We start from the raw sequence: 57,671 nt of genomic DNA on the forward strand, positions 1-57,671 counted from the left end.
TGGAAGCGCTGGCGTTTATCAACAAGCAGTCTGAAGAGCCGGAATACTTCAAGCTGGACACCTTCAACGTGCAGTCCGGTTCTACCGTAATTGCTACCGCCACCGTGCAGCTGGGCTGCGGTGATGAGCAGAAAACCGAAGCCGCTACCGGTAACGGTCCGGTTGATGCGGTCTATCAGGCGATCAACCGCATCACCGATTTCGATGCTGAGCTGATCAACTATCAGCTGACCGCCAAAGGCCACGGTAAAGATGCGCTGGGCCAGGTAGATATCGTGGTGCAGTACAAGGAGCGTAAATTCCACGGCGTCGGTCTGGCGACCGATATCGTTGAGTCTTCAGCAAAAGCCATGGTTAACGCACTGAATAACATCTGGCGCGCACGCCAGGTCGAGCAGGAATTGCAGCGTAAGTCGCAGATGAAAGATCAGAAGGAAGCCGTATAAATGTCCAGCAGCTACCATATTGCAGTATTACCCGGTGATGGCATCGGCCCGGAAGTGATGGCTCAGGCCAGCAAAGTGCTGGACGCAGTACGCGAGCGCTTCAACATGCGCATCTCCACCAGCGAATATGACGTCGGCGGCATCGCTATTGACCGCCACGGGGAGCCGTTACCGCAGGCAACGATTAAAGGCTGTGAGCAGGCGGATGCGATTCTGTTCGGCTCGGTCGGTGGCCCAAAATGGGAACACCTTCCGCCTGCAGAACAGCCGGAGCGCGGCGCACTGCTGCCGCTGCGTAAGCACTTCCAGCTGTTCAGCAACCTGCGCCCGGCCAGCCTGTATCAGGGGCTGGAAGATTTCTGCCCGCTGCGCCGCGACATTGCCGACCAGGGTTTCGACATTCTGGTGGTGCGTGAACTGACCGGCGGCATCTATTTTGGCCAGCCAAAGGGGCGTGAAGGCAGCGGAATGCATGAGCGCGCTTTCGACACCGAGGTTTATCACCGTTTCGAAATTGAACGCATTGCGCGTATCGCTTTTGAGTCAGCGCGCAAACGCCACAGCAAGGTAACCTCAATCGATAAAGCTAACGTGCTGCAGTCCTCTATTTTGTGGCGTCAGATTGTTAACGAAGTGGCGCAGGACTACCCGGACGTTGAGCTGAGCCATATGTATATCGACAACGCCACCATGCAGCTGATCAAGGCGCCGTCGCAGTTTGACGTGATGCTGTGCTCAAATCTGTTTGGCGACATCCTGTCGGACGAATGCGCAATGATCACCGGCTCGATGGGCATGCTGCCCTCCGCCAGCCTGAATGAGAAAGGCTTTGGTCTGTTCGAACCGGCGGGCGGTTCCGCGCCGGATATCGCCGGGAAAAATATCGCTAACCCGGTGGCGCAGATCCTGTCACTGGCCCTGCTGCTGCGCTACAGCCTGAATGCGGCAAACGCCGCCGACGCTATTGAGCACGCCATTAACCGCGCGCTGGAAGAGGGTTATCGCACCGGCGACCTGGCCGGTAACGGTAAAGCGATCGGCACCGATGAAATGGGCAGCGTGATTGCCCGGTTTATTCGCGAAGCATAATGATGAAAACACTGTACGAGAAGCTGTTTGATGCGCACGTCGTGCACGAAGCACCCAATGAAACACCGCTGATCTATATTGACCGTCACCTCGTCCATGAGGTGACCTCAGCGCAGGCATTTGACGGCCTGCGCGCGCACGGCCGCCCGGTGCGCCAGCCGTCAAAAACCTTTGCCACCATGGATCATAACGTCTCCACCCAGTCGCGGGACATCAACGCCAGCGGCGAGATGGCGCGTATCCAGATGTCGATGCTGATGAAAAACTGTGAGGCGTTCGGCGTGCAGCTGTTTGACCTGAACCATCAGTTTCAGGGCATCGTACACGTGATGGGGCCGGAGCAGGGCCTGTCGCTGCCGGGCATGACTATCGTTTGTGGTGATTCCCATACCTCCACCCACGGCGCGTTAGGCGCGCTGGCGTTTGGTATCGGCACCTCCGAGGTCGAGCACGTGCTGGCCACGCAGACGCTGAAACAGTCGCGGGCGAAAACCATGAAGGTGGAAGTGCGCGGCAAAACGGCAGCGGGCATTACCGCGAAAGATATCGCGCTGGCGATTATCGGTAAAACCGGCAGCGGCGGCGGCAACGGTCACGTGGTCGAATTCTGCGGCGAAGCGGTGGAAGCCCTGAGCATGGAAGGCCGCATGACCCTGTGCAACATGGCGATTGAGCTGGGCGCGAAGGCCGGGCTGATTGCGCCTGATGACACCACCTTTAACTACGTTAAGGGCCGTCGCTTTGCCCCGAAAGAGGCTGAGTGGCAGCAGGCGGTAGATTACTGGCGCACGCTAAAATCCGATGATGGCGTGCAGTTCGACAAAGTGGTGACGCTGGATGCCGCCGATATTGCGCCGCAGGTGACCTGGGGCACCAATCCCGGCCAGGTGATCGCCGTCAGCGATCTCATCCCGGACCCGGCGTCGTTCAGCGACCCGGTGGAACGCGCCTCTGCGGAAAAAGCGCTGGCCTATATGGATCTCAAACCCGGTATTCGCCTGACCGATGTGCGCATCGACAAAGTGTTTATCGGCTCCTGTACCAATTCACGCATTGAAGATCTGCGCGCGGCGGCGGCGGTGGTAAAAGGCCATAAGATCGCTGCTGGCGTGCAGGGGTATGTGGTGCCCGGTTCTGGCCCGGTGAAAGCTCAGGCGGAAGCGGAAGGTCTGGATAAGATCTTTATTGATGCGGGTTTTGAATGGCGCCTGCCAGGCTGCTCGATGTGCCTGGCCATGAACAACGACCGCCTCAGCCCGGGTGAACGCTGCGCTTCCACCAGCAACCGTAACTTTGAAGGTCGCCAGGGGCGCGGCGGACGCACTCATCTGGTCAGCCCGGCGATGGCAGCCGCAGCAGCCGTAGCCGGCCATTTTGCCGACATTCGTGAGCTGGCGTAAGGAATTATTATGGCGAAAAAATTTACCCAACACAGCGGTATCGTGGTGCCGCTGGATGCAGCCAACGTCGACACCGATGCGATTATCCCCAAGCAGTTTTTGCAGATGGTGACGCGCACCGGTTTTGGCCGCAACCTGTTTTATGACTGGCGCTACAGCGACGCTGAGGGGCAAATCCCTAACCCGGACTTTATCCTTAACCAGCCGGCGTTCAGCGGTGCCAGCATTATGCTGACCCGTGAAAACTTCGGCTGCGGCTCCTCGCGTGAACATGCACCGTGGGCGCTGACCGATTATGGCATCCAGGCGATTATTGGCTCCGGCTTTGCCGATATCTTTGCTAATAACTCGTTCAATAATCAGCTGCTGCTGGTGACGCTGAGTGAAGCAGAAGTGGATGAGATGTTCCGGATGGTCGCCGCTGAGCCGGGCATGCGCTTTACCGTTGATCTGGTCAATCAGCAGGTGCTGGTCGGGGATAAAGCCTGGCCGTTTGAGATCGACAGCTTCCGCCGCCACTGCCTGATCAACGGTCTGGACTCCATTGGCCTGACGTTGCAGCACGATGCCGATATCAGCGCCTGGGAACAGAAACAACCCGCGTTTTTGCGTTAATGCGGCGGCGGGCTGACCGAAAAAGAGGGTCAGCCGCTACAAATACGGTAGGGTTCGACCTTTTTTTCCGGTCGCCCCCTATCAATCACTCCGCTCTTTTCTCCCGCACCCGCCACGACAGCGCAAACGACACTATCGCCAGCAGGAACGCCAGCCAGTAAACCGCGTCATGCCCGAAGGTCTCCGCCAGCGCCCCCTGCAGCACCCCCGCCAGAATGACCCCGGTCGAAATACTGTTGGTAAACAGCGTGGTGGCCGCGCCGGGGCGCCCAGGCATTAAATCCTGGAACCAGATCATGCCAATCCCGGCAATAATGCCGATAAACACCGCATTAAACAGCTGCAGTATCATCAGCGCCGTGCGGCTGTGAAACAGCACCAGCCCGAGATAAAACAGCACGCCGCAGCCGATCGCCAATAGCATCATGGTGCGTTTACCAAAGCGTTTCACAGAGTGCCCGGCCAGCAGCATTACCGGGATCTCCAGCCCGGCCGCGGTGCCCATCAGCAGCCCGGCCAGTTTCTCCGGCAGCCCCAGCACGCCGCTGATATACAGCGGCATATCAATGATATACATGGTATTGCAGGTCCACATGATAACCGAGGCGATAAACAGCATGCGCACGTCCGCACTTTTCCAGGCGCTAATCTCGGTGATAGGAACTGCCCCGCTACTCTCCGCACGCGGCACCGACGGCAGGGTAAACCACACCAGCGCCACGCAGGCAACGAACAGCGCTGCGGCAACGATAAACATGGTGGTAAAGCCATAGTTCAGGGCAATAGCAAACGACAGCGGCGGGCCAATTACCCACGCCAGCGACAGCTGGGCACGCATCACCGAACTAAACATCACCGCCTCACGCGCCGAGCTGTCGGCATATTCCCGCGCCAGGGCAAATATCTGCGGCATCGCCACGCTGGCAATCGCCGACAGCAGCACCCCGGCGGTGATCAGCGTCAGATAGTGGCGGTTGAAGGCAAACAGCAGCGCATTCGCCACCGCCATCACGCAGCAGAACAGGATCAGCATGCGCCGGTCGCCGCGATTATCGGAGCGCTTCGCCAGCAGCAGGCTGACCACGATCCCCGCCACCGCATTCACCGTATAAAACAGCCCGACCCAGAACGGCCGCACGGCTACTTCACGGCTGAGGAACAGGCTCAGCGTCGGGGCCTGTAATGCCCCGGCGACGCCGACCATAAAAGAGACAGCCATAAAAGCCAGGTACACCGGATGAATACGGCGATTGCGAAGGAGCGATTTCATTACGGGTGCCTCGACCTGCAAAAATGGAGAGAGTGCTAAACCAATAGCTTAGAAGAGAAAGCATGAAAAAAGCCAGCGGCATAGACGCCAGCTGGCCGGTGAAAAGCACCATACTCAGAACTACCCGGTCCGGGTAAAGATTCAGAGTGCCATTCCGAAGAATGCCTCCCACTCTTTCATCTGTCAGCATTATCACCGTAATATAGGGCAGCAAAAACAGACGGCTTTTAACACAGGGTTCCCCTTTTATGTCTTCACCGCGTTTGCAGCAGCAGTTTATCCGGCTCTGGCAGTGCTGCGAGGGCCAGTCACAGGAAACCACGCTGAGCGATCTGGCGGTCCAGCTCAGCTGTTCTCGTCGCCATATGCGCAACCTGCTGAACGCTATGCAGGAACAGGGCTGGCTTGAGTGGCAGGCGGAAGCCGGGCGCGGCAAGCGCTCACGCCTGACCTTCCGCTACACCGGGCTGGCCCTGCAGCAGCAGCGGGCGGAGGACCTGCTGGAACAGGACCGCATCGATCAGCTGGTACAGCTGGTCGGCGACAAAAACCGCGTGCGTCAGATGCTGCTATCGCATCTGGGCCGCAGCTTCCGCCAGGGGAAACATATCCTGCGCGTGCTCTACTACCGCCCGCTGCTCAATCTGCTGCCCGGCACGCCGCTGCGCCGCTCAGAAACCCACCTCGCCCGCCAGATCTTTAACGGCCTGGCGCGGATAAATGAGGAAAACGGGGAAATCGAGCCGGACATTGCCCACCACTGGCAGCAGATCGCCCCGCTGCACTGGCGCTTCTTTCTGCGCCCGGCGATTCATTTCCACCACGGCCGCGAGCTGGAGATGGACGATGTCATCGCCACGCTGGAGCGCCTGAAACAGCAGCCGCTGTTCAGCCACTTCGCGCAGATTGAAAGCCATACGCCGTGGACGCTGGATATCCATCTCAGCCACCCTGATGCCTGGCTACCCTGGCTGCTGGGCAGCGTCAGCGCGATGATCCTGCCAAAGGAGTGGCCGCACATGCGCAACTTTGCCCGCCAGCCGGTGGGCACCGGGGCCTACGCGGTCGAGCGCAACCAGCACAGCCAGCTGCGCATCTCGGCGTTTGATGACTACTTTGGCTACCGGGCGCTGATTGACGAGGTCAACATCTGGGTGCTGCCGGAGATCAGCGACGAGCTGGTCTACTCCGGCGTGAAGCTGCAAAGCGAAAGCACCGATGAGAAATCAGAGGAGAGCCGTCTTGAGGAGGGCTGCTACTTCCTGATGTTTGACCAGCGCTCGGCACACGGCCGTAATGAGCAGCTGCGCCGCTGGATCAGCACCATCTTCAACCCGATCGCGCTGCTCAACCACAGCGGCATCGCCTATCAGCGCTACTGGTTCCCGGCCTACGGCCTGCTGCCGCGCTGGCACCATCGCCGCGATATGGCGGTTGCCGGGAAGCCGCCGGGGCTAACCTCGCTCACCATCACCTGGTATAGCGACCACATTGAGCACCAGGGCATCGCCAACGCGCTCGGGCCGATCCTGGCCGCGCACGGCGTCGAGCTAATCACTCAGGAGATCGACTATGAGAGCTGGTATCGCGGCGAAGCCGAAAGCGATATCTGGCTCGGCAGCGCCAACTTTACCCTGCCGCTGGAGTTCTCGCTGTTTGCCCTGCTGTATGAGATCCCGCTGATGCACCACTGCGTGCCGATCGACTGGGAAAGCGATGCGGTGCAGTGGCGCGAGCAGAAGCTGCCGCTCGCCGACTGGAGCAAGCAGCTGATTGAGAGCAACTTCCTGCATCCGCTGTTCCACCACTGGCTGCTGCTGCACGGGCAGCGCAGTATGCGCGGCGTGCGCATGAACACCCTCGGCTGGTTTGACTTCAAGTCTGCCTGGTTCGCGCCGCCGGAATCATGACGCTTTCGCCCTGTTGACGAAGCCTCTACAATAAGCCGCGATTAGCGGCCCACCCTACTGAAGGAACGCCACGTGTTGAAAAGAATACTGCCTCTGCTGGTGCTGTTTTCCCTGCCTGCCTTCGCGGCGAAAGAGACCCTGACGGTTTACACCTATGACTCTTTCTCCGCCGACTGGGGCCCCGGCCCGGCGATAAAAAAAGCGTTCGAAGCGCAGTGCAACTGCGAGCTGAAATACGTGGCGCTGGAGGATGGCGTATCGCTGCTCAACCGGCTGCGCATGGAAGGCAAAAACAGCAAGGCCGACGTGGTGCTGGGGCTGGATAACAATCTGCTGGATGCCGCCGAAAAGACCGGGCTGTTTGCCCCGGCCACTGTCGACACCCACGGCAGCACGGTGCCGGGCGGCTGGCACAACAGCACCTTCGTGCCGTTCGATTACGGCTGGTTCGCCTTCGTTTATGATAAAACCAAACTGCAAAATCCGCCAAAAAGCCTGAAAGAGCTGGTGGAGAGCGACCGACCGCTGAAGATCATTTACCAGGATCCGCGCACCAGCACGCCGGGACTCGGCCTGCTGCTGTGGATGCAGAAAGTGTTTGGCGCTGACAGCCCGCAGGCGTGGCAGAAGCTGGCGAAGAAAACCGTCACCGTCACCAAAGGCTGGAGCGAAGCCTATGGCCTGTTTCTGAAAGGGGAGAGCGATATGGTGCTGAGTTACACCACCTCCCCGGCTTATCACCTGATTGCCGAGAAGAAAGACCAGTACGCCGCCGCTAACTTTAGCGAAGGCCACTATTTACAGGTAGAGGTGGCCGGGCAGCTGAAGGCCAGCAAGCAGCCTGAACTGGCACAGCAGTTTATGCAGTTCATTCTGACGCCTGCCTTCCAGGACACTATCGCCACCGGCAACTGGATGTACCCGGCGATCAAAACCACCTTGCCTGCCGGTTTCGACACCCTGACCGTGCCCGCCACCTCTTTGCAATACAGCGCCGGGGACGTAGCGAGCCAGCGCAGCAGCTGGATTAGTGCATGGCAACGCGCCGTCAGCCAGTAATCCCCGGCTGGCTGCTGCCCGGCGGGATTGCCGCGCTGCTGCTGATCGGCGTGGCGCTGCTGGCGTTTTTTGCCCTGTGGCAGAATGCACCCGCAACCGACTGGCGCGCACTCTGGCATGACAGCTATCTGTGGCACGTGCTGCGCTTCTCCTTCGGCCAGGCGCTGCTGTCGGCGCTGCTGTCGGTGTTACCGGCGATTCTGCTGGCGCGGGCGCTGTATCGCCGCCGCTTTACCGGGCGCGCCACCCTGCTGCGGCTGTGCGCCATGACGCTGGTGCTGCCGGTGCTGGTCGCCGTGTTTGGCATTCTCAGCGTCTATGGCCGCAGCGGCTGGCTGGCACAGCTCTGCGCCCTGCTCGGCATCCACTATTCGTTCACGCCTTACGGCCTGCAGGGCATCCTGCTGGCGCACGTCTTCTTTAATCTGCCGCTGGCCACGCGCCTGCTGTTGCAGGCCTTGCAGCAGATCCCCGGCGAACAGCGCCAGCTTGCTGCCCAGCTGGGCCTGGGCGGATGGGCGCATTTTTGCATTGTCGAATGGCCGTGGCTGCGGCGGCAGATCCTGCCGGCAGGCGCGCTGATCTTTATGCTCTGTTTCGCCAGCTTCGCGACGGTGCTGTCGCTTGGCGGCGGACCGCAGGCCACCACCATCGAGCTGGCAATTTTTCAGGCGCTGAGCTTTGACTACGACCCGGGCCGCGCCGCTCTGCTGGCGCTATTGCAGATGGTCTGCTGCCTGGGGCTGGTCGTGCTGAGCCAGCGTCTGAGCAAGGCCATTCCGGCGGGCAGCGACAGCCTGGGCGGCTGGCGTAATCCGCAGGACAGCTGGCGCGCACGCCTGCTTGACGGCGTGCTGATCGCGCTGGCGCTGCTGCTGATCCTGCCACCGCTGCTGGCGGTGGTCGCTGACGGGCTCAATCAGGGCTTTAGCGGCGTATTGCAGCAGACCGCGCTGTGGCAGGCGACATTTACCTCGCTGCGCATCGCCCTCGGGGCCGGGCTGTTGAGCGTGCTGCTGACGGTGATGCTGCTGTGGAGCAGCCGCGAACTGCGCCTGCGTCAGCATTCGCTGTGGGGCCAGGCGCTGGAGCTAAGCGGCATGCTGATCCTCGCCATGCCCGGTATTGTACTGGCGACCGGCTTTTTCCTGCTGCTCAACCAGAGCGTGGGGCTACCGGACTCCGCGGACGGCATCGTTATTTTCACCAATGCGCTGATGGCGGTGCCCTATGCCATGAAGGTGCTGGAAAACCCGCTGCGCGACATCGCCGAGCGCTACAACCGCCTCTGCTTATCGCTGGATATTCGCGGCTGGAACCGCCTGCGGCTGATTGAGCTACGCGCCCTGAAACGCCCGCTGGCGCAGGCGCTGGCCTTTGCCTGCGTACTGTCGATTGGGGATTTCGGCGCGGTGGCGCTGTTTGGCAACGAGCACTTTCGCACGCTGCCGTTCTACCTCTATCAGCAGATAGGTTCGTACCGCAGCAGCGACGGCGCAGTAACGGCCCTGCTGCTGCTGCTGCTCTGCTTCCTGCTGTTCACCGTGATTGAAAAACTGCCGGGGCGCCATGTTAAGCCTGACTAATCTCACCTATCTGTACAACCACCTGCCGATGCGCTTCACCTTCAGCGCGCAGGCGGGCGAGCGGCTGGCGATCCTCGGCCCGAGCGGCGCGGGCAAAAGCACCCTGCTGAGCCTGCTGGCCGGCTTTCTGCCGATCAGCGGCGGCGATCTGCGGCTAAACGGCAGCGACCATCGTGCGACGCCTCCGGCGCAGCGCCCGGTGTCGATGCTGTTTCAGGAGAACAACCTGTTTCCGCACCTGACGGTGGCGCAGAATATTGGCCTTGGCCTGCACCCCGGGCTGAAGCTCAGCCACCAGCACAAGCATGAGTTACAGAACATCGCCCAGCGCGTCGGGCTGACGGATGAGCTACAGCGCCTGCCGCATCAGCTCTCCGGCGGCCAGCGCCAGCGTGCGGCCCTCGCCCGCTGCCTGGTGAGACAACAGCCGATCCTGCTGCTCGACGAGCCGTTCTCCGCCCTCGATCCGGCCCTGCGTAAAGAGATGCTGGCGCTGGTGGATGAGGTCTGTGCCGAGCGCAATATCACGCTGCTGATGGTGTCGCACAGCATTGAAGATGCCGCGACCATCGCACCGCGCAGCCTGCTGATCGTTGACGGAAGGGTTTACTGGGATGGCAGCACCGCGCTGTTGCAGCGCGGTGCCGTGCCGGAGGCGGCGGTACTCGGGGTGACTTTAGAAAAACACGTCCCATAACAGATGGCGGAAAATCGGCATCATCGGGTGGAACTGAATCGCGGTAAAGCTGGCTATCGCCAGCACCGCCACCAGCGGCGCTAACCAGCGCAGGCGCGCAACCGGCAGAAACGGCGTGGCCCAGTCGTTCTGCTTTTTCGCCCGCAGCCAGCGCCAGCACAGCCAGCAGCCGAGCCATACCAGCAGCGCCACGCCGAGCAGCAGCCACTTAAACATCCCGCTGCTGGCATCCTTCGGCACGTCAATCGCCACGCCCGCCAGGATCCCCGGCAGCAGATAGAGCGGCGGCCACAGAATGCAGCCAATCAGGTTCGGCGGAATAAATTTGCGCACCGGCAGCTCCAGCATCCCTGCCACCAGCGGGATCAGCGGCCGCGTAGGCCCAACAAAGCGCCCGACGATAATGGTGAACATGCTGTGCGCGTGCAGCGCATGTTCGGTTTTATCCATCAGCTTCTGGTGTTTTTTGATAAACGACCAGCGGTGCAGCGGCCCTTTAAACTGCCAGCCGATAAAATAGGAGATCCAGTCACCGAGCAGGCAACCTATCGTCCCCACCGCCCACGCAGGATAGAGCCCAATCTGCCCGCTGCCGATCAGCGCGCCAAAGGAAGCCATTAACACCGTTCCCGGCAGCAGCAGCCCGACCAGCGCCAACGATTCAAAGAAAGTCACCAGGCCAATCGCCAGTAGCGACCAGGCCAGTGATTGGGTAATTAAATGTTGCAGCCAGGCTTCCATATCATTCCAAAACGGTAAGAAGAACCCTGGATTCTCCAGAGGCAGCTGGAAAGCGTCAAGGCCTGATTTGTATGGGAACGTATGGCGGCGAGTGAACAACACAATCACTGTATAAATAAACATGCTATCATTGATGAATTATGATGCAGGAGAATTTGGGTGAACGACGCACGTGCAGGATTCCTGTTAAGCCGCCACTGGCGCGATACGCCCGCCGGCAGTGAGGTGGTGCTGTGGCTGGCAACCGACAGCGGGCCACAGCAGGTGGTGTTACCGCCGCAGGAGTCCGTGGCGTTTATCCCCGCAGAGCAGCAGGCGGATGCCGCGGCCTTACTGGCTGGTGAGCGGCACTGGCGCTTTGCCGCGCTTGAGCTGAAGGATTTCCGCCAGCGCCCGGTGGTCGGCCTCTACTGCAAGCAAAACCGTCAGCTGCAGAAGCTGGAAAAGCTGCTGCGCGAAAACGGCATCGCCGTGTATGAGGCCGACGTGCGCCCGCCCGAGCGCTATCTGATGGAGCGCTTTATCACCGCCCCGGTGTGGTTCAGCGGTCAGCCTTCCGGCGATCGCCTGGTCAATACCCGGCTGAAACCCCACCCCGACTATCGCCCACCGCTAAAGTGGGTGTCGCTGGATATCGAGACCACCCGCCACGGCGAGCTTTATTGCATCGGGCTGGAGGGCTGCGGCCAGCGTGATGTCTATATGCTCGGCCCGGAAAACGGCGATGCCAGCCAGCTGAACTTCAACCTTGAGTACGTTGATACCCGCCCGCAGCTGCTGGAAAAACTCAATGCCTGGTTTGCCCGCCATGACCCCGACGTGCTGATTGGCTGGAACGTGGTGCAGTTCGACCTGCGCGTGCTGCAAAAGCACGCCGACCGCTACGGCATTCCTCTTCAGCTTGGGCGCGGACACAACGGCGCGCTTGAGTGGCGCGAGCACGGGTTTAAGCCCGGCGTCTTCTTCGCCCAGGCCAGCGGGCGGCTGATAATAGACGGTATTGAAGCGCTGAAGTCCGCCTTCTGGAACTTTGACTCTTTCAGTCTGGAAGCGGTATCGCGCGAGCTGCTCGGCGAAGGGAAAGCGATCAATAATCCGTGGCAGCGCATGGAGGAGATCAACCAGCGCTTCGCCGAGGACAAGCCCGCGCTGGCGCTTTATAACCTGAAAGACTGCGAGCTGGTAACGCGCATCTTCCAGCACACCGAGCTGATGCCATTCCTGCTGGAGCGCGCCTCCGTCAATGGCCTGGCGGTCGATCGTCACGGCGGATCGGTGGCGGCGTTCAGCCATCTTTACCTGCCGCGCATGCATCGCGCCGGATTTGTCGCGCCAAATATGGGTGAAGTCGCCCCGCAGGCCAGCCCCGGCGGCTACGTGATGGACTCACGCCCCGGCCTGTATGATTCGGTGCTGGTGCTGGATTATAAAAGCCTGTATCCGTCGATTATCCGCACCTTCCTGATTGACCCGGTCGGGCTGGTGGAAGGTATGGCGCACCCTGACGAGGCCGATTCCGTTGGCGGCTACCTGGGCGCCCGCTTTTCGCGCACCACCCACTGCCTGCCGGAGATCGTTAACCAGATCTGGCAGGGGCGCGAAGCGGCGAAAAAACAGGGTAACAAGCCGCTGTCGCAGGCGCTGAAAATTATCATGAACGCCTTTTATGGCGTGCTCGGCACCAGCGCCTGCCGCTTCTTCGACCCGCGGCTGGCCTCGTCAATTACCATGCGCGGCCATGACATCATGCGCCAGACGCGCGAGCTGATTGAGGCCGAAGGCTATGACGTGATTTATGGTGATACCGACTCCACCTTCGTCTGGCTAAAATCGGCGCACGACGAAACCCGCGCCGCTGAAATCGGTCATCAGCTGGTGGAGAAAGTGAACCGCTGGTGGCAACAGCATCTGCAGGCGGAGTACGGCGTCGAGAGTGCGCTGGAGCTGGAGTATGAAACCCACTTCAGCCGCTTTTTAATGCCGACCATTCGCGGCGCCGAACAGGGCAGTAAAAAACGTTATGCGGGCCTGATCCGCAAGGGTGAAAATCAGCGCATGGTATTTAAAGGGCTGGAAACGGTACGTACCGACTGGACGCCGCTGGCGCAGAAGTTCCAGCAGGAGCTGTACCTGAAAATTTTTACCGGCCAGCCCTATCAGGACTACATCCGTGAAACCGTGCGCCAGCTGCTGGATGGCGAGCTGGACGATCAGCTCACCTATAGCAAGCGCCTGCGCCGCCCGCTGGGGGAATATCAGCGCAACGTGCCGCCGCACGTGCGCGCTGCGCGCATCGCCGATGAACAGAATCAAAAGCTTGGCCGCCCGCTGCTGTATCAGAACGGCGGCAAGATCCGCTATGTGATTGCCACCAGCGGACCGGAACCGCTGGAAGCGCGAATGACGCCGCTGGACTACGATCACTACCTTGAGCGCCAGCTGCAGCCGGTGGCCGATGGCATTCTGCCCTTCATGCATGATGACTTTGCTACACTGGTAACCGGACAAATGGGGCTTTTTTGACAGGTGACGAACGGGCAGCCTTCCAGTACCATAGCGCCCTTCCTGTTTTCACTCAGATTGAATTCACTGCCGGGCCTTATTATCGCCGGGCGGAATGCTAACACCTGAAACACACCAGACGAGAATCGAGCCGAATATTTATGCCTTTTACACTTGGTCAACGCTGGATAAGCGATACGGAAAGCGAACTGGGATTGGGAACTGTGGTTGCCGTCGATACACGCATGGTCACCCTGCTCTTTCCTGCTACGGGCGAAAACCGTCTCTACGCCAGAAATGATTCTCCGATCACCCGCGTGGTGTTCAACCCGGGCGACACCATTACCAGTCACGAAGGCTGGGAGATGGAAGTTACCGAAGTCAACACGGTCAACGGCGTAGTCAGCTACGTCGGCACCCGCCTTGATACTGAGGAAAGCGATGTGGTGCTGCGCGAGGTAATGCTCGACAGCAAGCTGGTGTTCGGTAAACCTCAGGACCGCCTGTTTGCCGGTCAGCTGGACCGCATGGACCGCTTCGCGCTGCGCTTTCGCGCGCGTAAATATCAGAGTGAGCAATATCGCCTTGCCACCAGCGGCCTGCGCGGCATGCGCACCAGCCTGATCCCGCACCAATTGCATATCGCGCACGATGTTGGCCGCCGCCACGCGCCGCGCGTGCTGCTGGCCGATGAAGTAGGCCTGGGTAAAACCATCGAAGCCGGGATGATCATCCACCAGCAGCTGCTGGCCGGTCGTGCCGAGCGTATTCTGATCGTGGTACCGGAAACTCTGCAGCATCAGTGGCTGGTGGAAATGCTGCGCCGCTTTAACCTGCGCTTTGCGCTGTTCGACGATGACCGCTACGCTCAGGCGCAGCTCGACAGCGATAACCCATTTGAAACCGAGCAGATGATTATCTGTTCGCTCGACTTTGTGCGCCGCAACAAACAGCGCCTGGAAAAACTGGCCGATGCCGAATGGGACCTGATGGTGGTGGATGAAGCTCATCACCTGGTGTGGTCTGAAGAAGCACCAAGCCGCGAATATCAGGTGATCGAACAGCTCGCCGAGCAAATCCCCGGCATCCTGCTGCTGACCGCCACCCCGGAACAGCTGGGAATGGAGAGCCACTTCGCCCGCCTGCGCCTGCTGGACCCGAATCGCTTCCACGACTTTGCGCAATTTGTGGAAGAGCAGAAGCACTTCCGCCCGATTGCCGACGCGGTCTCTCTGCTGCTGGCCGATAAAACCATCGGCAACGATGAGCTGAACCTGCTGAATGACCTGATGGGCGAGCAGGATATCGAACCGCTGCTGCAAACCGCCAACAGCGATCGCGAAGGCAAGCTGGAAGCGCGCCAGGAGCTGATTAGCATGCTGATGGACCGTCACGGCACCAGCCGCGTGCTGTTCCGCAACACGCGTAACGGCGTCAAAGGCTTCCCGAAACGCGAACTGCATCAGATCCGTCTGCCGCTGCCGACGCAGTATCAGACGGCAATCAAAGTCTCCGGCATTATGGGCGCGCGTAAGTCAGCCGACGAACGCGCCCGCGACATGCTCTACCCGGAGCAGATTTATCAGGAATTTGAAGGCGACAGCGGCACCTGGTGGAACTTCGACCCGCGCGTTGAGTGGCTGATGGGCTTCCTCACCAGCAACCGCGATAAAAAAGTGCTGGTGATCTGCGCTAAAGCCGCCACAGCACTGCAGCTGGAGCAGGTCCTGCGCGAGCGCGAAGGTATTCGTGCCGCCGTATTCCATGAAGGGCTGTCAATTATTGAACGCGATCGCGCGGCGGCCTGGTTCGCCTCGGAAGAGGATGGCGCGCAGGTGCTGCTCTGTTCTGAAATCGGCTCTGAAGGGCGTAACTTCCAGTTCGCCAGCCAGATGGTGATGTTCGACCTGCCGTTTAACCCGGACCTGCTGGAGCAGCGTATTGGCCGTCTCGACCGTATCGGTCAGGCGCACGATATTCAGATCCACGTGCCTTATCTGGAAAGAACCGCACAGTCGGTGCTGGTGCAGTGGTATCACGAAGGGCTGGATGCATTCGAGCACACCTGCCCGACCGGCCGTACCGTGTATGACAGCGCCTACAGCCAGCTGATTGAGTATCTCGCCGCGCCGGAGAACCCGGAAGGGCTGGATGAGTTTATCCGCCAGTGCCGCAAGCAGCACGACGGCCTGAAAGCCCAGCTGGAACAGGGCCGTGACCGTCTGCTGGAGCTGAACTCCAACGGCGGCGAAAAAGCCCAGGCGCTGGCTAACCTGATCTCCGAGCAGGATAACGATATTGAGCTGGTCAACTTTGCCCTCAACCTGTTCGATATCGTCGGTATTAATCAGGAAGATCGCAGCGATAACCTGATCATCCTGACGCCGGGCGACCATATGCTGGTGCCGGACTTCCCGGGTCTGCCGGAAGATGGCTGCACCATCACCTTTGACCGCAACCAGGCGCTGTCGCGTGAAGATGCGCAGTACGTCAGCTGGGAGCACCCGATCATCCGTAACGGGCTGGATCTGATCCTCTCCGGCGACACCGGTAGCTGCGCGCTGTCGCTGCTGAAGAACAAAGCCCTGCCGGTCGGCACGCTGCTGCTGGAGCTGATCTACGTGGTGGAAGCTCAGGCGCCGAAGCACCTGCAGCTGACCCGCTTCCTGCCGCCCACGCCTATCCGCATGCTGGTAGACCGCAAAGGCACTAACCTGGCGGCCAAAGTGGAGTTTGAAAGCTTCAACCGCCAGCTGAATGCGGTTAACCGCCACACCGGCAGCAAGCTGGTCAATGCGGTGCAGCAGGATGTACATGAGATCATTAAGCTGTCAGAAGAGCCGGCCGCGCTGGAAGCGCGTAAGGTGATTGATGCAGCACGCGTGGAAGCTAATGAAAAGCTGAGCGCCGAGCTGTCACGCCTGCAGGCGCTGAGCGCGGTCAATCCTAACATCCGTCAGGATGAGATTGACGCGCTGGAAAGCAACCGCGAGCAGGTGCTGGCCAATCTTGATGAAGCAGGCTGGCGTCTTGATGCGCTGCGTCTGATTGTTGTGACGCACCAGTAAATGATGATGGCACCCTACAATCCGCCGCTGGAGCCGTGGCTGCATATCCTCTATCAGGATGAGCACATCATGGTGGTCAATAAACCCAGCGGGCTGCTGTCGGTTCCCGGCCGCCTGGACGATCACAAGGACAGCGTCATGACCCGCGTCCAGCGTGATTATCCGGCGGCGGAGTCGGTGCACCGGCTGGATATGGCCACCAGCGGCGTGATGGTGGTGGCGCTAACCAAAGCCGCCGAGCGCGAGCTGAAACGGCAGTTCCGCGAGCGCGAGCCGCAGAAAACTTACGTGGCGCGCGTCTGGGGCCATCCGCAGCCGGAGAAAGGGCTGGTCGATTTACCGCTGATCTGTGACTGGCCGAACCGGCCAAAGCAGAAGGTCTGTTTTGACACGGGTAAGTCGGCGCAGACGGAGTATCAGGTGCTGGACTACGCCAGTGATAACAGCGCGCGCGTACAGCTGAAGCCAATTACCGGGCGTTCCCACCAGCTGCGCGTGCATATGCTGGCGCTCGGCCACCCGATCCTCGGCGATAACTTTTACGCGCACGACGCGGCGAAAGCGATGGCACCCCGGCTGCAGCTGCATGCCGAAAGCCTGAGCATTAGCCACCCGCAGTACGGCACGCCAATGACGTTCCGGCAGCCGGCGGAGTTTTAATTTATTGACCCAGTGATACGGGCCGATCGGAACAGATGATCGGCCCCTACGGTAGGGGAGGACCTTCTTTTTCGGTCCGCCCTTTTTTCAGCCTTATTTAAATCCCTTCTCGCGCTTGATCAGATCGTACGCTGACTGAATCTCCTGCGCTTTCTGCTTCGCCATCTCCATCATCTGCGGCGGTAATCCTTTCGCCACCAGCTTATCCGGGTGATGCTCGCTCATCAGCTTGCGATAGGCGCGCTTGATGGTAGTGCCATCGTCGCTGCTTTTTACCCCAAGCACGCTGCAGGCGTCCTCCAGCGTGGGACCACGCCGTGCACCGGCAAAGCCGCCCTGCGAAGAGCCACCGCCGCCCTGATAGCCGCCGCCAAACTGCTGGCCGCTCTCCATCATGCGCAGGAACTGATCGAACTGGGTGCGGGATATGCCGAGCTCTTCGGCAATCACATACAGCACCTGGCGTTCGTTAGGATGCAGTGAACCGTCGGCAAAGGCCGCCTGAATCTGAATTTCCAGGAACATGCGAATCAGATCGAAACGGCCAAAGCAGGCGCTGCGCAGCTCACGCAGTTTATCGCGCAGCGGATAATCGCCCTCTTTGCCTTCACGGAACGCGCGCTGTGCCGAGGTGCGCGCTTCGCCATGCAGCTGCATGCGGTCCATCAGCAGCGTTGCCATCTGGATATCCGCGTCCGTCACCCGCCCTTTGGATTTGGTTAAATGGCCCATCACCTGGAACGTGGTGCGGAAAAACAGCATTTGCCGCGTCTGCTGGTTAGCAAAATAGCCCTGTCGATTTGGCGCACGCGCTTTATCAATCAAATGCCCGGCCAACAGGCCAAAAACGACGCCCCAGAAGCCTGCACCGGACAATAATCCCAGCACAAGACCCAATACTTTTCCCCAATAGCGCATATACTCCTCAATTCGCCATGCTGAAGGCTAAAAATTGCATTATCATACCTGTCATTTATCCCATAGCCTATTGGTACGCGGTCAAACAACCAGGATAAAGACTAGCGCAACGCAGTTGAGTAAGTTAGTCTCTGACCGTTTGTCGGCATGATGCCAGTGATCACGGAATTCTCGATACCGCGTATGAAAAAAAGACTACCTACGTTGCTGGCCACCCTAATCGGTTCAGCGCTTTACAGCCAGCAGGGCCTGGCCGATGACCTCGCATCTCAATGTATGCTTGGGGTGCCCAGTTACGACCGTCCTTTAGTACAGGGTAAAACCAACGAACTGCCGGTCACCATTGACGCGGATAAAGCCAAAGGCAACTATCCCGATGATGCAGTCTTTACCGGCAATGTCGACATTCGTCAGGGCAACAGTCGCCTGCAGTCCGACGAAGTTCAGCTGCATCAAAGGATGCTCAGCGGACAAACTACCCCGACCCGCACGGTTGATGCACTGGGTAATGTGCACTATGACGACAATCAGGTCATCCTGAAAGGTCCGAAAGCCTGGTCGAATCTGGATACTAAAGACACCAACGTCTGGAACGGCGACTACCAGATGGTGGGACGTCAGGGCCGTGGTAAGGCAGACCAGATGAAGCTGCGCGGCGAAAACCGCTACACCATTCTGGAAAACGGCACCTTTACCTCCTGCCTGCCGGGCCAGAACAGCTGGAGCGTGGCGGGTTCAGAAGTGATCCACGATAGCGACGAGCAGCTGGTCGAAATCTGGAACGCCCGCTTCAAACTCGGCCCGGTGCCGGTGTTTTACAGCCCGTACCTGCAGCTGCCGGTCGGGGATAAGCGCCGTTCAGGTTTCCTGATCCCTAATGCTAAATACGGTAGTAACAGCGGCTTCGAGTTTATGCTGCCGTACTACTGGAACATCGCGCCGCAGGCCGATGCCACCATTACGCCGCACTATATCAGCCGCCGCGGCATGCAGTGGCAGAATGAGTTCCGCTACCTGACCACCGCCGGTGCCGGTCTGTTGCAGTTCGACTACCTCGGCTCTGACCGCACCTATGAAGATAAGCATCCGACGGATGAAGACTCGAACCGCTGGCTGTTCTACTGGAACCATTCAGGCGTTTACGATCAGCACTGGCGCTTCAGCGCTGACTACACCAAAGTCAGCGATCCCTACTACTTTACCGATCTCGACTCGGTTTATGGATCGACTACCGACGGCTATGTGACGCAAAAGTTCAGCATTGGCTACGCCGATACCAACTGGGATGCCACGCTGTCGACCAAGCAGTTCCAGATCTTCTCAACCAACGCGAACAACGATGTCTATCGCGCTGAACCTCAGCTCGATATGAACTGGTACCAGAATGATGTTGGCCCGTTCGATACTCACGTTTACGCGCAGGCGGTGAAGTTTACCAACGTGAACCAAAGGCTGCCGGATGCCACGCGTCTGCACCTGGAGCCAACGCTGGATCTGCCGATGTCGAACGGCTGGGGCAGCCTGAATACCGAAGCCAAACTGCTGGCGACCCACTATCAGCAGGATGACATTGAGTATTACAACTCGCTGAGCAGCAGCGCCGATAACCAGCTCAAGGGCACGGTTAACCGCGTCATGCCGCAGTTCAAGGTTGACGGCAAGATGGTCTTCGACCGCGACATGGACTGGTCACCGGGTTACACCCAGACGCTGGAACCGCGCGTGCAGTACCTTTACACGCCGTATCGCGACCAGAGCGACATTCGTGCCTATGACTCCACGCTGCTGCAGAGTGACTACACCGGCCTGTTCCGCGACCGCACCTACAGCGGCCTGGATCGCATTGCGTCGAACAACCAGGTCAGCACCGGCGTGACCACGCGAATTTTTGATAACGATCTGGTTGAACGTTTTAACGCTTCCATTGGTCAAATCTACTCGTTCACCCCGTCTCGTACCGGAGTGAACACCGTTGGTGAAGACGATCGCGGCAGCCTGATTTGGGCAGGTGACAGCTACTGGAAGATCAGCGACCGCTGGGCAGCACGCGGCGGAGTGCAGTATGACACCCGTTTGAATGATGTTTCGCAGGGCAACGCCGTGCTGGAATATCGCCGTGATGCGGACCGTATGGTGCAGCTGAACTACCGTTATACCAGCAAAGAATATGTCCAGCAGACGCTTACCGGGTATAACAACCCGCTGTGGCAGCAGGAGATTTCACAGGTGGGTGCAACCGCCAGCTGGCCAATCGCCGATGCGTGGTCCGTGGTGGGTGCCTGGTATTACGATACCAAAGCTAACCAGGCTGCTGACCAGCTACTGGGCGTGCAGTACAGCTCCTGCTGCTATGCGGTCCGCCTTGGCTACGAGCGCAAAATCAACGGTTGGGAAAACGACAACAGTAAGTACGACAACAAAATCTCGTTCAACATTGAACTGCGTGGTCTCAGCCCAAGTTATGGCTTAGGCACCGGTCAAATGCTGCGTCAGGGCATCCTGCCTTATCAGCGCGCTTTCTGATGTTGTAATGTTTGGTATGCCAACCCGCAGTGCGGATAGAAGAATGGAAAAAGTATGAAGAACTGGAGAATGCTGATCCTCGGTGCAGCCCTGACAGCCAGCACCGCGTTTGCAGCCCCGCAGGTCGTTGATAAAGTCGCCGCCGTCGTCAATAACGGCGTGGTATTAGAAAGTGATGTTGACGGCATGATGCAGTCAGTAAAGGGCCAGGCTCAGCAGGCTGGTCAGCAGCTGCCCGATGATAAAACCCTGCGCCATCAGATTGTTGAGCGTCTGGTGATGGACAATATCCTGCTGCAAATGGCAAAACAGGCCGGTATTCAGGTTAGCGACCAGCAGCTGGACCAGGCGATTGCCAACATCGCCGCACAGAACAAAATGTCTGTCGATCAGCTGCGCAGCCGCCTGGCCTACGACGGCATGAACTACGCCACCTACCGTGAGCAGATCCGCAAAGAGATGCTGACCTCAGAAGTGCGTAATAACGAAGTGCGTCGTCGCGTGACCATTCTGCCGCAGGAAGTGGACCAGTTAGCCACGCAGATGGCCTCGCAGAACGATGCCGGCACCGAACTGAACATCAGCCATATCCTGCTGCCACTGCCGGAAAACCCGACGCAGCAGCAGGTTGACGATCAGGAAGCGCTGGCAAAACAGCTGGTGAGCGAAGCCAAAGGCGGCGCTGACTTCGGCAAGCTGGCGATCACCTACTCGGCTGACCCACAGGCGCTGAAAGGCGGCAACATGGGCTGGGGCCGTCTCCAGGAGCTGCCATCGCTGTTTGCTCAGGCGCTGGTCACCGCACAGAAAGGCGATATCGTCGGCCCAATCCGCTCAGGTGTTGGCTTCCATATCCTGAAAGTGAACGACGTGCGCGGTGATAACAAAAGTATTTCCGTTACTGAAGTTCATGCCCGTCACATCCTGCTGAAGCCGTCCCCGATCATGACCGATGACCAGGCGCGTCAGAAGCTGCAGGAAGTGGCAGCGCAGATCAACAGCGGCAAGCTGACCTTTGCCGACGCAGCGAAACAGCTGTCTCAGGATCCGGGCTCCGCGAACCAGGGCGGCGATCTTGGCTGGAGCTCACCGGAAGTGTTCGATCCGGCGTTCCGTGATGCCCTGCTGCGCCTGAATAAAGGCCAGATGAGCGCACCGGTTCACTCCTCCTTCGGCTGGCACCTGATTCAGCTGATCGATAGCCGCCAGGTGGATAAAACCGACGCGGCGAAGAAAGAGCGCGCTTACCGTCTGCTGTTCAACCGTAAGTTCTCTGAAGAAGCCCAGACCTGGATGCAGGAACAGCGTGCTTCTGCCTATGTGAAGATTCTGGATGCGAATGCTCAGTAATCAACGTGTCGCGATCACTCCCGGCGAACCCGCCGGGATTGGTCCCGATTTAATCGTTCAGCTGGCCCAGCAGGACTGGCCGGTTGAACTGGTTGTCTGTGCTAACCCCGAGCTGCTGCGCACCCGCGCGGCAGCTTTGCATTTACCCCTTACGCTGCGCGAGTATCAGCCAGACAGCCCAGCCCAGCCGCAGCACGCGGGCACGCTGACCGTGCTGCCGCTTCCTCTTGCCCATCCCGTGGTCGCCGGGCAGCTGTGCGTGGAGAACAGCGGCTACGTGCTGGCGTCTCTCGCCCGCGCCTGCGACGGCTGTCTGAGCGGAGAATTTGCCGCGCTGATCACCGGGCCGGTGCATAAAGGGGTGATCAACGATGCCGGGATCCCGTTCAGCGGCCATACCGAATTCTTCGCTGAGCGCGCTCATCGCGAACGCGTGGTGATGATGCTGGCAACGGAGGAGCTGCGCGTGGCGCTGGCCACCACCCATCTGCCGCTGAAAGACGTTGCCGCCAGTATCACCCGCGACAGCCTGCATGAAACGATCACCATTCTGCACGCCGACCTGCAAAGCAAGTTTGGTCTGGAGCAGCCGCACATCTACGTTTGTGGCCTTAACCCGCATGCAGGGGAAGGCGGCCATATGGGCCGGGAAGAGATCGATGTGATCATTCCGGCGCTGGATGAGCTGCGCCAGCGCGGCATGCAGTTAACCGGACCGCTACCTGCGGATACCCTGTTCCAGCCGAAATATCTGCAGCATGCCGATGCGGTGCTGGCGATGTATCACGATCAGGGGCTTCCGGTGCTAAAATATCAGGGCTTTGGTCGGGCGGTGAATATCACCCTCGGTCTGCCATTTATCCGCACGTCAGTAGATCACGGGACAGCTTTAGAGCTGGCCGCCAGTGGTCAGGCCGATGCGGGCAGCTTTAAGACGGCGCTTAACCTCGCCATTACCATGATTAAGAGCAGTAATGAATAGTCGCGTTCACCAGGGTCACTTTGCCCGCAAACGTTTTGGACAGAACTTCCTTAACGATCCCTACATTATCGAAAGTATTGTCAACGCCATCCACCCGCAAAAAGGTGAAGTGGTCGTTGAGATCGGCCCTGGTCTTGCTGCTCTGACGGAGCCGGTAGGCGATCGTCTGGATGCCATGACGGTGATCGAGATTGACCGCGATCTTGCCGCACGCCTGCAAACCCATCCGTTCCTTGGCCCTAAGCTGACCATTTTCCAGCAGGATGCGATGACCTTTGATTTCGCCGCTTACGCTGCGGAGAAAGGCCAGCCGATACGCGTGTTCGGCAACCTGCCCTACAATATCTCTACGCCGCTGATGTTCCACCTCTTCAGCTACATGGGTGCTATCAAAGATATGCACTTTATGCTGCAGAAAGAAGTGGTTAACCGTCTGGTTGCCGGACCGGGCAGTAAAGCCTATGGCCGCCTGAGCGTGATGGCACAGTACTATTGCCAGGTTATTCCGGTGCTGGAAGTGCCGCCAGAATCCTTTACTCCGGCGCCAAAAGTGGACTCTGCCGTGGTGCGACTGATGCCGTACCAGACAATCCCGCATCCCGTTGAGGATATCCGCGCGCTAAGCCGTATCACCACTGAAGCCTTTGGCAAGCGCCGCAAAACGCTGCGCAACAGCCTTGGTCACCTGTTCTCTGCTGAAGTGCTGGCGGAGCTAAACATCGACCCGACGCTGCGCGCTGAGAACATCAGCGTGAAGCAATATTGCCAGCTGGCAAACTGGTTGACTGCGCACCCACAGTCACAGGAACAGCCGCAGGAGAACTGATCATGATCGATACGCCCCGAGTTTGTGTCCAGGTGCAGAGCAGCTATATTGCATCGCAGTCAGCGCCCGAAGATGAGCGTTATGTCTTCGCCTACACCATCACAATTCGTAATCTGGGGCGTATCCCGGTTCAGCTGATTGGCCGCTACTGGCTGATCACCAACGGCAACGGGCGTGAAACCGAAGTACAGGGGGAAGGTGTGGTCGGTGAGCAGCCGCACATCGAACCCGGCGGCGAGTTTCAGTACACCAGCGGCGCCATTCTGGAAACCCCAATGGGCACCATGCAGGGCCACTATCAGATGGCCGAACCTGATGGCTCTCTGTTCCTTGTCGATATCCCGGTATTCCGCCTGGCGATTGCCACCCATATTCACTAAATCCGGCGTTACTGCATGAGCACTTATTTAATCGGCGATGTCCACGGTTGCCACGACGAGCTACGTTCACTTCTTGACCAGGTGGCTTTTGACCCGCAGGTCGATCAGCTGTGGCTTACCGGCGATCTGGTGGCGCGCGGGCCTGACTCACTGGAAGTTCTGCGTTTTGTGCGCTACCTGGGCGACTGCGTAAAAATGGTGTTGGGTAATCACGACCTGCACCTGCTGGCCGTCTACGCCGGGATCAGCCGCAACAAGCCGAAAGACCGTATTACCCCGCTGCTGGAAGCCCCAGATGCCGACCTGCTGATCAACTGGCTACGTCGCCAGCCACTGCTGCAGGTGGATGAAGAGAAAAAGCTGGTGATGGCGCACGCCGGTATTACCCCGCAGTGGGACATCGACACCGCCATCAGCTGCGCGCGTGAAGTGGAAGCGGTGCTGAGCAGCGACACCTATCCGCTGTTCCTTGATGCGATGTATGGCGATATGCCTAACAACTGGGTACCGGAACTGACCGGGCTGGCGCGCCTGCGCTTCAGCACCAATGCCCTGACGCGTATGCGTTTCTGCTTCCCGAACGGGCAGCTGGATATGATCGCCAAAGAAGCGCCGGACAGCGCGCCACCACCGTTGAAACCGTGGTTTTCCATTCCCGGCCCGGTATCACGCGACTACACCATTGCCTTTGGTCACTGGGCTTCGCTGGAAGGTAAAGGAACGCCGGAAGGGATAATTGCGCTGGACACCGGCTGCTGCTGGGGTGGCACCTTAACCATGCTGCGCTGGGAGGATAAGCGGGTGTTTACTCAGGTATCGAATCGCAGCGCCCCGTAGGGGTCGGGCATGCCCGACCCGTGTTTTTATGCGCATGCCCGACCCGTGTTTTTACCGGCATGCCCAACCCGTGTTTTTACGGGCACGCCCGACCCGTTTTATGTTTAACGGCGGTCTAAAATCTCGAAGCAGAAGCTGTGCGAATTCTTGTCGTCAGCGTCATGAAACTCGCTGAAGGTTGACTGCCACTCATCCGGCTCGTAGTCCGGGAAATGGGTATCCCCTTCCACTTCCGCATCGATGTGCGTCAGATACAGACGATCGGCGCGCGTCAGCATCTGCTCATAGATGCGTCCACCGCCAATCACCATCAGCTCTTCGACTTCGCCCGCCGCTTTCAGCGCATCTTCAATTGAGGTTACCCAGGTGACGCCTTCAGCATCGCCCTTCTGGCTGCTGATCACGATATTCAGGCGGCCCGGCAGTGGGCGACCGATAGATTCCCAGGTACGGCGCCCCATAATTACCGGTTTATTCAGCGTCTGCTTTTTAAACCACGCCAGGTCAGCCGGCAGGTGCCACGGCATGGCGTTTTCCATTCCAATGACGCGGTCGGCCGCCAGGGCCGCAATCAGGCTAATCATCATATCAACTCAACAGGGTGTAAAATTGGCGCCATCATACGGAAAGGCGAAACTTTCGTCGATAGGAAAGCCCGGGTTATTCGGTAAAGGTTTATCAGGGTATCGATTGCGTCACCTTCCCGCTGTTTTTCACCATGCAAAAAACAACGGCCGTGGTAGAATCCGCCGTTCATTCAGCCACAGACCGCCGCCATGTTAGAAACCAGCTTATTTGTCGCCACTATTGCGGCACTCGGGATGATCTCTCCCGGCCCTGACTTTTTCCTGATTATTAAAAATGCCGCCCGCTACCGTCGCAGCGCCGCGCTGATGACCGCCATGGGGGTAAACTGTGCCGTTGCCACTCATATGGCCTACTGCGTGGCCGGGCTGGCCGTGGTGATCACCACCACGCCATGGCTGTTTATGCTGCTGAAATATGCCGGTGCGGGCTATCTGATCTATATCGGTATCCAGGCGCTGCGCTCGCGCGGCAACAGCAAAATGGACCTGAGCAATGTGGTGCAGGAGCAGACCTCGCTGAAGAAAGCCTTTTTGCAGGGCTATCTGTGCAACCTGCTGAATCCGAAAGCGACACTGTTCTTTCTTTCGATCTTCACCCAGGTGCTGAACGTCAATTCGGACGTGCACGAGAAGCTGCTGTACGCCGGGATTATCCTCGGCCTCTCCACGCTGTGGTGGCCGCTACTGGTGGTGCTGATCCAGAGCGGTCCGGTTCGTCGCGGGCTGGCAAAAGCGCAGCGCATCGTGGATAAGATGCTCGGCGGGGTGCTGATCGCGCTGGGGATTAAAGTGGCATTGTCGTGATATGTGTTGCGGGCCGACCGGAAAAAAAGGTCGGCCCCTGCACCTGCCTGCATTGAATATCAAAACGGTGCGACCTGGAAAAAACGGGGCGGCCCGTTACAAGCGCAATTGGCTGTCCGCATCGAATATCAATACCCGCTCCACCTCAATCTTCATCCCGACCGTATCCCCTGCCTGACAGCCTGAACGCAGCGTGCTGTAGATCATCACCGGCTCACCGTACAGCGTGCCGTGGATCAGCTCCGACAGTCCGGTAGGCTCGATCAGCGACACCTGCAGCGGCAGCGCGCCCTCATCCGCCAAATCGCACAGCGTAATATTTTCCGGGCGAATACCGTAAGTCACCGCTTTGCCGACCGGCAGGTCGCTGCGCACGCCCAGCGGTAACACCAGCCGTGCGCTGACTTCAACGCAGGGGCCGCACTCCCCTGTCTGCACGCGGCCACTGATAAAGTTCATCGGCGGTGAGCCAATAAAACTGGCGACGAACCTGTTGGCTGGGGTGTCATACAGCTCCAGCGGGCTGCCGACCTGCTGGATCACGCCGTGATTGAGCACCACGATGCGGTCCGCCAGCGTCATCGCCTCCACCTGATCGTGGGTGACATACACAATGGTGTTGTTCATCTGCTGGTGCAGCTTTTTGATCTCCACGCGCATCTGCCCGCGCAGCTGCGCGTCAAGGTTCGACAGCGGTTCATCAAACAGGAAGACCTGCGGCTGACGCACAATCGCCCGCCCCATTGCCACGCGCTGACGCTGGCCACCGGAGAGCTCTTTCGGCCGACGATCCAGCAGGTGCGTCAGGCTGAGGATCTCCGCCGCCCGATTCACCGCAGCGTCAATCTCCGCTTTGGGCCGCTTCTGCACTTCCAGGCTGAAGCCCATATTGCGCGCCACGGTGAGATGCGGATAGAGCGCGTAGCTCTGGAACACCATCGAGATATCGCGGTCCTTCGGCGCTACCTCATTCATCAGGCGCGAGCCGATGCGAATGTCGCCGCTGCTTGCCAGCTCCAGCCCGGCGATGGTGCGCAGCAGCGTCGATTTGCCGCAGCCGGACGGCCCGACCAGCACCACGAACTCACCGTCGGCGATGGTCAGGTTGATGTTGCGCAGTACCTCAACGTTGCCGTACTGCTTCTGGATTTGCGAAAGAGAGATCTGAGCCATCAGGATTATCCTTTTACCGCGCCAGCCGTCAGCCCCTGGATCAGGTAGCGCTGAATGAAGGCGAAAAACAGACAGGCGGGGATCAGCGCCAGCACGGCGGCGGCCATCATATCTCCCCAGGAAACGGCGAATTTCGACACGAAGCTCAGCAGCCCAACCGGGAAGGTCATCACGTCGTTTTTGTTAATCAGCATCAGCGAGAACAGCAGCTCGCTCCATGCGGCGGTAAAGACAAAACCAAGCGTGGCTGCCATGCCGGGCAGCGTCAGCGGCATCAGCACGCGGTACAGCGCCTGAAAACGGGTGCAGCCCTCCAGCATCGCCGACTCTTCCAGATCTTTTGGAATCGCATCGAAGAACGACTGCATCAGGAAAGTAGCAAACGGCACGTTAAATGCGCTGTAGACGAGGATCAGCCCGAGCAGGCTGTTGGTCAGCCCAAGCGGGGCCATCACCTTGTAGATCGGCGCAAGGATCATCACCAGCGGGAACATCTGGGTGAACAGCAGCAGCGCCGCCATCACCGTTTTGCCCCGGAAGCCAAAGCGTGAAAAGGCATAGCCCGCTGCGGCCGCTACCACCGTTGCCAGCCCGGCGGTGCCCATTGAAACGATCAGGCTGTTGGTGAAAAAGGTCGGGAAATCACTCTCCACCAGCACGCGGCGGAAGTGGTCCAGCGTCAGCGCGGCGGGCCACAGGGTCACCCCTTCGCTGTACAGCAGCTTGTCCGGCGTGACGGAGATTTTAATCACCCAGTAGAGCGGGAACAGCGCAAACAGCAGGTAGCCGAGGATCGCGGCGCGGTGCCCGATCAGGCGTAATAATGCATTCATCGGCCTCTCCTATTTCAACAGCTGATGGCGAATGCGCAGCAGCACCAGCGCATAGCAGGTCATCAGGACCAGCAGGAATACCGCCATCGCCGAAGCGTAACCGAAGTCGAGCTTGCGGTAGGCGGTGGTGAAGATATAGCTGGAGAGAATCGAGGTTGATCCCGCCGGGCCACCGTCGGTCATGACCACAATCAGATCGGCGAAGTTAGCGATCCAGATAGTGCGCAGCATCACGGTGATGGCGATCATCGGCGCGAGAAACGGCAGCGTAACGCGCTTAAACTGCTGCCAGCCGCTGGCCCCGTCCATCGACGCCGCCTCATACAGATCTTTCGGGATCGACTGCAGCGCCGCCAGCAGCGTAATAGCGAAGAACGGGATGCCAAACCAGACGTTGGCGATCACCGGCCCGTACAGCGCGAGGCTGGGATCGGACAGAATATTGTACGGCTCGCTAATCAGGTGCAGGTCAACCATCCAGTGCGGCAGAATGCCAATCACCGGGTTGAGCAGCCATGACCAGGTGAGCCCGGAGAGAAACGCCGGAACTGCCCAAGGCAGAAACACCAGCGCCTGCGCCCAGCGGCGCAGCGGAAACTCGCGGTTAAGCAGCAGCGCCAGCCCCAGCCCGAGGAAGAATTGCAGCACGAGCGAGGTCAGCGTCCAGTTCACCGTGTGGCCAAGCGCCTTAAAGAAGCGCCGATCGTCGAACATGGCGCGGAAGTTATCCAGCCCGACCCAGCCGCTGTCCAGCGGGTTGAGCAGCTGGATATTCTGGAAGGCATAAGAGATACCGATCAGCATCGGCACAAAGATAAACAAGCCAATCAGCACCAGGGTCGGGCTGAGGTACAGCCACGGCTCAGCCAGCATCCGCAGGCGCACGAAGCGCGGCGCTCGCGTGGGGGTTTCAGTGGTGGCGTCAAGCATCATATGGCGTCTCCAGTGCGGGGGTTATCAGGTACGCGGGTTGACCGAAAAAAAGGGTCAACCCCTACGGTACTCTCATCCGGTTATTGCGCTGCCATCCAGGCTTTCTGCTCTTTGGTCAGATATTTGGCCCAGTCTTCCACCATTGATTGGGTATCATTCTGGTCCAGTAACGTTTCCTGGCTGCTCTCTTTCACGATCACCGAGTTAAAGTAGCCCCAGCCTTTCAGATGCGTTGGCATGGTGAGCGGTACATATTTCGGGTCGTTCAGTTCGGTAAACCAGCCGGCAAACTGTGGCGTGTGGAAGTACGGGTCGCTCTCCGCACCTTTGTAGATCGGCAGCGTACCGACAAACTTCGACCAGGTAAGGTTGTTCTCTCTACTGCTGAGGAACTGGATCAGCTGCCACGACTGCGCTTTCTGACCGGCCTGTTTGAATACCGACCAGCCGGTGTAGCCAATGGTCGGGAAGGCTTTGCCCGACGGCCCCAGCGGCATCGGCGCCACGGCGAAATCATCCGGATTCATGCTGTTTTTGATCGCGATCAGCGCGTCCGGATCCTGATCGAGCATCGCGCATTTCCCGGAGTAGAACCCGGAAACGATCTCGTTAAAGCCCCAGTTGACGCTGTCTTTCGGCGCCCCGCCGCTCTTATACATATCGACCAGCAGCTGCGCCCCCTTCAGCGCCCCCGGCTGGGTCAGAGTGCTGTTGCCCTGCTGGTCAAAAAACGCCGGCGAGCCATTCATCGCCGCCATAAACATCATCCAGGCATTGGTACCCCCAACACCGCCGCGCATGCAGTAGCCGCTAATGCCGTTGCCCAGCGCGCTGATTTTCTTCGCATCAGCCACGAACTCATCCATGGTTTTTGGCGCTTCGCTCAGGCCTGCCTGCTGGAACAGTTTTTTATTCCAGAACATGGCGCGCAGGTAGAAACCGTAAGGGATCATGGTGGCTTTACCGTTGGCGGCACGCGCCATTGCCAGCGCTTTATCGGTGAGTTCTGGCGTGCCCGCCCAGCTTTTCAGCTGCGGCTCCAGCTCTTCCAGCATATTGTTGCTGGCATACAGTCCCTGCCAGGTATCCGGCATCTCCACCACGTCCGGCACCTGGCCGCTCTGCAGCATGGTGCCCAGCTTTTCAAAGGCCTGGCCCCACGGCAGCGATACCACTTCAATTTCCGTACCCGGATGCTGCGCCTTGTACTCGGTCAGCATTTTTTGCAGCATTTCGGTTCGCGCCGGGCTGGTGATCACCTCCACCAGCGTCAGTTTCGTGGCGGCAACAGTGTTAAAGGTGCTGGCGATCCCCAGGGCTAAAACCACGCTTTTACCTAACCAGGCGCGCAAAGGATGTTGCTTCATCATGACCTCTTTTCGTTGAAGTTAGCGGGCAGCGGCAATTGCCTGCTGCAGGTCGAGCCATAAATCATCGGTCTCTTCCAGACCGATGGAGATGCGCACCACGCGCGGTGAAACGCCAAAATCGCGCGCGGAGTTAAACTCACCGGCCTGGTTGAGCACCGAAATCGCCGGCATCACCAGGCTTTCGAAGCCGCCCCAGCTGACGCCCATATGGAACAGCTTGAGCGCGTTGCAGAAGCGCGGAATATCCACCGACTCGTCCAGCTCGAACGAGAACAGCCCGCTGTAGCCGCTCAGCGTGGAGAAGGATTGCGGGTCGAGGCCGGGATGGTAAACGCGCATCACCTGCGGATGTTCCAGCAGCAGCTTTGCTATCGTCAGCGCGCTCTGATGATGCTGGCGCATACGCAGCGGCAGCGTACGCAGGCCGCGGATCAGCAGCCAGGCTTCGTTAGCCGACAGCTTGCCGCCGAGAAACGGGCTGACGCCGCGGGTAATGGTGGCAATACGTTCATGGCTGGCTATCACCAGCCCCGCCACCACATCGCTGTGGCCGCTGATATATTTCGAGGCGGAGTGCACCACGATGTCGACGCCAAGCGTCAGCGGCTTCTGGAACAGCGGCGAGGCCCAGCTGTTGTCGATAAGGGTGGTAACGCCGTGCTCGCGCGCCAGCGCCGTCAGGGCGCGCAGATCCTGCTCGCCCATCACCCAGCTGCTCGGGCTTTCCAGATACAGCAGTTTTGCGCCCGGCAGGGCGGCTTCGACGGCAGCCAGCGAGTCGCCATCGACAAACTCACTGTCGATATGGAAGCGCTGGCAGAAACCGCGCAGGAAGCGATAGGTATCCGGGTAAACGTGATTGATGCACACCACTTTGTCACCCGGCGAGACCACGCTAAGGATGGCATTGCTGATTGCTGCCATGCCGCTGCTGAAGGCCAGACAGGCTTCACCCTGCTCCAGCAGCGCGACTTTATCCTGCAGCGCTTTCACCGTCGGGTTATCCACGCGGGAATAGAGCGGCAGATCGCTGTCGCCACGAAAACGGGCAATCATGCTGTCGTAGTCGCTGAAGCTGAACAGCGACGACTGGTAGATCGGCGGCGACACCGCCCCTTTATCGTGGCGGGCATCGTGGGTTAACTGCGTCTGGTCGCTAAACTTTTCTGGCTGCATGGATCACGTCCTTCATGTCACGTTCGGTGATATCGAGAATCAGATGGCTGACGTGCCGCGCCTCATCGGCATCGCGGCGGGCTATCGCCTCAAACAGCGTGCGGTGCAGCGGAAACGAGTCGCTGAACAGCGCCTGCTCGGGCGGGGATTCGAAGAAAGCGTGCAGAGTGTCGTACAGGCCGACCACCATATGCAGCAGCAGCGGGTTATGTGCAGCCTGATAAATACTGGCGTGGAAGGCCCAGTCCTCGGCCCCGGCAGAGCCAATCGCGAGGTGCACGCGCTCCATCTCGTTCAAGCGCTGCTCAATCAGTACCAGGTCCGCGCGAGTGGCACGCACCGCCGCCAGGCTGCAGGATTCGGCTTCAATAATTCGCCGCACCTCCAGCGCGTGCAGCATGTTCTGCGAGTCATTTTTAAAGCGCAGCGACAGGAAACTGTCGTTACTGCTGACCTCGGCATGCAGGAAGGTGCCGCTGCCCTTGCGGCGTACGATGATGCCCAGCGCTTCCCAGCGCTTAAGCGCCTCACGCACCGTGTTGCGGCTGACGCCCAGCTGCTCCGCCAGTACGCGCTCCGGCGGCAGGCGCTCGCCGATCCGGGTGCCGGACTGCGCCACGTAGCGCGTCAGGGCATCGAGCACCAGTACGTCACTGTGCTGCACCGCGATCGGTGCCAGACTGGCGCTTAATAATGTCATGCTGCCCCCTAATAAATTGGCCCAACAACTCAACCTCTTTTGCTTGAGCAAGTTTGATGCCAAAAAATCAACAGGTTGATTTATCTGGGATTAGTTAACAAATAAGCAAATCTTCTGGTCGGGAAAGGTGCAAAACAGCGCGGGACTGCGCAGGGAGTGAGCAAGCAAGGGATAAAAAAGGGGCGACCGTTGACGGTCGCCCCCTGCAATACGTGTAGGGGCGGACCCTCTGTTTCGGTCCGCCCGATGTGCAGCGAATTATGCGCTAATCTGCGCGTGCATCTCCTGCACGGAAATCACCTGGTCCGTGGCGCTGGAGTTTAGCGACGTCACGGTGGCGAAACCGCCGTTCAGCGTAGTATCGTAATGCACCTTATACTGCAGCGCGCTGCGGCGGATCAGTTTGGAATCTTCAATCGCCTGGCGGCCTGCGGTGGTGTTAACGATGTAGGCGTACTCACCGTTTTTCAGGCGGTCCTGAATGTGCGGGCGGCCTTCGTGCACTTTGTTTACCTGGCGCACGTCAATACCGGCAGCTTTCAGCACCGCAGCAGTACCCGCGGTAGCATCCAGCTCGAAGCCGTAAGCCTGCAGGCGGCGCGCCAGCTCAGCAATACGCTTCTTATCACCTTCACGCACGGACAGCAGCGCACGACCGGTTTTCTTCATGTTGCTCTGCGCGCCGAGCATCGCCTTGCAGAACGCTTCTGCAAAGGTACGGCCCACGCCCATCACTTCACCGGTAGAACGCATTTCCGGGCCGAGGATAGGGTCGACGCCCTGGAACTTGTTAAACGGCAGCACCACCTCTTTCACCGAGTAGTACGGTGGGATGATCTCTTTGGTCACGCCCTGCGCGGCGAGGGTTTTACCCGCCATCACGCGCGCGGCCACTTTCGCCAGCGGCATGCCGGTTGCCTTGGAGACAAACGGCACGGTACGCGCAGCACGTGGGTTGACCTCAATCAGGTAAACTTCATTGTCCTTAACCGCAAACTGCACGTTCATCAGACCACGCACGCCCAGCTCAAAGGCCAGTTTCTTCACCTGGTCACGCATCACATCCTGAATCTCCTGGCTCAGCGTGTAGGCTGGCAGGGAGCAGGCAGAGTCACCGGAGTGAACGCCCGCCTGTTCGATGTGCTCCATGATGCCGCCAATCAGCACCTGCTCACCGTCGCAGATCGCGTCAACGTCAACTTCTACCGCATCATCGAGGAAGCGGTCCAGCAGCACCGGCGCGTCGTTAGACACGGAAACCGCGGTATTGAAGTAGCGCTTCAGGTCGATTTCGTCATAAACGATTTCCATCGCGCGGCCGCCCAGAACATAGGATGGGCGCACCACCAGCGGGTAGCCAATCAGCGCCGCCTTTTCCACGGCCATATCGATGGCGGTGACGGTGGCGTTGGCCGGCTGCTTCAGGCCCAGGCGCTCAACCGCCTGCTGGAAACGTTCGCGGTCTTCTGCACGGTCAATCGCATCCGGGCTGGTGCCGATAACCGGCACGCCTGCGGCTTCCAGCGCACGCGCCAGCTTCAGCGGAGTCTGCCCGCCGTACTGCACGATCACCCCTTTTGGCTTCTCAATGCGCACGATTTCCAGCACGTCTTCCAGCGTGACCGGTTCAAAGTACAGGCGGTCAGAGGTGTCGTAATCGGTGGATACGGTTTCCGGGTTGCAGTTGACCATAATGGTTTCGAAACCGTCTTCGCGCAGCGCCAGCGAGGCGTGTACGCAGCAGTAGTCAAACTCGATACCCTGGCCGATACGGTTTGGACCGCCGCCCAGCACCATGATTTTGTCACGATCCTGATTCGGATTGGCTTCGCACTCTTCTTCATAGGTTGAGTACATGTAGGCGGTGTCCGTAGAGAACTCTGCCGCACAGGTATCCACACGCTTGTAGACCGGGTGCAGGTTGTGCTGCTCGCGCAGGGCACGGATTTCCGCTTCAGACACGCCCGCCACATCGGCCAGGCGCGCATCGGCAAAGCCTTTACGCTTCAGCGTGCGCAGGAAGTCATAGCTCAGGCCGTTCACGCCCTGCTCTGCCACCTGCTGCTCCAGCTGGACCAGCTCTTCAATCTGCACCAGGAACCAGCGGTCAACATTGGTCAGCGCGAAGACATCCTCCACGCTCATTCCGGCGCGGAAGGCGTCCGCGATGTACCAGATGCGGTCGCAGCCAGCATCTTTTAGCTCGCGACGGATAGTGGTCAGCGCTTCCGGGTCGTTAAGATCCACCTTTGGATCAAAGCCGTGCGCGCCCACTTCCAGGCCGCGCAGCGCTTTCTGCATCGACTCCTGTAAAGTGCGGCCAATCGCCATCACTTCCCCGACAGATTTCATCTGCGTGGTCAGGCGGTCGTTAGCACCGGCAAATTTTTCAAAGTTGAAGCGGGGAATTTTGGTGACCACGTAGTCGATAGACGGTTCGAACGACGCCGGGGTCAGACCGCCGGTGATGTCATTGGTCAGCTCATCGAGGGTGAAGCCCACTGCCAGCTTGGCGGCGATTTTAGCAATCGGGAAGCCGGTAGCTTTCGAGGCCAGCGCGGAGGAGCGCGACACGCGTGGGTTCATCTCAATGACGATCAGACGGCCATTCTCCGGGTTCACCGAGAACTGCACGTTTGATCCCCCGGTTTCCACGCCGATTTCACGCAGCACCGCCAGCGAGGCGTTACGCATGATCTGGTACTCTTTGTCGGTCAGCGTCTGCGCTGGCGCAACGGTAATCGAGTCACCGGTATGAATGCCCATGGCATCAAAGTTTTCGATTGAACAGACGATGATGCAGTTGTCGTTTTTATCACGCACCACTTCCATCTCGTACTCTTTCCAGCCAATCAGCGACTCATCAATCAGTAGCTCATTGGTCGGCGACAGATCGAGGCCGCGCTCGCAAATCTCTTCGAACTCTTCACGGTTGTATGCGATACCGCCACCGGTGCCGCCCATGGTAAAGGAGGGACGGATGATGCATGGGAAGCCGACGTCAGCGGCAACCGCCAACGCTTCTTCCATGGTGTGCGCGATACCGGAACGCGCGGTGTCGAGGCCGATTTTCTTCATCGCCACGTCGAAACGGCGACGGTCTTCCGCTTTATCAATCGCGTCCGCGGTGGCACCGATCATGGTCACGCCGAACTCTTCCAGCACGCCCTGGCGCTCTAACTCCAGCGCACAGTTCAGCGCGGTCTGGCCGCCCATGGTGGGTAGCACCGCATCCGGACGCTCTTTCTCAATGATTTTGCGTACCACTTCCCAGTTAATCGGCTCGATGTAGGTCGCATCGGCCATATCCGGGTCGGTCATAATGGTTGCCGGGTTAGAGTTTACCAGGATAACGCGGTAACCCTCTTCACGCAGCGCTTTACACGCCTGTGCACCGGAGTAGTCGAATTCACAGGCCTGGCCGATTACGATCGGGCCAGCGCCAAGGATCAGGATGCTTTGTATGTCTGTACGTTTTGGCATTGTCTTTCTCTCCTGATCTTATTTAGAGGCTTTAATCAGTTCGATAAAGTGATCGAACAACGGTGCGGCATCGTGCGGCCCCGGGCTGGCTTCCGGGTGACCCTGGAAGCTGAACGCCGCTTTATCGGTGCGGTGGATGCCCTGCACCGTGTGGTCAAACAGCGAGGTGTGCGTCACGCGCAGGTTGGCCGGCAGGTTGCTGTCATCAACGGCGAAGCCGTGGTTCTGTGCGGTGATCATCACGGTGTTATTGTCGTGATCTTTCACCGGGTGGTTACCGCCGTGGTGGCCAAGCTTCATCTTCACGGTTTTCGCACCGCTTGCCAGCGCCAGCAGCTGATGGCCGAGGCAGATGCCGAAGATCGGGATCTCGGTTTCCAGCAGGCGTTTAATCGCGGTAATGGCGTAGTCGCAAGGCTCCGGATCGCCAGGACCGTTGGAGAGGAACACCCCGTCCGGGTTGAGCTTCAGCACCTCTTCTGCCGGGGTCTGCGCCGGCACCACCGTCAGGCGGCAGCCGCGATCGACCAGCATACGCAAAATGTTGCGCTTCACGCCGTAGTCGTAGGCCACCACGTGGAATGGCAGGTCAGCAGCGGCTTTCTCGGCCGGCAGTTCGCCTTCCAGCGTCCAGCTGCCCTGCTGCCAGCTGTAAGGCTGTGCCACAGTCACTTCTTTCGCCAGATCCATCCCCTTCAGGCCCGGGAAAGCTTTGGCTTTTGCCAGGGCTTCGGCGGCGTCCAGTGCGTCTCCGGCGATGATGCAGCCGTTCTGCGCCCCTTTCTCACGCAGCAGACGAGTCAGCTTACGCGTATCGATATCGGCAATCGCGACAATGTTGTTGCGCGTCAGATAGTCAGACAGGCCTTCTTCATTGCGGTAGTTGCTGGCAATCAGCGGCAGGTCGCGGATAACTAATCCCTGAGCGTGTACCTGAGTGGATTCTGCGTCAGCGGCGTTAGTGCCGACATTGCCGATATGGGGATAAGTGAGAGTGACGATCTGGCGGGAATAGGAAGGATCAGTGAGGATTTCTTGATAACCGGTCATTGAAGTGTTGAAAACAACTTCTCCCACTGCCGATCCGGTTGCCCCGATGGCCCGACCGTGGAATTGGGTTCCGTCTTCCAGAACCAAGAGCGCTGACTTAATCAAAACATCCTCCAGGGAATAAACAGTCACAATATCTGCATATTAATTCAGGTATGACCCCAAAATCAATGCAAAAACTGCCTGACTGCCCAGTTTTTGGCAAATTGGGCGCATTCTAATGATAGCCCTGGCGAAAGTCTACCCTGCGCGCCACTTTTTCTGCGTTTTTTAACTCACTGAGTGGAAAGTCGCATGATTTACCCTGAAAACAGCACATATCCTGGCAATAAAAACGGTTGCCTGCCAGCTTCTGCATAATTTCTGGTGTGACAGAGTAAAAAAGTGGACCAAATGGTCAAAATTAGCGTTATGAGCGAGTAAAAAAGAAGGGTAATCTAATTTTATAGCAGCAATGATTAAATATTAATGACAAACAGCTATTTTCTTTAAAAATAAAAAGGGCAATAAAATTATTGCCCATCCAATCAAAACGTTATGATTGAAATAACCACATCACGATGGTGCACAACACTTATAAATCATCCAGGTTAAGCACGCTTCTCATGTCATGAAGACCACTTTTATGCGCCTTTAACCAGACAGCTGCACGAACTGCGCCATTAGCGAAGGTCATGCGGCTTGAAGCCTTGTGGGTAATCTCTACTCGCTCGCCAACATCAGCAAACATCGCGGTGTGCTCGCCGACGATATCCCCGGCGCGCACGGTGGCGAAACCGATAGTCTGCGCTTCACGCTCACCGGTGTGGCCTTCACGCGCATAGACCGCATGCTCGTTCAGGTTCCAGTTCATCGCATCAGCAATGGCTTCCCCCATTGCCAGCGCCGTACCTGACGGTGCATCAACCTTATGACGGTGGTGCGCTTCGATAATTTCGATATCCGCATAGTCACCCATCACTTTTGCCGCCTTCTCCAACAGCTTCAGCACCAGATTGACGCCAACGCTGAAATTAGCCGCAAATACGATACCAATCTCTTGCGCTGCGGCTTTGATCGCCGCTTTGCCTGCCTCATCAAAACCGGTGGTGCCAATCACCATCGCTTTCTTATGCTGACGGCAAAATGCCATATAGTGCAGCGTGCCTTCCGGGCGGGTGAAGTCGATCAGTACGTCGAAGTCATTAACCACGGCATCCAGATTGTCGCTGACCTTGATACCCAGTGCGCCACAGCCCGCCAGTTCACCTGCATCGGCGCCAACCAGCGATGAGCCAGCACGGACAATGGCTGCGCCCAGACGCGCCCCCTCAGCCTGTTCAGTTGCCTGAATCAGCTGACGCCCCATACGCCCTGCGGCTCCCACAATGGCGATACGGATTTCTGCATTACTCATAATTATTCATTCCTGACCAATAGTTATACTCTAAACAATTCGCGTTACAGCAAGGCGGCAAGCCAGTGAATCCCGGCAACACAGATAACCCTGTGACCGGGGTGAACGGGCGTAGCCAACGCACCTGTCGCGTGAAAAATGACGAGTATAGGCATGTAAAGCGCATTCAGATTAGCCACGCGTTAATCCCTGCGCCACAACTAAAAACACATAATAAGAATTTTACGCCAGCGCGTGAGGATTATCAGTAAAACAGATTTCGTAAGGATTGGGGAAAGGAAATGATTAAGCATGGCAGGCGTAACGTGGCGTTATCGGCGCAGCGAGTTTGAACACGGACAGCGCACAACACCCGGAGCGTACACGTAGTACGTGAGGAGTGTGAGCACTGCCCAGGTTCAAAATAGCAGGTAAAATAGCCGTCCTCAGGTGATCTGCTTTACCTCTACGCGCAGCTCTTTCGGCACTTCAAACACGATATTCTCTTCACGGCCAATCAGCTCGACAGCATCGACGCCGCCCAGCTCATTGAGACGCTGGATCACCTGCTGCACCAGAATATCCGGCGCGGAGGCACCGGCGGTCACGCCAACACAGCCGACGCCGCGCACCCACTCTTCCTGAATATCATCAGCCGAGTCGATCAGGCGCGCCAGCTTACCAGCACGCTGTGCCAGCTCCGCCAGGCGGTTAGAGTTTGAAGAGTTCTTCGACCCCACCACCAGCACCACGTCCGCATCGCGTGCCAGCGTGCGCACCGCTTCCTGACGGTTGGTGGTGGCGTAGCAGATATCGTCCTTGCGCGGGCCAACAATCTTCGGGAAGCGCTCACGCAGGGCGTCAATCACCTCGTAGGTGTCATCCACCGACAGCGTGGTCTGCGTCATAAAGCACAGGTTATTTTCATCCTTAACCTGTAACTTCCAGACATCCGCAGGGGCTTCAACCAGATACATGCCGCCCTTCGGGTTGCTGTACTGGCCCATGGTGCCTTCCACTTCCGGGTGACCGGCATGACCAATCAGGATAGCCTCGGTGCCTTTACGGCTGGCACGCGCCACTTCCATATGCACTTTGGTCACCAGCGGACAGGTGGCATCGAACAGCATCGTCAAGTCGCGCGCTTTGGCTTCCGCACGCACCGCCTGAGAGACCCCGTGCGCAGAGAAGATCAGGATCGACGCGTCCGGCACTTCACCGATATCTTCAATAAAGATCGCCCCGCGCTCGCGCAGGCTGTTCACCACGTAACGGTTATGCACCACTTCGTGACGCACATAGATCGGCGCACCGTACATTTCCAGCGCTCGCTCGACAATACTGATAGCACGATCAACGCCTGCGCAGAAACCGCGCGGGTTAGCCAACAGGATCTGCATTGCTGGTCTCCAGTACCGGATCAATCTCCAGCACTTCTACGTCAAAGTGAATGGTCTGCCCGGCCAGCGGGTGGTTGAAATCCACGGTAATGGAATCCCCGGAGATCTCGCGGATCACCCCCGGCATTTCGTTACCGTCCATGCCGCTGAACAGCATGATGGCGCCGATTTCCGGCTCCCCGGCCTCGACAAAATCGCGGCGCGAGAAGTACTGCACCAGATCCGGGCTGATACCGCCAAACGCGTCGGCCGCTTCCAGCGCGAACGCCGCTTTCCCGCCAACCGGCAGGCCCAGCAGATGGCTTTCCAGCCCCTCTGACAGGCTGCCATCGCCGAGGCAAAACAGCGCAGGCTTACCGTTGCTGCGCGTTGACTCCGCCGTGGAACCATCCGCCAGCTTTAAGGTGAAATGCACCAGCACTGCGCTGTCATGCTGTACAGAATCAGTCATGCCTTACCCTTTATTCTTAGCCTGCTTGCTGGCCGGGGTGATAAACCCTTCCAGCACGATCAGCGCGGCACCAATACAGATACCGCAGTCGGCAATATTAAACGTGGCGAAGTGCCAGTCACCGACGTAGAAGTCGATAAAATCCACCACAAAGCCATGATATGCCCTGTCGAACAGGTTGCCCAATGCGCCACCGACAATCAGCGCATAGGCGATGTTATTCAGTTTATTGCTCGCCGCCGTGCGGTACATCATCACCAGCAGCACCACCACAATGGCAATGGCAATTCCGGCGAAGAACCAGCGCTGCCAGCCACCTTTATCGGCGAGGAAGCTGAACGCCGCGCCGTAGTTGTGAGCATAAAAGAAGTTGAAGAACGGCATCACGGACATCGATTCGTGCAGCATCAGATTATTCATAATCCACTGCTTACTGGCGAAATCGATGCCAATCACCACCAATACCAGCCACAGCCAGCGTAATCCGCTTGAGAGAACAGGTCTTTTCATCATGCAAACTTACGCTGTTCGCCGCTGCCCGCGACGTTAGAGGCACAGCGGCCACAGACGTCAGCGTGTTCAGCGTTCTGGCCGATATCGCTAGTGTAATGCCAGCAGCGTGGGCATTTCTCGCCTTCTGCTTTATGCAGGGCAATTTTCAGACCTTTCACCACGTCGCTCTGCTGCGCTTCATCCGTTGCCAGCGCGTAATCCGCTACCTGCGCACCGGAGGTCAGCAGCACAAAGCGCAGCTCTTCGCCCAGGCTGGTCAACTTAGCAGCCAGCGCGGCATCGGCATACAGCGTGACGCTGGCTTCCAGCGAGCCGCCGATACGCTTATCGGCACGCGCCTGCTCGATCACCTTGTTCACTTCGCCGCGCACTTTCAGCAGCTCCGCCCAGTAGGCATCGTTCATCGGTTCGTTATCCGCCAGGCTGAACAGCCCGTCGAACCACTCTTCGGTGAACACATACTGGCTGCGTTTACCCGGCAGGTAGCCCCAGATCTCATCCGCAGTGAAGGACATGATCGGCGCCATCCAGCGCACCAGCGCTTCCACGATGTACCACAGCGCGGTCTGGCAGCTGCGGCGCGCCAGGCCATCGGCTTTGGCGGTGTACTGGCGATCTTTAATGATATCCAGGTAGAAGGAGCCCATTTCGACCGAGCAGAACTGCATCAGGCGCTGGACCACTTCATGGAAGTCATACGCTTCATAGGAGGCAACGATATCGTTCTGTGCTGCCAGCGCACGGCCAACTGCCCAGCGGTCAACCACCACCATCTCTTCCGGTTTCACCATGTCGGTTTCCGGGTTGAAGCCCGCGAGGTTGGCCAGCAGGAAGCGCGCGGTGTTACGGATACGGCGATAGCTGTCGGCAGAGCGCTTAAGGATCTCGTCGGACACCGCGATCTCGCCGGAGTAGTCGGTGGATGCCACCCACAGGCGCAGAATGTCAGCGCCGAGCTTGTTCATTACATCCTGCGGGCTCACGGTGTTGCCCAGCGATTTGGACATCTTGCGGCCCTGGCCGTCAACGGTGAAGCCGTGGGTCAGTACCTGGCGATAAGGCGCTTTGCCCTTCATCGCGGTGGAGATCATCAGCGAGGACATAAACCAGCCGCGGTGCTGGTCAGAACCTTCCAGATACATGTCCGGGGTATGGCCACCAAACTCTGGGCGAGCATCCACTACCGAATAGCTGGTTGAACCGGAGTCGAACCACACGTCCAGCGTATCCTGCACTTTGACGTAGTGATCGGCGTCGGCGCCCATCAGATCGCGCGGATCGAGGTCCCACCACGCCTGAATGCCGTCCTGCTCAACCCGCTTCGCGACTTTCTCCATCAGCGCCAGCGAGTCCGGGTGCAGCTGCTCGGTGTCTTTATGCACAAACAGCGACATCGGCACGCCCCAGGTACGCTGACGCGAGATGCACCAGTCTGGACGGTTGGCGACCATCGACTCGATACGCGCCTGGCCCCAGTCTGGGATCCACTGCACGCCTTTAATCTCTTTCAGCGACTGCGCACGCAGGCCTTTCTGATCCATGCTGATAAACCACTGCGGGGTAGCACGGAAGATGATCGGGGTCTTGTGGCGCCAGCAGTGTGGGTAGCTGTGATGCAGTTTTTCCACATGCAGCAGCGCACCCTTTTCACGCAGCAGCTCAACAATCAGGTCGTTGGCTTTAAAGACGTTAACCCCATCAAGGCCAGGGTAAGTGCCCGGCAGGAAGCTGCCGTCCGGGCCGACCGGATTAGCGACTTCGATACCGTATTTCTGCCCAATGACAAAGTCATCCGGGCCGTGGCCTGGCGCCGTATGTACCGCACCGGTACCCGCATCCAGCGTCACGTGCTCACCCAGCACCACCGGGGAAACGTGGCCGAGGAACGGGTGCTGGAAGCCCATCAGCTCCAGCTCGGCGCCTTTCACTTCGCCCAGCACGTTCCACTCGGCAACACCGGCACGCTTCATGACGCTATCGACCAGGTCTTTCGCCAGGATCAGCGCACGACCGTCGATCTGTACCAGCTGATAGTCAAACTCAGGGTGCAGAGAGATAGCGCGGTTGGCCGGCATGGTCCACGGGGTGGTGGTCCAGATCACCAGGGCAATCGGGCCGTTGACCGCAGCAGCGCCAAATTTGGCGGCAACCGCGTCTTTATCAACGGCGTTAAACATCACGTCGATAGACGGTGAAGTTTTGTCGTAATACTCCACTTCCGCTTCCGCCAGCGCGGAGCGGCAGTCCAGGCACCAGTGCACCGGCTTAGCGCCTTTGTGCAGATGGCCGTTACCGATAATTTTACCCAGCGCACGGATGATGTTCGCTTCGGTTTGGAAGTTCATCGTCAGGTATGGGCGATCCCAGTCACCCAGCACGCCAAGGCGGATGAAATCAGCTTTCTGCCCTTCAACCTGCTCTGCGGCATAGGCACGGCAGGCAGCGCGGAACTCAGCAGCGCTGACTTTCTCGCCCGGCTTACCGATCATCTGCTCAACTTTGTGCTCGATAGGCAGACCATGGCAGTCCCAGCCGGGAACATAAGGGGAGTCATAGCCCGCCATGCCTTTCGACTTAACGATAATGTCTTTCAGAATCTTGTTAACTGAGTGACCAATATGAATACTGCCGTTGGCGTAAGGAGGGCCATCGTGCAGGATAAAGGTTTTTTTCCCTTTTTTGGCTTCGCGGATGATGCCGTACAGCTTGTCATCATACCAACGTTGCAGCATGCCCGGTTCGCGTTTGGCCAGATCGCCACGCATTGGGAACCCCGTTTCCGGCAAATTCAGGGTAGATTTATAGTCACTCATCAGATTCTCGGTTCCGTATGTCGGTTCTGTTTACACTTAAACCGATGCGTTCAGCCCAAAAAAGCGGCGGGCAGTGAGCACATCGTTAGCAATTTGTTCTTTCAGCGCGTCAAACGAGGCAAAACGCTGCTCGTTACGCAGTTTGTCACGCAGCACCACTTCAATATGGCGCCCGTACAGGTCCATCGATACGTCCAGCAGGTGCACTTCCAGCTGCTGACGTAGCCCGCCTATCGTGGGACGCGTGCCGATATTGGCCACGCCGGGAAGCGGTTTATCCCCCAGCCCCAGCACTTCAACGGCATACACCCCTTTCACCGGGGAGACCGTGCGCTTAAGCGGCAGATTAGCGGTAGGAAAACCGATGGTGCGGCCCAGCGCATCGCCATGCACGACACGGCCTGAAATGCTGAAGGGACGCCCCAGCAGGACGTTAGCCAGTGCCAGATTGTCATCTGACAGCGCCTGGCGAATCGCAGTACTGCTGATGCGCTTACCGTCATCGCAAAAGGTCTGGGTACTGATGACATCAAAGCCATACTCGACGCCAGCCTTCTGTAATAACAGGAAATCACCCTGGCGACCAGCGCCAAAGCGGAAATCATCTCCGACGGCCAGGAACTTTACATCCAGCTTATCGACCAGCAGGTCGGTGACAAAACTTTGTGCCGTATGGGCAGCAAAGCGGCGGTCAAAGCGCACGCACAGCACGGCATCAACGCCCGCCTGCTGGAGGTAGCGCACTTTCTCGCGCAGGCGCGTCAGGCGTGCCGGGGCTTTATCCGCTGCAAACAGCTCCAGCGGTTGAGGTTCAAACAGCATTACCATTACCGGCAAGTTGCGCTGACGCCCCTCTTCGCACAGTTGTGCCAGCAGCGCCTGATGGCCGCGATGTACGCCATCGAAGTTGCCGATGGTCAGTACGCAGCCGCGATGCTGCTCTCTAAGGTTATGTATGCCGCGGATAAACTTCATGGCTGGCTCAAATTTGTGGAAATCGGCGGATTATACCTTGTACAGCCAGGAAGGTTAACCCGCGATTCATCACTTTCATGCTATACCCGCGCCATTTCGTTCTGTATGGTGCTGATCCTGAGCGTATTGATATTTTTCTTGTGATTGAGCTGTATTCGCCATGCCGAAGCTGATAGAATCTTGCGCCATCGAAACGTAACCAAGTGCCATTGTTTCATCGGCGCTTATTTGCACAAATCCATTGACAACCGAAGGCGAAAAGGGCATATTCCTCGGCCTTTGAATTGTCCTCATAGAACTATTTGGGAGTTGGACCTTGGCTAATATCAAATCAGCTAAGAAACGCGCTGTAACGTCTGAGAAGCGTCGTAAGCACAACGCTAGCCGTCGTTCAATGCTGCGTACTTTTATCAAGAAAGTTTACGCGGCAATCGCTACTGGCGATAAAGCAGCTGCGCAGAACGCATTTAACGATATGCAACCAATTGTGGACCGTCAGGCAGCTAAAGGCCTGATCCACAAGAACAAAGCTGCACGCCATAAAGCTAACCTGGCTGCACAGATCAGCAAACTGGCTTAATGTCAGCGTGTTAATCGAGCTTTGATAAAGAAACCGGCCTGGCCGGTTTTTTTATGCCCAAAATTTGGCAAACCGCTCAGGAATCCCAAATCGCGCCATAGGCCGCCACCCTGCGCGCCTCACAGCCCCCGACAACATAGTCCGTCAGCTTACGATTAGCGATGCAGATCACCGCCTCCGCCCCGCTCTCTTCTACCTTCTGTAACGCCAACTGCAGCAAATCAGGTTTACCGTGTGCATCGGTATCCCAGATCAGCACGTCGGGCTGAAGGCGAATGATTTCATCCACAAAACTGTCGCCGTAGGTCAGACGCGGATTACGCGTCGACCAGATTAAGCGCCGGGGTTTGCCTGGCGCCATCAGATGCGGCAGCAGCGGGCCAATGCCGCTGCCGGTGGCAACGTACACCACTGAGTGAAAAATTTTTCCTACGCTGCCCACGCCCGGCGTCGGCAAACCTTTAAACCACACGTGATCCGGCGGCGAGTCGATAAAGCGCCCGGTCCAGTCACCGGCGCGCGAGATCAGCATGCGGCAGCCCGACCCGCTGCCGAGGGGAATGTTGGCAAAGGCGTGCCACTCATCCAGCGGCGCCCGACTAATCGCAAATGACGAGCCGGGGAAAGGATCCCGCGGCAGCGAGAAAGTGACGATGGCCGCGTGCGATGAAGGGCGCTCAACCTGCACCGCAACTTTACGCAGGCGCAGCCAGGGCAGGATGATGCTGGCGGTGATGGTCAGCAGTGCCCAGAATGCGGGTGTTTCAATCAACGCCTGCCATGACCACTGCCCGCCGTGGCAGTCGCGAATAAAGCAGGTTACCTGTAGCCATGACAGCAGCAGGGCCAGCCAGCCAACGTAGCGGTGGGCATGCTCAAACAGATTATGGTAGCGCGCACGCACAGCCGGCAGCGCCAGAATCACAATGGTCAGCAGCAGCGCGGCCAGCATCGCCGTGACCGTCAGCAGCATCAGGGAAACATTGGGCAGCGCGTGGCAGTGATGGTAATAGACCGCCGCGCTGAAAACCATTAGCCACAGGCAGGCAAACAGTGCACAGCCGGAGTGCAGACCGCCAAAATGATACACTTTCGCCAGCTGCCTGCGTACTGATAAGGGCCAGTGCAGCGGGGTATGCCAGACCAGGCGAAATAAAAAGTTGATGATATATTGCTGACGAATAAGCACCGCCACCGTCAGATTAATAATAACCATGTTGCCGATTTCAATCAGATGAATGCCTTTTTCTGACCACCAGTGCCCACCTGTTAATCCATAACTGAACAGACTGAGGTTCACCAGCGCGACCAGCAGGAACAAATACTGATAGTGGCTGAGCACTAGCCGACGACTTTTGTGGCTGGCTGGCGCGGGAATGGGGAGCAGCGCCGCGCTGCCCGCTTCTGGCAGCGTATTGTTGGTCTCTTCCAAGGCGACTCTCCCGAACGCATCCCTCGGCAGAAACAGCGTTCCGACGGGAATGTCATTCAAATATAGTGAAAAATAAACCTGAGCAGGTTCAGTTAACTTCACGTAACAGAGTATTCAAGGATGATAGCGCGGTAAATAGCCGGGATTAATTTGAGAATTTCGCTATTATTTATCCGCAGAAAAGCCGCCTGATTCCAGTAATTAATGGCAGTGAAATAAAAGAGCAGGCTTATTATTAGCGAAGGAGTGATTGCCGCCTGAATATTAATCGGGCTGGGTAAAAAGCTGAGAAAAATCTTTATTGCAGATACGCTGCACCGCCGGATGCTGGATCATCCGCTCGGCAAAAATAACATGATACTCTTCCATTACCGTATCAAGCCGCCCCAGTTCAACAATTCCCTCGTGCTGAAAACTCTCCTGCCCGTACAGCGTTGGCGCAACAAAAATCGCCCGGTTCGCCGCGCCAAAGGCTTTCATCAGGGCGGCATCGTCAAACTCGCCGAGGATATCCACCTCCAGCCCCTGCGTTTGAAACCAGTTGAGCAGCTTGCGGCCGAGCATTGAACGCCGCCCGGGGATCAGCAGCTTGCGCGTGCTGAGGCAGTGCGGAAATGCCGTTTCCGGCAGCGGCGCGTGGCACCAGAAGCTGACGCTGCACTCGCCGAGTTTTACCGAGAACAGCCCTTCCTGCTGCGAGGAGTCGACCGGGCAGTCGGAGAGGATCATATCCAGCTTATGCTGGCTGAGCTGCTCCAGCAGCAGTTCATGGGTCGATTCAAAACAGCGCAGATGGATCGGCTCTTCCGCCACCACCGCCGTTTCCAGCACTTTACTCACCAGCCGCTTGGAGAGCGCATCCGCCACGCCCACGTCGAACAGCAGGTTAGCTTCCTTGCGGTAGTTGACGATATCCAGCATCTCATGGCTAAGCGTAAACATGCGGTCAGCATAGCGAAACACCAGCTGGCCCAGCTCCGACGGCACCAGCCCCCGCCCCTGGCGCTTGAACAGCTTACCCTGCAGGCGCTCTTCCAGCGTTTTTAGCTGGCCGGTGACGGTCTGCGAAGTGAGGTTGAGAACCTCCGCCGCGCCCGCCACCGAGCCGGTTTTACACACCTGCCAGAAATAGTAGAGGTGGTTGTAGTTCATCTGCGCCATAGCTGGGGCAAACCGTTAAGCGTGCTTCTGCGGGGCTGGGCGCAGTTTGAAGTACAGCAGCACATAGCCCAGTACCGCCGACAGCACCGACCCGCTAAGGATGCCCAGCTTGGCCAGCGTCACCATCTCTTCATGTGCGGCGTCAAACGCCAGCGAGGCGATAAAGATCGACATGGTAAAGCCAATCCCACACAGCACACCCACCGCGGCAATATCCACCATCTTGGTATTTTCCGGCAGCGCCGCAATTTTTAACTTCACCGACAGCCAGCAAATCAGCGTGATCCCCAGCGGCTTACCGACCAGCAGACCAAGGATAATCCCCAGCGGTACCATCGAGAACAGGCCGTCAATGGAGACGCCAGTCAGTGAAACACCGGCATTAGCAAAGGCGAACAGCGGCAGGATCAGCCAGCTGACCCACGGGTGCAGGCCGTGTTCCAGCTCGATAGAGGGTGAATGCCCATCCTGCTTTTTCAGCGGGATTAACAGCCCGACAATCACACCGGCCAGCGTAGCGTGCACACCCGACTTCAGCACCGCCACCCACAGCACCATGCCGACCAGCAGATATACCGAAGTTTTCCGCACGCCGCACAGGTTGAGTATCACCAGCACCGCGATCGACGCCGCCGCGACACCGAGTGAGACCAGCGATAAATCGTGGGTATAGAAGAAGGCGATAATCACAATGGCACCAAGGTCATCGATCACCGCCAGCGCCATCAGGAACATTTTCAGCGCCGGAGGTACGCGGCTGCCCAGCAGGGCGAGGATACCCAGCGCGAAAGCGATATCCGTCGCGGCCGGGATTGCCCAACCGTGGATCGCCAGCTCATCGCTGTGGTTCAGCGCCGCATAAATCAACCCTGGGGCTACCATGCCGCCCAGGGCGGCAATCAGCGGGAACATCGCTTTCTCACGCCCTTTCAGCGAGCCCATCAACAGCTCGCGCTTCACTTCCAGACCGATCATCAGGAAGAACAGCGCCATCAGGGCATCGTTGATCCACAGCAGCAGGTCTTTATTGATGTCCAGCGCGCCGAAGCGGAACTGCACCGGCATGGCCAGAATGGCCTGGTAAGCCTGCTGCGTGCTGGCGTTATTGGCGAGAAACATCGCCACTGCCGCAGCGACGATCAGCACCACGCCGCCGGTGGCGTCATTTTTTAACAGTTTTTTGAGAAAGAGGTTCATTACAGACTCCGCTGAATATCCAGATGTTGTCAATCAGATAGCGGATAGCATACGCCGTTAAACCGCTCGAAAAAAACAGTTTATACAGCGCGAAAGGTTCGGTATTTACGAGGATTAAGGGGTAAGGGCCGATCTTTTTATATCGATCGGCCCTGAGGCTGGCAGATTAGCGGGTTAAATCGTCGAAGAATTTCTTCACGCCGTCGAAGAAACTTTTAGAACGCGGGCTGTTATGTTCGCCGGAAGGACCGCCAAAGCTCTCTTCCAGTTCACGCAGCAGCGCTTTCTGTTTCTCGTTCAGGCTGACCGGGGTTTCGACCACCACGCGGCACAGCAGGTCACCCTGAGCACCACCGCGCACCGATTTCACACCTTTACCACGCATGCGGAACAGCTTGCCGGTCTGCGTTTCCGCAGGCACCTTCAGCTTGACGCGGCCATCAAGGGTCGGCACTTCAATTTCACCGCCCAGCGCGGCCATCACAAAGTTGATTGGCACTTCGCAATACAGGTTGTTCTCTTCACGTTCGAAGATGTTGTGCTTACGCACCTGCACCTGAACGTAGAGATCGCCCGCTGGCGCACCCTGCTCACCCGCTTCGCCTTCGCCGGTCAGGCGGATGCGGTCGCCGGTATCAACACCGGCCGGGATTTTCACCGACAGGGTTTTCGACTTCTCAACCCGGCCATGACCGTGGCAGGCGTTGCACGGATCTTTAATCACCGAACCGCGACCGTGACAGGTTGGACACGCCTGCTGAACGGTAAAGAAGCCCTGGCGCATCTGCACCTGGCCTGCCCCGTGACAGGTCTGGCAGGTTTGCGGTTTCGTCCCCGCTTTCGCGCCGCTACCGTGGCAAACGTCACACTCTTCCAGGGTTGGAATGCGGATCTCTTTGGTCACGCCGCGTACCGCTTCTTCCAGCGACAGCTCCATGTTGTAGCGTAAATCAGCACCGCGAGCGGCGCGCTGCTGACGGCGGCCTCCGCCAAAGATATCGCCGAATACGTCGCCAAAGATATCGCTGAAGTCAGCACCGCCGCCGCCGCCAAAGCCGCCGCCGTAGCCACCGCCACCACCCTGTTCAAAGGCTGCATGGCCGTACTGATCGTAAGCCGCACGTTTCTGCGCATCGGTCAGAATTTCGTAGGCTTCTTTTACCTCTTTAAACTGCTCTTCGGCACCTTCGCCCTGGTTGCGGTCAGGGTGGAATTTCATTGCCAGGCGTTTGTAAGCCTTTTTGATCTCACGCTCATCCGCAGATTTGGATACGCCTAAAACCTCGTAATAGTCTCTTTTCGCCATTGTTGTTGTTCCTGCCCTTAACATGCGTGCACGGGCGTAGGATTTCTCCGACGCCCGTGCTGGTTATCATCGGTGGCAATGACTGCCACCGTGCCCGCTCAAGGGCGATTATTTTTTGTTGTCTTTCACTTCTTCGAATTCAGCGTCGACAACATCATCGTCTTTCTTCGCACCGTCGGTGGCATCAGCTGCGCCGCCAGCGGCCTGCTGCTGCTGGGCGAACTCCATCAGCTTGCCGGACACTTCCATCAGAGCCTGCATTTTGGCTTCGATTTCCGCTTTGTCCTCGCCTTTCAGCGCGGTGTTCAGCTCAGCCAGTGCGGCTTCGATTGGCGCTTTGTCGTCTGCTGGCAGTTTGTCGCCCGCTTCGTCCAGCTGCTTACGCGTGCTGTGCGAGACCTGGTCACCCTGGTTACGGGTCTGTACCAGCTCTTCGAACTTACGGTCAGACTCAGCGTTAGCTTCGGCATCACGCACCATTTTTTCGATCTCTTCGTCATTCAGACCGGAAGAGGCTTTGATGGTAATCTTCTGCTCTTTACCGCTATTTTTGTCTTTTGCAGACACGTGCAGAATACCGTCAGCATCGATGTCGAAGGTGACTTCGATCTGTGGCATACCGCGCGGCGCCGCCTGAATACCGTCGAGGTTGAACTGGCCCAGCGATTTGTTATCCGCTGCACGCTTACGCTCACCCTGCACCACGTGAATGGTTACCGCAGACTGGTTGTCTTCAGCGGTAGAGAACACCTGGCTGTGCTTGGTTGGGATGGTGGTGTTCTTAGCGATCAGTGAAGTCATCACGCCGCCCATGGTTTCGATACCCAGCGACAGCGGGGTAACGTCCAGCAGCAGAACGTCTTTCACTTCACCGGCCAGCACGCCGCCCTGAACCGCAGCACCTACAGCAACCGCTTCGTCCGGGTTAACGTCTTTACGTGGCTCTTTACCAAAGAACTCAGCAACCTTCGCCTGCACCATTGGCATGCGCGTCTGACCACCGACCAGGATCACGTCGTTGATGTCAGAAACCGACAGGCCAGCATCCTGCAGAGCGACTTTCAGCGGCTCGATAGAGCGTGCAACCAGGTCTTCTACCAGTGATTCCAGCTTCGCACGGGTCACTTTGATGTTCAGGTGCTTAGGACCTGTTGCATCAGCAGTGATGTACGGCAGGTTCACGTCGGTCTGCTGTGCAGAAGAGAGCTCAATTTTCGCTTTCTCTGCGGCTTCTTTCAGACGCTGCATTGCCAGCGGATCGTTGTGCAGATCGATGCCCTGATCTTTCTTAAATTCAGCCACCAGATAGTTGATCATACGGCTGTCGAAGTCTTCACCACCCAGGTGGGTATCACCGTTGGTTGCCAGAACTTCGAAGGTTTTTTCGCCGTCAACTTCGTCGATTTCGATAATAGAGATATCGAAAGTACCACCACCCAGGTCATATACCGCGATAGTGCGGTTGCCCTGACCTTTATCCAGACCGTAGGCCAGTGCCGCAGCGGTTGGTTCGTTGATGATACGTTTTACTTCCAGACCGGCGATACGACCGGCATCTTTCGTTGCCTGACGCTGCGCATCGTTGAAGTAAGCCGGTACAGTGATAACCGCTTCAGTCACTGGCTCGCCCAGGTAATCTTCCGCCGTTTTCTTCATTTTCTTCAGCACTTCAGCAGAGATCTGCGGAGGTGCAACACGCTGGCCTTTCACGTCAAGCCATGCGTCGCCATTATCAGCGCCGACGATTTTGAACGGCATGATTTTAATATCACGCTGTACTTCTTCGTCCTGGAAGCGACGGCCAATCAGGCGCTTAATCGCAAACAGGGTATTCTGCGGGTTAGTCACCGCCTGACGTTTAGCAGGCTGACCGACCAGTGTTTCACCATCCTGAGTGTAAGCGATGATCGATGGCGTAGTGCGATCGCCTTCTGCATTCTCCAGTACACGCGCTTTGCCGCCATCCATGATAGCTACACAAGAGTTAGTTGTGCCCAGGTCAATACCAATAATCTTACCCATTGAAACGTCTCCCACTTAAATTCATGTCAAATCAGGTTATGAACCAATAAATGCGGGCATTTTTTACAGTTTCAACTGCTCGCCCTGCGCTTTTTTTCCAGGTCCGTAGCCTCGGATGCCAAATAAGATGGGGCCGCGCAGCGCGGCATCAAGGGGGGAAGGTAAAAAAATTTTCACTTTGCCGCAAAAAAGTGGGCCAGCTGAAGCTGACCCACTTTTTGACGCGATTGGGAGAGTTACTAAATACTGACCTGTTTTAACAGCGATTGTCTGCCGGCATCGCGCTGCAGCCAGCAGCCGACCAGCACGCCAATCACCGCCAGCAGCAGAACGTAGTATGCCGGGGCCATTGGCGTCAGCTTCATCATCAGCGTCAGCGCGATCGGCGTCAGGCCGCCAAAAATGGCGTAGGCGATATTGTAAGAGAAGGAGATGCCGGTAAACCGCACCTCTGCCGGAAAGGCGCGCACCATCACAAAGGGCACCACGCCCACCACGCCAACGCACAGCCCGGCCAGCGCATAGGCGCTAAACAGATAAGCCGGTGCCGTGGCCGCGACGTGGAAAAAGGTATAGCTGGTCGCGGCCATCAGCACACTGCCGACAATCAGCGTTACGCCGGCCCCAATGCGATCGACCAGCGCCCCGGCAATGATGCAGCCAAAGATCAGCATCACGGTGGCAACGCTGTTGGCCTGCAGCGTCAGCGCCGCGGGCAGGCCGTGCAGTTTCTGCAGCAGCGCGGGGGCCATCAGCAATACCACCACAATACAGGCCGACAGTAGCCACGTGAGCAGCATCGAGACCACCACGCCATGCGTGTGGCGCAGCACCACCGTTTTCAACGGCAGCTCGCTCGACAGCGCTTTGCGCTGCTGCATCCGGGTAAACACCGGCGTTTCATGCAGCCAGCGGCGCAGATACATCGCCAGCAGTCCAAACCCGCCGCCCAGCAGGAATGGGATGCGCCAGCCGGTATCATGGATGCTTTGCTGGCTCATGGTCGTGGTAATCAGCGTTGCCACCAGCGAACCCAGTAAGATGCCGAAGGTCAGCCCGGCGGTCAGCGTGCCGCAGGCGAAGCCGATGCGTTTTTCCGGCACGTGTTCGGCAACGAACACCCAGGCGCCCGGCACTTCTCCGCCTATCGCCGCCCCCTGCAATACGCGCAGCAGCAGCAGTAACAGCGGTGCAGTAATGCCAATAGCGTCATAAGTCGGCAGCAGGCCCATGGCCAGCGTCGGCAGGGCCATCAGTAAAATGCTCAGGCTGAACATCTTCTTGCGCCCTTTACTGTCGCCAAAATGCGCCATGATAAGCCCGCCCAGCGGGCGCGCCAGATAACCGGCGGCAAAGATGCCAAAGGTTTGCAGCTGGCGCAGCCACTCGGGAATATCCGCGGGGAAGAACAGCTCGCCGATGACCGCAGCGAAGAAGACGAAGATGATAAAGTCGTAGAACTCCAGCGCGCCACCAAGGGCAGCCAGCGCCAGAGTTTTGTAATCCTGTCGGTTAAGACGGCGTGCGTGATCGGTCTGCATATGTTGTCAGGATGGCCCAGAGTCAGAAGAAAACAGTATCGTTGCCGCTGTAAAGCTGAGCTTACTATACCGTCAATTTTCTGCCACAGCAGCGAGCACTGGATCTTATGCCTGAAAAAATGAATTTTTAGCTATTTGTCTCGCGTCGGGCGCTTTTCGGGCGAAATGCTGCTACCACCTGCGGGTCCGTCTCGATATATGGCCCTTCCAGCAGCTGGATGCAGTAAGGCACGCTGGCAAAAATTCCGTGGACCAGGCTATTACCCTGCTCATCTTTCAATCCTTCCAGCGTCTCGGTAATTGACTTCGGCTGGCCCGGCAGGTTGATGACCAGCGACTGCTTGCGGATCACGCCAACCTGACGCGACAGGATGGCGGTCGGGACAAAGTTCAGGCTAATCTGGCGCATCTGCTCGCCAAAGCCCGGCATCTCACGGTCGGCAATCGCCAGCGTCGCGTCCGGCGTCACATCGCGCCGCGCCGGGCCGGTGCCGCCGGTGGTGAGCACCAGATGACAGAACAGCTCATCGACCAGTTCACAGATCGCCTGCTCAATCATCGGCTGCTCATCGGGCACCAGACGTTTTTCAATTTCAAACGACGTGGTCAACGCCTTCCCCAGCCACGCTTCCAGCGCCGGTAAGCCCTGATCCTGATAGATGCCATTAGCGGCACGATCGGAAACGGAGATCAGGCCAATGCGTAGTGTATTCATAGGTTTTTGCCGTGAGATAAAGGGAGATTGAAGCAAGGATAAACCATAGCAAAGCAGGATGTATAGCAAGGGGGGAGAGATTAGAATTCAGGAATAGCCAAAACAATGGGAACTGTAGCAAGGCGGCAAATGCGCTCACCCCGCTACAGTTTAAGACTGCGGGCTATTACAGCAGGTCAGCAATCATCTTATCGAGCTTGCCCTGGTCGATGGCAAAGTTACGGATGCCTTCAGCCAGTTTCTGGACCGCCATTGGGTCCTGGTTGTGCTGCCACAGGAACTCGGACTCTGTCATTTTAGCCGGGCGCGCTTTCACTTCGCCCTGGTAAGAGAGCTTACGCTCCAGAGTGCCTTCGGTTTCAGACAGCTCTTTCAGCAGGCCCGGAGAGATAGTCAGGCGGTCGCAGCCGGCCAGTTCGATGATTTCGCCCACGTTACGGAAGCTGGCGCCCATCACCACGGTCTCGTAACCGTGCTGCTTGTAGTATTCGTAGATTTCAGTCACGGAAATCACGCCTGGATCTTCGTTCGGTGCGTACTCTTTCTTATCGGTGTTCGCCTTGTACCAGTCGAGGATACGGCCAACAAACGGGGAGATCAGGAACACGCCAGCTTCAGCACAAGCACGCGCCTGAGCGAAGGAGAACAGCAGCGTCAGGTTACAGTTGATGCCCTCTTTTTCCAGCTGCTCAGCGGCACGGATGCCCTGCCAGGTGGAAGCCAGCTTGATCAGGATGCGGTCATTGCTGATGCCGGCATCGTTATACAGTTTGATCAGGCTATGCGCTTTAGCGATGCTGCCTTCGGTGTCGTAAGAGAGGCGCGCATCAACTTCGGTAGAGATACGGCCAGGGACCAGCTTGAGGATTTCCAGACCGATGTTCACAGCCAGCTTGTCGGCAGCGTAGGAGATCTGCTCTTCTTTGTCACTGGTCTGCTCACGCGCCCAGCTCACCGCTTCGTCGATCAGCTTACGGTATTCCGGGATCTGTGCAGCGCTGAGGATCAGAGAAGGGTTAGTGGTGGCATCCTGAGGTTTGTAGAGTTTCATCGCCGCAATGTCGCCGGTATCAGCAACAACGGTAGTGAGTTGACGCAGGGAAGATAATTTGTCCGTCATAGTTGTCATTCTCATCAAAGTTGATTTGTCAGGGTGTTGAAAATGTCTGTCCCGGATGATAGCACGCGCACCCCGCCATGCAAGCAGTGCCGTTCCCCGTAACACAGCAGGAGAATGCCAGCGCACAAAATCACATTTTTCCCTGCATGCTCTGCGGGCAACAGCGGCCAGATTCGGTGATAAACCTTCACCAATAGCAGCGATTCGTCACGCGAAGGCGCTTTTTTGCTAACATAGCTGCACACTGTTATCCGAAACCAGAGCGACTAAAAATTTTAAAAGGACGCGCGCATGTTGATGGTAATTTCTCCGGCCAAAACGCTGGATTTTGAAAGTCCGCTGGCGACCAAACGCTATACTCAGCCCGCGCTGCTGGATGAGTCACAAAAGCTGATTAACGTCGCCCGTAAGCTCTCCCCTGCCGATATCGGTTCGCTGATGCATATCAGCGATAAACTGGCCGTACTGAATGCCGAGCGCTTCAACGACTGGCAGCCGGATTTCACCCCGGACAACGCCCGCCAGGCGATCCTCGCGTTTAAAGGCGATGTCTATACCGGCCTGCAGGCCGAAACCTTCAGCGAGAAGCAGTTCGATTTTGCCCAGCAGCATCTGCGCATGCTCTCCGGCTTATACGGCCTGCTGCGCCCGCTCGACCTGATGATGCCGTACCGCCTGGAAATGGGGATTAAACTGGCGAATCCGGTCGGTAAGGATCTCTACAGCTTCTGGGGCGACAAGCTTACTGAAGCGCTGAACGCTGCGCTGGCGGAACAGGGCGATAACGTGCTGATTAATCTTGCCTCGGATGAGTATTTCAAAGCGGTGAAGCCGAAACTGCTGAACGGCGAGATTATCAAACCGGTATTTTTAGATGAGAAGAACGGCAAATTTAAGGTGATCAGCTTCTACGCCAAGAAAGCGCGTGGCCTGATGAGCCGCTATATCATTGAGAATAAACTGAGTAAACCGGCACAGCTGAAGACGTTCGATGTCGATGGCTACTTCTTTGATGCGGATGCCAGCAAGGGCAACGAGCTGGTGTTTAAACGTCACGAAGCCGTTTGAGCGCAGGGGCGCCCCTGAGGGTTCCCCAGAAATGACTGCTATCGCTAAACGTCTGTTAACCGGTCTGAGCTCATCCCCCCGTTAGCATCGTGCTGGCTGCGGGTTTTAAACCGCTACGCTGAAGCTTTGGGTGCCAGGAGGGAGGGCTGACCGCAATAAGGGCCAGCCCCTGTGCATCAGGTTACTTTTTCAGTAAAAAAGCACGCAGATCGGCAAAGTCCGCTTTCATATTTTGCGACAGCAGTTCCATGTCGGCGCGTTCGGCCAGGGCTTCCGGCAGCGGCAGCTGCTGCTCGAGGATCGCTTCCACGCTCTCCTTAAACTTCGCCGGATGCGCGGTGCCGAGGAACAGACCGAACTCCCCTTCCTGCAGCTGATCGCGCAGCAGGCGATAAGCGATCGCCGCGTGTGGCTCAGACAGGTAACCGATATCCGCCAGCTCGCGCATGGTGGCTTTGGTTGTCTCATCACTGACGGCACCGTAGCCAAGATCCTGCAAGCGCCAGGTTTTGCGGCGGAAAATCTCTTCCACGCGCGGCCAGTTGTTTGGCTGCGACACATCCATCGCGTTCGACAGCGTGGCAACCGTCACGTTTGGCGTCCACTCACCCTTTTCCAGGAAGCGCGGCACGGTATCGTTGGCATTGGTGGCGGCGATAAAGCGCTTCACCGGCAGGCCGAGCGATTTCGCCAGCAGGCCCGCGGTCAGGTCGCCGAAGTTACCGCTTGGCACTGAGATGACCAGCTGATTACGCTTCTCCTGAGGCAGCTGTGCGACCGCCTCGAAGTAGTAGCAGATCTGCGCCAGCAGGCGGCTGATGTTGATCGAATTCGCCGAGTTCAAGCCAATGGCTTTTTTCAGCTCTTCATCGTCAAACGCCTGTTTCACCAGGGCCTGGCAGGCATCAAAATCGCCGTCGATGGCAATCGTTTCAATATTGCCACCGAGGGTGCAGAACAGCTTCTCCTGCAGCGGGCTGATTTTGCCCTGCGGGTAGAGGATCACCACGCGCACGTTATCCATGCCGTAGAAG

The 57,671-nt window shown here is 57.9% G+C and carries 48 protein-coding genes (2 of these 48 only partly in view); 20 read left to right on the top strand and 28 right to left on the bottom strand.

From position 1 onward, the window contains the following. The 4 genes in view from leuA to leuD are tightly spaced (at most 9 nt apart) and all read left to right on the top strand, a layout consistent with a single transcriptional unit that may run on beyond the window. Window positions 1–446, top strand: partial view of a 2-isopropylmalate synthase gene (gene leuA / locus QLG07_RS10725; RefSeq protein ID WP_282469195.1) — the 3' end only. It extends 1,123 nt beyond the left edge of the window; 446 of the gene's 1,569 nt are visible here — the last part of the coding sequence; the start codon falls outside the window, past its left edge; it ends in the stop codon at window positions 444–446. Then, window positions 447–1,535: a 3-isopropylmalate dehydrogenase gene (gene leuB, locus QLG07_RS10730; protein ID WP_282469196.1), complete on the top strand. Its 1,089-nt coding sequence runs from the start codon at window positions 447–449 to the stop codon at window positions 1,533–1,535. Continuing rightward, entirely contained in the window at window positions 1,535–2,935 is a 1,401-nt protein-coding gene (gene leuC / locus QLG07_RS10735) for a 3-isopropylmalate dehydratase large subunit (RefSeq protein ID WP_048914825.1), read from the top strand. Before leuB ends, leuC begins: the two co-directional genes overlap by 1 nt. Window positions 2,936–2,944: 9 nt before the next feature. After that, window positions 2,945–3,550: a 3-isopropylmalate dehydratase small subunit gene (leuD, locus tag QLG07_RS10740; protein ID WP_048914824.1), complete on the top strand. Its 606-nt coding sequence runs from the start codon at window positions 2,945–2,947 to the stop codon at window positions 3,548–3,550. 85 nt (window positions 3,551–3,635) lie between these two features. Here leuD and QLG07_RS10745 read toward each other — a convergent pair whose 3' ends face one another. Further along, window positions 3,636–4,820, bottom strand: a complete 1,185-nt coding sequence (locus QLG07_RS10745; protein ID WP_282469197.1) for an MFS transporter — start codon at window positions 4,818–4,820, stop codon at window positions 3,636–3,638. Window positions 4,821–5,068: 248 nt separating this feature from the next. Here QLG07_RS10745 and sgrR point away from each other — a divergent pair, with 248 nt between their 5' ends. The 4 genes from sgrR (at window position 5,069) to thiQ (ending at window position 10,072) form a co-directional block, all read left to right on the top strand. Further along, window positions 5,069–6,730 (top strand): HTH-type transcriptional regulator SgrR, encoded by a 1,662-nt coding sequence (gene sgrR / locus QLG07_RS10750; RefSeq protein ID WP_062818084.1) that lies wholly within the window; start codon window positions 5,069–5,071, stop codon window positions 6,728–6,730. 72 nt (window positions 6,731–6,802) lie between these two features. Beyond that, on the top strand, window positions 6,803–7,789 hold the full coding sequence (gene thiB, locus QLG07_RS10755; protein ID WP_099753880.1) for a thiamine ABC transporter substrate binding subunit: 987 nt from the start codon (window positions 6,803–6,805) through the stop codon (window positions 7,787–7,789). Continuing rightward, window positions 7,765–9,375, top strand: a complete 1,611-nt coding sequence (gene thiP, locus QLG07_RS10760) for a thiamine/thiamine pyrophosphate ABC transporter permease ThiP (protein WP_191149520.1) — start codon at window positions 7,765–7,767, stop codon at window positions 9,373–9,375. The genes thiB and thiP overlap by 25 nt, the downstream gene beginning before the upstream one ends. Continuing rightward, window positions 9,359–10,072: a thiamine ABC transporter ATP-binding protein ThiQ gene (thiQ, locus tag QLG07_RS10765; protein ID WP_187498447.1), complete on the top strand. Its 714-nt coding sequence runs from the start codon at window positions 9,359–9,361 to the stop codon at window positions 10,070–10,072. Before thiP ends, thiQ begins: the two co-directional genes overlap by 17 nt. Here thiQ and QLG07_RS10770 read toward each other — a convergent pair. Then, window positions 10,052–10,813 carry a DedA family protein gene (locus QLG07_RS10770; RefSeq protein WP_048914818.1) on the bottom strand — a complete coding sequence of 254 codons (762 nt, stop codon included), beginning with the start codon at window positions 10,811–10,813 and terminating at the stop codon, window positions 10,052–10,054. The two genes, thiQ and QLG07_RS10770, sit on opposite strands and share 21 nt — an antisense overlap. A gap of 159 nt (window positions 10,814–10,972) precedes the next feature. On the opposite strand from QLG07_RS10770, the gene polB reads away from it, so the two are divergent. The 3 genes from polB to rluA all read left to right on the top strand — a co-directional run bounded on the left by polB (window position 10,973) and on the right by rluA (window position 17,043). After that, window positions 10,973–13,336, top strand: a complete 2,364-nt coding sequence (polB, locus tag QLG07_RS10775; RefSeq protein ID WP_099753882.1) for a DNA polymerase II — start codon at window positions 10,973–10,975, stop codon at window positions 13,334–13,336. A 140-nt stretch (window positions 13,337–13,476) separates the two neighbouring features. Continuing rightward, complete coding sequence (gene rapA / locus QLG07_RS10780; RefSeq protein WP_048914816.1) at window positions 13,477–16,383, top strand: RNA polymerase-associated protein RapA; 2,907 nt, start codon at window positions 13,477–13,479, stop codon at window positions 16,381–16,383. A gap of 6 nt (window positions 16,384–16,389) precedes the next feature. Then, entirely contained in the window at window positions 16,390–17,043 is a 654-nt protein-coding gene (gene rluA, locus QLG07_RS10785; RefSeq protein ID WP_180276738.1) for a bifunctional tRNA pseudouridine(32) synthase/23S rRNA pseudouridine(746) synthase RluA, read from the top strand. A 93-nt stretch (window positions 17,044–17,136) separates the two neighbouring features. On the opposite strand, the gene djlA is transcribed toward rluA, so the two are convergent. Then, complete coding sequence (gene djlA / locus QLG07_RS10790; RefSeq protein ID WP_048914814.1) at window positions 17,137–17,961, bottom strand: co-chaperone DjlA; 825 nt, start codon at window positions 17,959–17,961, stop codon at window positions 17,137–17,139. Between the two features lie 147 nt (window positions 17,962–18,108). On the opposite strand from djlA, the gene lptD reads away from it, so the two are divergent. From lptD to apaH, 6 genes are read left to right on the top strand one after another with little or no spacing between them, the layout of a single operon-like run. Continuing rightward, window positions 18,109–20,484, top strand: coding sequence for an LPS assembly protein LptD (gene lptD / locus QLG07_RS10795; RefSeq protein ID WP_282469198.1), 2,376 nt, complete (start codon window positions 18,109–18,111; stop codon window positions 20,482–20,484). Window positions 20,485–20,538: 54 nt separating this feature from the next. Next, the gene (gene surA / locus QLG07_RS10800; protein ID WP_282469199.1) at window positions 20,539–21,834 is read left to right on the top strand and encodes a peptidylprolyl isomerase SurA; all 1,296 of its coding nucleotides are present in this window, start codon (window positions 20,539–20,541) and stop codon (window positions 21,832–21,834) included. After that, the gene (gene pdxA / locus QLG07_RS10805) at window positions 21,824–22,816 is read left to right on the top strand and encodes a 4-hydroxythreonine-4-phosphate dehydrogenase PdxA (protein ID WP_282469200.1); all 993 of its coding nucleotides are present in this window, start codon (window positions 21,824–21,826) and stop codon (window positions 22,814–22,816) included. The genes surA and pdxA overlap by 11 nt, the downstream gene beginning before the upstream one ends. Continuing rightward, a complete protein-coding gene (rsmA, locus tag QLG07_RS10810; protein ID WP_048914810.1) occupies window positions 22,809–23,642 on the top strand; it encodes a 16S rRNA (adenine(1518)-N(6)/adenine(1519)-N(6))-dimethyltransferase RsmA in 834 nt (277 codons plus the stop codon). The genes pdxA and rsmA overlap by 8 nt, the downstream gene beginning before the upstream one ends. 2 nt (window positions 23,643–23,644) lie before the next feature. Then, a complete protein-coding gene (gene apaG / locus QLG07_RS10815) occupies window positions 23,645–24,022 on the top strand; it encodes a Co2+/Mg2+ efflux protein ApaG (RefSeq protein ID WP_048914809.1) in 378 nt (125 codons plus the stop codon). A 15-nt stretch (window positions 24,023–24,037) separates the two neighbouring features. After that, a complete protein-coding gene (gene apaH, locus QLG07_RS10820) occupies window positions 24,038–24,859 on the top strand; it encodes a bis(5'-nucleosyl)-tetraphosphatase (symmetrical) ApaH (protein WP_048914808.1) in 822 nt (273 codons plus the stop codon). 104 nt (window positions 24,860–24,963) lie between these two features. Here the strand turns inward: apaH and folA are convergent, their stop codons facing one another. Continuing rightward, on the bottom strand, window positions 24,964–25,446 hold the full coding sequence (folA, locus tag QLG07_RS10825; protein ID WP_180276736.1) for a type 3 dihydrofolate reductase: 483 nt from the start codon (window positions 25,444–25,446) through the stop codon (window positions 24,964–24,966). A gap of 189 nt (window positions 25,447–25,635) precedes the next feature. Here folA and QLG07_RS10830 point away from each other — a divergent pair, with 189 nt between their 5' ends. Then, on the top strand, window positions 25,636–26,250 hold the full coding sequence (locus QLG07_RS10830; protein ID WP_048914807.1) for a LysE family translocator: 615 nt from the start codon (window positions 25,636–25,638) through the stop codon (window positions 26,248–26,250). A gap of 96 nt (window positions 26,251–26,346) precedes the next feature. Here QLG07_RS10830 and ugpC read toward each other — a convergent pair whose 3' ends face one another. From ugpC to QLG07_RS10905, 15 genes are all read right to left on the bottom strand, one after another. Then, window positions 26,347–27,423, bottom strand: coding sequence for a sn-glycerol-3-phosphate ABC transporter ATP-binding protein UgpC (gene ugpC, locus QLG07_RS10835; protein ID WP_282469201.1), 1,077 nt, complete (start codon window positions 27,421–27,423; stop codon window positions 26,347–26,349). Between the two features lie 5 nt (window positions 27,424–27,428). Next, window positions 27,429–28,256, bottom strand: coding sequence for a carbohydrate ABC transporter permease (locus QLG07_RS10840; protein ID WP_048914805.1), 828 nt, complete (start codon window positions 28,254–28,256; stop codon window positions 27,429–27,431). 9 nt (window positions 28,257–28,265) lie between these two features. Beyond that, window positions 28,266–29,189, bottom strand: coding sequence for a sugar ABC transporter permease (locus QLG07_RS10845; protein ID WP_048914804.1), 924 nt, complete (start codon window positions 29,187–29,189; stop codon window positions 28,266–28,268). 80 nt (window positions 29,190–29,269) lie between these two features. Next, window positions 29,270–30,559: a sugar ABC transporter substrate-binding protein gene (locus QLG07_RS10850; RefSeq protein ID WP_224750419.1), complete on the bottom strand. Its 1,290-nt coding sequence runs from the start codon at window positions 30,557–30,559 to the stop codon at window positions 29,270–29,272. An 18-nt stretch (window positions 30,560–30,577) separates the two neighbouring features. Next, window positions 30,578–31,735 (bottom strand): PLP-dependent transferase, encoded by a 1,158-nt coding sequence (locus tag QLG07_RS10855; RefSeq protein WP_187498674.1) that lies wholly within the window; start codon window positions 31,733–31,735, stop codon window positions 30,578–30,580. Next, window positions 31,716–32,435 (bottom strand): FadR/GntR family transcriptional regulator, encoded by a 720-nt coding sequence (locus QLG07_RS10860; protein WP_099753887.1) that lies wholly within the window; start codon window positions 32,433–32,435, stop codon window positions 31,716–31,718. The genes QLG07_RS10855 and QLG07_RS10860 overlap by 20 nt, the downstream gene beginning before the upstream one ends. 258 nt (window positions 32,436–32,693) lie before the next feature. Beyond that, window positions 32,694–35,918: a carbamoyl-phosphate synthase large subunit gene (gene carB, locus QLG07_RS10865; protein WP_048914801.1), complete on the bottom strand. Its 3,225-nt coding sequence runs from the start codon at window positions 35,916–35,918 to the stop codon at window positions 32,694–32,696. Window positions 35,919–35,936: 18 nt separating this feature from the next. Then, the gene (gene carA, locus QLG07_RS10870) at window positions 35,937–37,100 is read right to left on the bottom strand and encodes a glutamine-hydrolyzing carbamoyl-phosphate synthase small subunit (protein WP_099753888.1); all 1,164 of its coding nucleotides are present in this window, start codon (window positions 37,098–37,100) and stop codon (window positions 35,937–35,939) included. A gap of 442 nt (window positions 37,101–37,542) precedes the next feature. Continuing rightward, window positions 37,543–38,364: a 4-hydroxy-tetrahydrodipicolinate reductase gene (gene dapB / locus QLG07_RS10875; protein WP_133624562.1), complete on the bottom strand. Its 822-nt coding sequence runs from the start codon at window positions 38,362–38,364 to the stop codon at window positions 37,543–37,545. A gap of 425 nt (window positions 38,365–38,789) precedes the next feature. Next, window positions 38,790–39,743 carry a 4-hydroxy-3-methylbut-2-enyl diphosphate reductase gene (ispH, locus tag QLG07_RS10880; protein ID WP_048914798.1) on the bottom strand — a complete coding sequence of 318 codons (954 nt, stop codon included), beginning with the start codon at window positions 39,741–39,743 and terminating at the stop codon, window positions 38,790–38,792. Further along, complete coding sequence (gene fkpB / locus QLG07_RS10885; protein ID WP_048914797.1) at window positions 39,724–40,194, bottom strand: FKBP-type peptidyl-prolyl cis-trans isomerase; 471 nt, start codon at window positions 40,192–40,194, stop codon at window positions 39,724–39,726. The genes ispH and fkpB overlap by 20 nt, the downstream gene beginning before the upstream one ends. A 3-nt stretch (window positions 40,195–40,197) precedes the next feature. Beyond that, on the bottom strand, window positions 40,198–40,707 hold the full coding sequence (gene lspA / locus QLG07_RS10890; protein ID WP_099753891.1) for a signal peptidase II: 510 nt from the start codon (window positions 40,705–40,707) through the stop codon (window positions 40,198–40,200). Next, window positions 40,704–43,520 (bottom strand): isoleucine--tRNA ligase, encoded by a 2,817-nt coding sequence (ileS, locus tag QLG07_RS10895; protein ID WP_133624571.1) that lies wholly within the window; start codon window positions 43,518–43,520, stop codon window positions 40,704–40,706. Before ileS ends, lspA begins: the two co-directional genes overlap by 4 nt. Window positions 43,521–43,556: 36 nt before the next feature. After that, entirely contained in the window at window positions 43,557–44,495 is a 939-nt protein-coding gene (ribF, locus tag QLG07_RS10900) for a bifunctional riboflavin kinase/FAD synthetase (protein WP_048914794.1), read from the bottom strand. Between the two features lie 75 nt (window positions 44,496–44,570). Beyond that, window positions 44,571–44,762, bottom strand: coding sequence for a hypothetical protein (locus tag QLG07_RS10905; protein WP_099753893.1), 192 nt, complete (start codon window positions 44,760–44,762; stop codon window positions 44,571–44,573). Window positions 44,763–44,811: 49 nt separating this feature from the next. Between QLG07_RS10905 and rpsT the strand changes: the two genes are divergently transcribed. Beyond that, window positions 44,812–45,075: a 30S ribosomal protein S20 gene (gene rpsT / locus QLG07_RS10910; protein ID WP_048914793.1), complete on the top strand. Its 264-nt coding sequence runs from the start codon at window positions 44,812–44,814 to the stop codon at window positions 45,073–45,075. A gap of 76 nt (window positions 45,076–45,151) precedes the next feature. Here rpsT and QLG07_RS10915 read toward each other — a convergent pair whose 3' ends face one another. The 8 genes from QLG07_RS10915 to tal all read right to left on the bottom strand — a co-directional run bounded on the left by QLG07_RS10915 (window position 45,152) and on the right by tal (window position 55,569). Further along, on the bottom strand, window positions 45,152–46,507 hold the full coding sequence (locus tag QLG07_RS10915) for a hypothetical protein (RefSeq protein ID WP_282469202.1): 1,356 nt from the start codon (window positions 46,505–46,507) through the stop codon (window positions 45,152–45,154). A 264-nt stretch (window positions 46,508–46,771) separates the two neighbouring features. Next, the gene (gene nhaR, locus QLG07_RS10920; protein WP_133624573.1) at window positions 46,772–47,668 is read right to left on the bottom strand and encodes a transcriptional activator NhaR; all 897 of its coding nucleotides are present in this window, start codon (window positions 47,666–47,668) and stop codon (window positions 46,772–46,774) included. A 15-nt stretch (window positions 47,669–47,683) separates the two neighbouring features. Beyond that, on the bottom strand, window positions 47,684–48,865 hold the full coding sequence (gene nhaA, locus QLG07_RS10925) for a Na+/H+ antiporter NhaA (protein ID WP_133624575.1): 1,182 nt from the start codon (window positions 48,863–48,865) through the stop codon (window positions 47,684–47,686). A 166-nt stretch (window positions 48,866–49,031) separates the two neighbouring features. Then, a complete protein-coding gene (dnaJ, locus tag QLG07_RS10930; protein ID WP_048914790.1) occupies window positions 49,032–50,171 on the bottom strand; it encodes a molecular chaperone DnaJ in 1,140 nt (379 codons plus the stop codon). A gap of 108 nt (window positions 50,172–50,279) precedes the next feature. Continuing rightward, window positions 50,280–52,193, bottom strand: a complete 1,914-nt coding sequence (gene dnaK, locus QLG07_RS10935; RefSeq protein ID WP_048914789.1) for a molecular chaperone DnaK — start codon at window positions 52,191–52,193, stop codon at window positions 50,280–50,282. 239 nt (window positions 52,194–52,432) lie between these two features. Continuing rightward, window positions 52,433–53,734 carry an MFS transporter gene (locus QLG07_RS10940; protein WP_282469203.1) on the bottom strand — a complete coding sequence of 434 codons (1,302 nt, stop codon included), beginning with the start codon at window positions 53,732–53,734 and terminating at the stop codon, window positions 52,433–52,435. A gap of 127 nt (window positions 53,735–53,861) precedes the next feature. Continuing rightward, window positions 53,862–54,449, bottom strand: a complete 588-nt coding sequence (gene mog / locus QLG07_RS10945) for a molybdopterin adenylyltransferase (RefSeq protein ID WP_048914787.1) — start codon at window positions 54,447–54,449, stop codon at window positions 53,862–53,864. 166 nt (window positions 54,450–54,615) lie between these two features. Continuing rightward, entirely contained in the window at window positions 54,616–55,569 is a 954-nt protein-coding gene (gene tal / locus QLG07_RS10950) for a transaldolase (protein WP_133624581.1), read from the bottom strand. Between the two features lie 291 nt (window positions 55,570–55,860). Between tal and yaaA the strand changes: the two genes are divergently transcribed. After that, window positions 55,861–56,637 (top strand): peroxide stress protein YaaA, encoded by a 777-nt coding sequence (yaaA, locus tag QLG07_RS10955; RefSeq protein WP_282469204.1) that lies wholly within the window; start codon window positions 55,861–55,863, stop codon window positions 56,635–56,637. Between the two features lie 181 nt (window positions 56,638–56,818). Here yaaA and thrC read toward each other — a convergent pair whose 3' ends face one another. Then, window positions 56,819–57,671, bottom strand: the 3' portion of a protein-coding gene (thrC, locus tag QLG07_RS10960) for a threonine synthase (protein WP_282469205.1). 434 nt of this gene lie beyond the right edge of the window; only the last 853 of its 1,287 coding nucleotides appear in the window; its start codon lies beyond the right edge, outside the window; the stop codon is at window positions 56,819–56,821.

Origin of the sequence: Erwinia sp. V90_4 (assembly GCF_029967685.1) — a bacterium.
Taxonomy (GTDB): Bacteria; Pseudomonadota; Gammaproteobacteria; order Enterobacterales; family Enterobacteriaceae; genus Erwinia; species Erwinia aphidicola.

Bases quoted from the DNA above. Each gene is read 5' to 3' on its own strand.
- leuB (WP_282469196.1), top strand. From the start codon at position 447: ATGTCCAGCAGCTACCATATTGCAGTATTACCCGGTGATGGCATCGGC.
- leuC (WP_048914825.1), top strand. From the start codon at position 1,535: ATGATGAAAACACTGTACGAGAAGCTGTTTGATGCGCACGTCGTGCAC.
- leuD (WP_048914824.1), top strand. From the start codon at position 2,945: ATGGCGAAAAAATTTACCCAACACAGCGGTATCGTGGTGCCGCTGGAT.
- QLG07_RS10745 (WP_282469197.1), bottom strand. From the start codon at position 4,820: ATGAAATCGCTCCTTCGCAATCGCCGTATTCATCCGGTGTACCTGGCT.
- sgrR (WP_062818084.1), top strand. From the start codon at position 5,069: ATGTCTTCACCGCGTTTGCAGCAGCAGTTTATCCGGCTCTGGCAGTGC.
- thiP (WP_191149520.1), top strand. From the start codon at position 7,765: ATGGCAACGCGCCGTCAGCCAGTAATCCCCGGCTGGCTGCTGCCCGGC.
- thiQ (WP_187498447.1), top strand. From the start codon at position 9,359: ATGTTAAGCCTGACTAATCTCACCTATCTGTACAACCACCTGCCGATG.
- QLG07_RS10770 (WP_048914818.1), bottom strand. From the start codon at position 10,813: ATGGAAGCCTGGCTGCAACATTTAATTACCCAATCACTGGCCTGGTCG.
- rapA (WP_048914816.1), top strand. From the start codon at position 13,477: ATGCCTTTTACACTTGGTCAACGCTGGATAAGCGATACGGAAAGCGAA.
- rluA (WP_180276738.1), top strand. From the start codon at position 16,390: ATGGCACCCTACAATCCGCCGCTGGAGCCGTGGCTGCATATCCTCTAT.
- djlA (WP_048914814.1), bottom strand. From the start codon at position 17,961: ATGCGCTATTGGGGAAAAGTATTGGGTCTTGTGCTGGGATTATTGTCC.
- lptD (WP_282469198.1), top strand. From the start codon at position 18,109: ATGATGCCAGTGATCACGGAATTCTCGATACCGCGTATGAAAAAAAGA.
- surA (WP_282469199.1), top strand. From the start codon at position 20,539: ATGAAGAACTGGAGAATGCTGATCCTCGGTGCAGCCCTGACAGCCAGC.
- pdxA (WP_282469200.1), top strand. From the start codon at position 21,824: ATGCTCAGTAATCAACGTGTCGCGATCACTCCCGGCGAACCCGCCGGG.
- rsmA (WP_048914810.1), top strand. From the start codon at position 22,809: ATGAATAGTCGCGTTCACCAGGGTCACTTTGCCCGCAAACGTTTTGGA.
- apaG (WP_048914809.1), top strand. From the start codon at position 23,645: ATGATCGATACGCCCCGAGTTTGTGTCCAGGTGCAGAGCAGCTATATT.
- apaH (WP_048914808.1), top strand. From the start codon at position 24,038: ATGAGCACTTATTTAATCGGCGATGTCCACGGTTGCCACGACGAGCTA.
- folA (WP_180276736.1), bottom strand. From the start codon at position 25,446: ATGATGATTAGCCTGATTGCGGCCCTGGCGGCCGACCGCGTCATTGGA.
- QLG07_RS10830 (WP_048914807.1), top strand. From the start codon at position 25,636: ATGTTAGAAACCAGCTTATTTGTCGCCACTATTGCGGCACTCGGGATG.
- ugpC (WP_282469201.1), bottom strand. From the start codon at position 27,423: ATGGCTCAGATCTCTCTTTCGCAAATCCAGAAGCAGTACGGCAACGTT.
- QLG07_RS10840 (WP_048914805.1), bottom strand. From the start codon at position 28,256: ATGAATGCATTATTACGCCTGATCGGGCACCGCGCCGCGATCCTCGGC.
- QLG07_RS10845 (WP_048914804.1), bottom strand. From the start codon at position 29,189: ATGATGCTTGACGCCACCACTGAAACCCCCACGCGAGCGCCGCGCTTC.
- QLG07_RS10850 (WP_224750419.1), bottom strand. From the start codon at position 30,559: ATGATGAAGCAACATCCTTTGCGCGCCTGGTTAGGTAAAAGCGTGGTT.
- QLG07_RS10855 (WP_187498674.1), bottom strand. From the start codon at position 31,735: ATGCAGCCAGAAAAGTTTAGCGACCAGACGCAGTTAACCCACGATGCC.
- QLG07_RS10860 (WP_099753887.1), bottom strand. From the start codon at position 32,435: ATGACATTATTAAGCGCCAGTCTGGCACCGATCGCGGTGCAGCACAGT.
- carB (WP_048914801.1), bottom strand. From the start codon at position 35,918: ATGCCAAAACGTACAGACATACAAAGCATCCTGATCCTTGGCGCTGGC.
- dapB (WP_133624562.1), bottom strand. From the start codon at position 38,364: ATGAGTAATGCAGAAATCCGTATCGCCATTGTGGGAGCCGCAGGGCGT.
- ispH (WP_048914798.1), bottom strand. From the start codon at position 39,743: ATGCAGATCCTGTTGGCTAACCCGCGCGGTTTCTGCGCAGGCGTTGAT.
- fkpB (WP_048914797.1), bottom strand. From the start codon at position 40,194: ATGACTGATTCTGTACAGCATGACAGCGCAGTGCTGGTGCATTTCACC.
- lspA (WP_099753891.1), bottom strand. From the start codon at position 40,707: ATGATGAAAAGACCTGTTCTCTCAAGCGGATTACGCTGGCTGTGGCTG.
- ileS (WP_133624571.1), bottom strand. From the start codon at position 43,520: ATGAGTGACTATAAATCTACCCTGAATTTGCCGGAAACGGGGTTCCCA.
- ribF (WP_048914794.1), bottom strand. From the start codon at position 44,495: ATGAAGTTTATCCGCGGCATACATAACCTTAGAGAGCAGCATCGCGGC.
- QLG07_RS10905 (WP_099753893.1), bottom strand. From the start codon at position 44,762: ATGCCCTTTTCGCCTTCGGTTGTCAATGGATTTGTGCAAATAAGCGCC.
- nhaR (WP_133624573.1), bottom strand. From the start codon at position 47,668: ATGGCGCAGATGAACTACAACCACCTCTACTATTTCTGGCAGGTGTGT.
- nhaA (WP_133624575.1), bottom strand. From the start codon at position 48,865: ATGAACCTCTTTCTCAAAAAACTGTTAAAAAATGACGCCACCGGCGGC.
- dnaJ (WP_048914790.1), bottom strand. From the start codon at position 50,171: ATGGCGAAAAGAGACTATTACGAGGTTTTAGGCGTATCCAAATCTGCG.
- dnaK (WP_048914789.1), bottom strand. From the start codon at position 52,193: ATGGGTAAGATTATTGGTATTGACCTGGGCACAACTAACTCTTGTGTA.
- QLG07_RS10940 (WP_282469203.1), bottom strand. From the start codon at position 53,734: ATGCAGACCGATCACGCACGCCGTCTTAACCGACAGGATTACAAAACT.
- mog (WP_048914787.1), bottom strand. From the start codon at position 54,449: ATGAATACACTACGCATTGGCCTGATCTCCGTTTCCGATCGTGCCGCT.
- tal (WP_133624581.1), bottom strand. From the start codon at position 55,569: ATGACGGACAAATTATCTTCCCTGCGTCAACTCACTACCGTTGTTGCT.
- yaaA (WP_282469204.1), top strand. From the start codon at position 55,861: ATGTTGATGGTAATTTCTCCGGCCAAAACGCTGGATTTTGAAAGTCCG.